Origin of the sequence: Streptomyces sp. NPDC001380, from assembly GCF_042895785.1 — a bacterium.
GTDB lineage: Bacteria > Actinomycetota > Actinomycetes > Streptomycetales > Streptomycetaceae > Peterkaempfera.
Genome location: NZ_JBIAWP010000002.1, coordinates 282,398 through 339,832, shown reverse-complemented (window position 1 = coordinate 339,832; position 57,435 = coordinate 282,398). Strand labels below are relative to the sequence as shown.

Sequence of the window (57,435 nt, the reverse complement as noted above, 5' to 3'; positions counted from 1 at the left end):
GTCAACGGGGCGTGCACGGAGCGGTGGGGGGCGCGCACGGGGAGGACGGGGGCTCGGGGAGCTCGGCGGCCCGGCCGCGGGAGTGCGACCGGGCCGTGACGGGCCGGGACCGGGGCCGGGGGTGCGCCCGGGCCCGGACGGGCGTCAGGCCTCCTCGGGGGCTCCCCCGCGCAGTCCGGCGGACCACTTCTCCTCGATCCGGCCGAACCGCCAGACGGCCAGCGCCACCAGCCAGGTCAGGACGAACAGGCCGACGATCGCGTAGCCCACCTGGTTGAGGTCGAGGCCGCCGATCCAGCCGAGCGGGCCGCCGGTGGCCCCGGTCTTCTCCGCGACCAGGCCGGTCAGCTCGATACCGCCGACGACGAAGGCGACGGCGACCGACAGCCCGGTGACGGTGAGGTTGTAGTAGACCTTGCGGACCGGCTGGGAGAAGGCCCACTCGTAGGCGAAGTTCATGAACGAGCCGTCGATCGTGTCGAGCAGGCTCATCCCCGCGGCGAAGAGCACCGGCAGGGTCAGCAGGGCGTACCAGGGCAGCTGGAAGGCGGCCGCGCCGCCGGCCAGCACCAGCAGCGACACCTCGGTGGCGGTGTCGAAGCCCAGGCCGAAGAGCAGGCCCACCGGGTACATGTGCCACGGCTTGGAGACGGTGCGGGTGACCCGGCCCAGGATGCGGTTCATCAGGCCCCGCCTCTCCAGGTGGGCCTCCAGCTCGGCCTCGTCGTAGTCGCCGGAGCGCATGCGGCGGAAGACCTTGAGGATGCCCCCCAGCACGCCCAGGTTGACCAGGGCGAGCAGCATCAGGAAGACGCCGGAGACGGTGGTGCCGATCAGGCCGGTGGTGCGCTGGAGGGCGGAGCCGTCGTCCTCGACCTGGCCGGCCAGGGTGCGCACGCCGAGGGCGAGCAGCGCGCAGAGGCCGAAGACGACGGAGGAGTGCCCGAGCGAGAACCAGAAGCCGACCGAGAGCGGGCGCTGCCCGTCGGACATCAGCTTGCGGGTGGTGTTGTCGATGGCGGCGATGTGGTCGGCGTCGAAGGCGTGCCGCATGCCGAGGGTGTAGGCGGTGAGGCCCATGCCGGCGCCGAAGACGGCCCCGCCGACCCGGTGGTGCTGGGGCTCCACGATCGCGAGCAGGGTGAACCAGCCGACCACGTGGAGCAGGAGCACGAAGCCGCCCATGCCGGCCAGGCGCGTCCACTCGTCCCGGGTGAGGCGGCCGCGCGGCCCGGCGGCGCGGGGTGCGGCGGCTGCGGGGGGTGCGCTGCTGGTCGTCATGGGGGGTCCGTACCTCTTTCCGTACCGGGCGGGGGCGCGGGGCCGTGCGCGACCCGCCCATCGTTCCGCCCCGGGGACATTAATTGCAACCTGTTCGCATCAGCAAACCGGATGCTTCCCGGCGCCGTCCGGTGCCCGTCGGCCCGGGCGGGGCGGGCCCCGCCTCCCTGTCGGCGCGGAACACAGCCGGTTCACAGCCGCGTCTCATGAACGCCTCAGATTCGGCCGGGAGCGTGGGGCCGCGAGGCGCAGTGCCGGCGCCCGCACCCCACCACGACGAGGACCGACCGATGACGACGCACCTGCCCGACCCCGCACCGCCCCAGCCGGGCCCCGTCCCGCTGGTCGCGCCCCCGGCCCCGCTGCCCGACGCCCCGGAGGACGGGGGGACGGCGCAGGCCGGGGGGACGGCCCGGGACCGGACGGCGGGGCCGCCCGCGCCGGGCACGCCGGGCGCGGCCGGCCCGGCGGACGGGCCGCGGGGCCTGCGCGGCCTGCCCGCCCGGCTGTGGCGCGGCCGCCCGGAGGACCCGGCCTGGGCCCGTCCGGCGCTGCTGGCCCTGCTCGCGGCCACCGCCGCCCTCTACGTGGAAAACCTCAGCGCCTCCGGGTGGGCCAACGCCTTCTACTCGGCGGCCGTCCAGGCCGGCAGCGTCAGCTGGAAGGCCTTCTTCTTCGGCTCCTCGGACGCCTCCAACTTCATCACCGTCGACAAGCCGCCCCTGGCCCTGTGGCCGATGGCGCTGTCCGCGCGCCTCCTCGGGCTGAGCTCCTTCAGCGTGCTGCTCCCCCAGGCCCTGATGGGCGTGGCGGCCGTCGGCACCGTGTACGCCTCGGTGCGGCGCACCTCCTCGCCGCGGGCGGGCCTGCTGGCGGGCGCCGTGCTGGCGCTCACCCCGGTCGCGGCGCTGATGTTCCGCTTCAACAACCCCGACGCGCTGCTGGTGCTGCTGCTCGCCCTGGCCGCGTACGCGGTGCAGCGGGCGCAGGAGGCGGCGTCCACCCGCTGGCTGGTGCTCGCCGGGGTGCTGCTGGGCCTCGCCTTCCTCACCAAGACGCTCCAGGCGTTCCTGGTGCTGCCCGCGTTCGCCCTGGTGTACCTGGCGACCGCGCCGACCGGGTGGTGGCGCCGGGTGCGGCAGCTGCTGCTGGCGGGCGCGGCCATGACGGCGGCGGGCGGCTGGTGGGTCGCGGTCGTCGAGCTGCTCCCGGCCTCGTCGCGGCCGTACGTGGGCGGTTCCCAGGACGACAGCTTCCTGTCGCTCACCTTCGGCTACAACGGCTTCGGGCGGCTGACGGGGAACGAGACCGGCAGCGTCGGCGGCGGGTTCCGCGGCGGGGACCTGCCCGGCGCGCCCGGCGGCCGCGGCGGGATGTGGGGCAGCACCGGCGTCACCCGCCTGTTCGACGGCGACATCGGCGGCCAGATCGCCTGGCTGGTGCCCGCGGCCCTGCTGCTGCTCGCCCTCGGCCTGTGGGCGGGCCGCCGGGCCCCGCGCACCGACACGGCCCGCGCCGGACTGCTGGTGTGGGGCGGCTGGCTGCTCTGCACCGGCCTGACCTTCAGCTACATGGGCGGGATCTTCCACCAGTACTACACGGTGGCGCTGGCCCCGGCGGTCGCCGCCCTGGTGGGCATGGGCGCGGACGCCGCGTGGCGGGAGCGGGACCGGACCGTGCCCGCCCTGGCGCTGGCGGCGGCGTCGGCGGTGACGGGCTGGTGGGCGTACGTGCTGCTGGGCCGCAGCGCGGACTTCGTGCCCTGGCTGCGGTACGCGGTCCTGGCCGTCGGTCTGGCCGGGGCGGCGGCGCTGCTGGGGCCGGTGGTGGCGCGGGCGGTCCGGCCGGGAGCGGCGCGGGCGGCGGCGCGGGCGGCGACCGCGGGCGCGGTGGCCGCGGTGGCGGCCGGGGTCGCCGGACCGGCCGCGTACAGCCTGGACACCGTCTCCACGGGGCACAGCGGCTCGATCGTCACGGCGGGTCCGGCCGTCTCCGGCGGCATGGGCGGTCCCGGCGGGCGGCGCGGGCGCGGGGGCTTCCCGGGGTTCCCCGGCGGTGCGGCGCCGCAGGGCGCCGGCGGCTTCGGCGGGCTGCGGGGCGGCGCGGGTGCCGGGCAGGGCGGCACGGGCGGCCCCGGGCCGGGCGGGCTCCCCGCCCTCCCCGGGGCCGAGCAGAACGGCCGGGGCGGGCTGCCCGCGCTCCCCGGCGGCGGGCAGGCCGGACAGGGCGGCACCGGGCAGGGCGGCACCGGACAGGGCGTGACCGGGCAGGGCCGGAACGGCCTTCCCTCCTTCCCGGGCATGCCGGGCCTCCCCGGCGGCGCGGGCCCCGGCGGCGTGCGGGGCGGCGGCGTGCGGGGCGGCATGGGCGGGCTGCTGGAGGGGGCGCGGGTCGGTACGGCGGTCACCGCCCTGCTCAGGCAGGACGCCTCCCGCTACACCTGGGCCGCGGCCGCCGTCGGCTCCCAGAACGCCGCGGGCTACCAGCTGGCGTCCCGGCAGCCCGTGATGGCGGTCGGCGGCTTCAACGGCAGCGACCCGGCGCCGGGCCTGGCGCAGTTCCAGGAGTTCGTGCGGCAGGGCCGGATCCACTGGTTCGTCGCCGGGGGCGTGGGCGGCGGGGGCGGCATGGGCGGCAGCAGCGACTCGTCCCGGATCGCGAGCTGGGTGGAGGCGTCCTTCACCGCCAGGACCGTGGACGGCACCACCCTCTACGACCTCACGCAGCCCAAGGGCTGACGGCCGCGGCACACGCCCGGGGGCCCGCCGCACCGGCGGGCCCCCGGGCGTGCCCGGTGCCGGGCGCCGTACGGCCGGGTCAGGGGCCCGTCCACGCCCGGGCACGGCGTGCCGCGGACCCGGGACGGCGGGGGCCTCCGGCCGCCCCGGCGGCGCAGGGCTCCGTGCGGGGCGCAGGCGGTCCCCCGCACCCCCGGGCCCGGGCCGGTACCGGCGCGGACCGCCCCGGGCCGGCGGGTTCAGGCCGCAGGGGACAGGGCGCGGACCGCGTGCAGCTGGCCCGCGACGTCGGCGAGGGAGGCGCAGCGGGAGCCGAGCAGTACGGGGTCGGGCAGCGCGGGCCCGTCGGGGCGGCGGCGGCGCGCGTCGGCGTCGTCGGCGAGGCGGGCCAGGGCGTCGGCGAGGCTGCGGGCCTCGGCCGCGGGGAGGGGCCGCCCGCCGTGCTCCACCCGGACCGCGCAGGCCGTGGTGGCGTCCACCAGCCGCTCCACGGCGGTGACCGCCGGGGCCCAGTCCGCGGCGGCGACGCCGGCGGGCGGCAGCTCGGCGGCGGCCTGGGAGACGGCGGTGCGGGCCTCGGCGAGCGCCCGGTACGCCGCGCGCCGCAGCCGCAGCCGCTCCTCGCGCGGCCCGTCGGGCGCGTCCACGACCCGCTCGAGGTAGGCCTGGGCGGCGCGCAGGGCGGCGGCCCAGTGCACGGCGACCGCGGTGCGCCGGCCGCCGAGGCGGGGCAGGTGGCCGGCGGCGAGGGCGATGCCGCAGCCGAGCACGGTGTCGACCAGGCGGCTGACGGGGGCGCCCTGGCTGCCGGAGAGCACGGCGAACGCGAGGACGATCGGGGTGAGGGCGGCCGTCTGGAAGGCGAAGTTCCGCCAGGCGACGGGGAGCAGCGCGCCGCAGAGCGCGGCGGCGGCGACCGGTCCGGCGGCGCCGGGCAGCGCGGCGGCCGCGGCGGCGAAGAGGCCGACCCCGGCGGCGGTGCCCAGCAGCCGGTTGACCGACCGGGAGAAGAGGGGGCCGAGATCGGGCTTGACGAGGAAGACCGCGGTGACCGGCAGCCAGTACCACTGGTCGGGCCGCAGGAGCTGGGCGACGGCGGTGCAGGCGCCGGTGCACAGGGCCACCCGCAGGCCGTACTCGCGGCCGAGCGGGCCGAGGGCGCGGCGCACGGCGGGGTGGTCGCGCAGCGGCGGCCGCGGCGGGGCGTCGGCGGTCCGGCCCGGGGTTCCGAAGACCTCGGCGGCGTGCAGCAGGGCCTCGTGCAGGGCGCGCCGCCCGGGGGTGTCGGGGGCCGGGGCGGCCAGCGGGCCGCAGGGGGCGCCGGTGCGGACGGCGCGGGCCAGGCGCAGCGGGGCGTCGGCGGCGTACGCGGGCAGCGGCCGGGCCTCCCAGAGCAGGGTGACGGCGGCCTCGCAGGCGTCGGCGGCGACGGCGAGCTGCGCCCGCAGGCGGCGTTCGGCGGGTGAGGGACGGCCCCGGCGGTGGAGGTCGAGGGCGGCGTGGGCGCGGTCGAGGGCGGCGGTGAGGGTGCGCCGGGCGTCCTCGACCCGGTCGGTGCCGGCGGCGCGCAGGACGCCGCCGAGCGCGTCGAAGGCCGCGGCGACGGCCTCGCGCTCCTCGGCCGCGCGGGCGCGGGCACGGCCGGGCCCGCGGTGCGGCGGGGCGAGCGCGGCGGCGAGGAGCAGCACCCAGCCCGCGCCGCCGGCGAGCATGGCGGCGCCCGTCCAGGGCGGCCCGTGGTGGGGCAGTCCGGCGGCGATCAGGAGGGTGGCCAGCGCCTGGAGCGCCGCCATGGAGGCGACCGGGCCGACGGTGCTGACCGCGCCGGAGAGGTAGGCGGCGACGGCGACGAGGGCGGTGGTCCCCAGGACGGCGGGCACCCCGCCGCCGGGGGCCGCGGCGACGGCGACGAGGGAGCCGAGCAGGAAGGCCACGGCGACGGCGAGGCCCGGGACGCCGATGCGGACGAGCCGGGTGCGGCGGGTGCCGGCGCGGTCGTTGACGGTGGCGAACATGGCGCCGAGGGCGGCGAGCACGCCCTCCGGCACCCGGTGGGCGGCGACGCCTGCGGCGAGCAGCGGCCCGGTGGACAGGGCGCCGCGCAGCAGCGCGCCGCGCGCCCCCGGTCCGGAGGCGATCTGCAGCGGGTGGCGGAGCCATTCGGGGGCGGGGCGGCGGGGGGCAGCGGTGCGGGGGTCCACGGTGCGGGGTGCGGGGGTGCGGGGGGCTGGGCGGCGGGGGGCAGCGGCCACGGGGCGTCCTTGTCGGCCTGCTCGGCGGGCGTGCGGGACGGCGTCGGCCAGCAGCGGGATCGGGTCCCAGTCTACCGGCCTGCTGTTACCGTCCCGTGACATGGGGGTGTCAGGGTCAACGCGGCCGACCGGCCGGCCATTCCCCGGCGGCTCCGGGAGGCGCGCCCCGCCGCCCGTGCCCCCGCCGGGGGCGTCACCCGGCGGCGTCCTCGCGCAGCAGGCGGCCGACGGCGCCGAGCCCGTCGGCGAGGACGGCGAGCTGCTCGCGGGTGAGGCGGTCGACGAGGAGGCGGCGCACCAGGGCGACGTGGCCCGGGGCGGCCGCCCGCAGGGTGCGGCGGCCGTCCTCGGTGAGGACGGCGTGGACGCCGCGGACGTCGGTGGGACAGGAGCGGCGGCGGACGAGTCCGGCCTTCTCCAGCCGGGTGACCTGGTAGGTGAGGCTGCTCTTGGAGGTGAGCACGGCGTCGGCGAGCTCGGTCATGCGCAGTTCGCCGCCGGGCGCCCGCTCCAGGCGGACGAGGATCTCGTACTGGGGGTGGGAGAGCCCCGCCTCGGCCTTGAGCTGCTGCTCGATGCGGCGGTCGAGCAGCGCGCCGACGGAGAGGAACGCCTCCCAGGCCCGCATCTCGTCGGCGTCCAGCCACCGCGTCTCGTCCATGGGGCCATCGTACGCGGTTGTTCACATTCGAACTTCCTTGTAGGGTCGCAGAGTGGTTCAGATTTGAACCACCCTGCCCCGGGGCAGCCAGGGAGGAGCCCGCCATGACCACCGCCGCCGCACCCGACCGGATGCCGGTCCTCTACCTCTCGCACGGCGCCCCGCCGCTCGCCGACGACCCCGTCTGGCCCGGCCAGCTGGCCGCCTGGTCGGCGGACCTGCCCCGGCCGACGGCGGTCCTGGTCGTCTCCGCCCACTGGGAGGAGGCGCCGCTCGCCCTCGGCGCCACCCGCACCCTGCCGCTGGTGTACGACTTCTGGGGCTTCCCCGAGCACTACTACCGGGTGGAGTACGCGGCACCGGGCGCGCCGGAGCTCGCCGAGAGCGTCCGCAAGCTGCTGCGCGCCCCCGGCACACCGGTGCAGGACGTCCCCGACCGGGGGCTGGACCACGGCGCGTACGTGCCGCTGGTCGAGATGTTCCCCGGCGCCGACGTCCCGGTCCTCCAGGTCTCGCTGCCGACCCTGGACCCGCGGCGGCTCATGGAGATCGGGCGGCGGCTCGCCCCGCTGCGCGACCAGGGGGTCCTCATCGTCGGCAGCGGCTTCTTCACCCACAACCTGCGGGCGCTCAGCCGGGACGGGCGCGTCACGGGCGTCATGGCCGAGTTCGACGACTGGGGGCGGCGCGCCCTGGAGGCGGGCGACGTCGACGCCCTGCTCGACTTCGAGCACCGCGCCCCGGCCGGGCGGCTGGCGCACCCGCGCACCGAGCACTTCGCGCCGCTCTTCGTCGCCCTGGGCGCCGGGGCCGACGAACTCGCCTCGCAGCGCACGGTGATCGACGGCTTCTGGATGGGCCTCGCCAAGCGGTCGATCCAGATCGGCTGAGCCGGCCCGGTCGGGCGGGTGGGCCCCGTCGGGCGGGCGGGCCGGGGCCGGCGGGCCGCTGCGGCTCCGGGGCCGGCGGGAGCCCGCCCGCGTCCGGAGCCGCACCCGCACCGGCGCCCGCACCGGCGCCCGGAGCCGCGAGAGCCACGGGTGCGGGCGCGGATGCGACCCGCGGCGGACGGGGCGCGGGCGCCGCTCAGCCGCCCTCCGCCGCCCACCGCGCCCACTGCTCGGGCGTGTCCGCGTCGTCCGGCAGGGCCACGTCCCCGCACTCGACCAGCTCCAGCTCCGCCGCCCGCGCCGCCAGCAGCGCCCGCGCGCCCGCGTCGCCCCGGGCCGCGTCCGCCGCCTCCGCGAAGTACCGGGAGCCGATCAGCACCGGATGGCCGCGCACGCCCCCGTACACCGCCGCCGCCAGGGGGGCGCCCGCACGGTGGGCGGCCAGCAGGCGCGCCACGGCCCGCGCCGTCACCCCCGGGGTGTCCACGAGCGCCACCAGGGCCGCCGGACAGTCCGGCGGCAGCGACGCGAGGCCGGCCCGCAGGGAGGAGCCCATCCCCGCCGCCCAGCCGGGGTTGGCCACCACCGTGCAGCCGGCCAGGTCCGCGGCGGCCGCCACCCGCTCCCGGCCGGCGCCCAGCACCACGTGCACCGGGTCGCAGCCGCCCTCGCGGACCACCGCGGCCGCGTGCTCCACCAGCGGCCGCCCCCGGTACTGCAGCAGCGCCTTGGGCCGGCCGCCGAGCCTCCGCCCGGCACCGGCCGCCAGCACGATCGCCGCCACGCGCGGCCCCTGGTCTCCCACGGCCCCAGCCTGCCGCACGACGGGCCGCACCCGGTACCGGACCGCGCGGCGGGACCGCGGGGCCCGGCGGGGCCGCGGGGCCCGGACTGCGCCCCGGACCGCCCGGGTAGGGGGCACTTGACGGCCCATGACCCGCCTGGTCCCCTGGGCACCCCGTCCATCCGTCCGCCCGTCCCACCAGCCGGAGAGCCCCGTGCGCAAGAGCCGCCCCGTCATATCCGCGACCACCGTGCTCCTGCTCGCCCTCACCGGCTGCTCCTCGGCCACCCTGGGCGGCGGCACCCCGCCGGCCCCCCTCCCGGACCGGTCCGGCGACGGCGCGGCCGCCTCCGGCCCCGGTACCGACCCGCTGGACAACCCCGACGGCACCCGCCCCGGCCTCGGGCCCGTGCCCCCGCAGGACCGCGCCCGGGCGCGGGAGCTCATCGCCCGGGTCCGCACGGCGGGCAAGGGGCCGAGGACGGGGTACTCGCGGGAGCGGTTCGGCTACGCCTGGACCGACGCCGTCGACGACGTGCCGCTGGCCCGCAACGGCTGCGACACCCGCAACGACCTGCTGGCCCGCGACGGCCGCGACCTGCGGCACCGGTCCGGCTCGAAGTGCGTCGTCACCGCGATGACGCTGTACGACCCGTACACCGGGAAGACCCTGAAGTGGACCAAGCAGCACGCCTCCGAGGTCCAGATCGACCACGTCATGCCCCTGTCGTACGACTGGCAGATGGGCGCGGCGCACTGGGACGCGGCCGAGCGCGAGCGGATCGCCAACGACCCGCTCAACCTGCTGCCGGCCGACGGCTCGCAGAACTCGCAGAAGCGGGACTACGGCCCGGCGTCCTGGCTGCCGCCGAACAAGGCGGTGCGCTGCGCCTACGTGGTGCGGTTCGCCCAGGTGTCGCTGAAGTACGCCCTGCCGGTGACCGCCCCCGACAAGCGGGTGATGCTCGCCCAGTGCGGCGGCTGACGCGGCCGCCGGGCCGGCGCCCCGCAGGACGGGGCGGGGCCGGGCGACCCTGAGAGACCCCTGAGGATCGGCGCAAGTGCTGCCGCGGGGGAGGCGGATCGGGGACCATGGGGACGAGCCCCAGCCCCGAGCCGATCGGACGGTGCGCACGATGTCCGGAATGCCGCCCCCCGACGAGCCCGCGGCACGCGGGGCCGAGGCCCCGCGGTGCGGCGGCGGGCCGGTCCGCTGCCCGGCGTGCCGGCGCGAGCACCTGTACCGGCCGCCGGCACTTCCCTGCCCGTGCGGCGCCTCGCTGAGGATGCCGCTGCTGCGCGGCGGGGCGCCGGTCCAGGTGCGCTTCCGGTCCTGGGAGGACTCCTGGCTGTCCCTGCGGTGCCCCCGGTGCGGGCGGTCCGAGCAGTGGCCGCAGCCGGAGTTCACCTGCCACTGCGGCGCCACCGTGCGGCTGCCGGTGGACCGCACGCTCCGGGAGGAGGCCGTGCACCCCGGCGTGCACCCCGGCGCACAGCCGCACACCGCGCCCCCGATCGCCCCGACGGCACCCGCCGCCCCGGCCGGACCGCGGGGAGGCCCGCCGGAGACGGCGGGAGCCGCCCGCCCGGGCACGGCGCCCCCGCGCCCGGGCATGCCCTTCCGGCCGCACCCGGTGCGGACCCGGCAGGACGCGGTGACGGCGGCGGCGCGCTTCCTGGAGTGGCTCGGGTTCGGCGGTCTGGAGGCGTCCGCCGCACCGGAGGGGGACGGCGTCCGCCTGCTGGGCCCCGGGCTGGTGGCGCAGGTGGAGGCGTGGAGCGGGCCGGCGGACCTGCGGGCGGTGGAGTGCCTGTGGCTGGCGACCCTCCATGCGGAGGAGTCGGCGACGGTCCTGTTCACCCTCCCGGGTTGTCCGCGTGAGGCCGTGGTGCGGGCCGAACAGCTGCTGGTGGCCCTCTTCCTCCTCGACCCGTCCGGGGTGCCGGAGCCCCTCAACGGCGCGGCACGGACGCTGGTGCGCACCGGATCCACCTCCTGAGCGGGGGGCACGCACCCGCCGGCCGGTCCGATCCGGTGTCAGGAAACAGGCGGTGCACGTGATCTGGCGCACAAGCGCGTCCGCATGCTGAAATTCCGCAACGGCGGTCCCGGTGCCGGACACCGCGCACGAGGAGGTGGCGTTGCCGGAGCACGAAGCAGCACCGGTCGGCCCGTGGCGCTCGCGCGCACCCGCACCCGCACCCGCCGCCGCGGACGACGCGGTGTGGCGGCTGCGGTCGCGCGCCTGCTGGGCGGAGGCGGCGGAACTGCTGGCGCCGCTGGCCGGCCGGGACCCCTGGGCGGCGCTGCGGCGGGCCGAGCTCCTGATCGAGCAGTGCCTCTACACGGCCGACGGCTGGGAGGAGGCGGAGGCGGCCCTGCGGCAGGCCGAGGCCGCCGCCCGCAGTCCCGAGCAGCGGGCGGCGGCGGCGTGCGAACGGGGCTTCCTGGCCTACGTGGCGACCCTGCTGGGGGTGCGGGACCGGGCCGACGAGGCGAAGGCCGCCCTCGGGCGCACCTCGGCGATGCTCTCCCCGGACGCGCCGGGCCGGCCGCTGCTGGACTTCCGGCGCGGGCTGGTCGCCGAGAACCTGCAGCACGACCTGGCGGCGGCCCGCACCGCCTACCTGCGGGCCCAGGCGGGCGCGGAGGAGCGGGGCGACGACCTGCTCCGCTCCCACACCTGCCGCCACCTGGCCGGACTGGCGCTGGCCGAGGGGGACCGGGCGGCGGCCCGGGAGGGTTTCACCGCCTCCCTGCGGCTGCGGGAGCAGCTGGGCTTCACCGTGGGGGTGGCGCCGGCGCTGGCGTCGCTGGCCGACGCGTCCGAGCCGGTCGAGGCGGCGCGGCTGCGGGCGGAGGCCGCGCGCCTGGTGGGGGCGCTGGGCGGGGTGCCGGTGTGGCTGGCGGGCCGGCTGGCGGAACCGGCGCCACCGGCGGGCCGGCCGTCCCCCGCAGGGCGCCCGACGCTCGCGGGACGGCTCCCCGGGCCGGGGCTGCCGGGCGCGGGCCGGAGCGGCACGGGACAGAGCGGCACGGGACAGAGCGGCACAGGGCGGAACGGCATCCGGCGGACCGGCGCAGGGCGCGACGGCGGCGGGCGGGGCGCGGGGGCAACCGGCGGCGAGGTCGGCTAAGGTAAGCCTTACCTGCTCAGCCGTTGCCCCTCCGACCGACAGGTCCCCCGCGCATGCACGCCGCCGGCAGCACCCTCCCCGCCCCGTCCGCCGCACCGCCCGCCTCCGCCGGCCCCTCCCCCGCCCGGCGCGGCCCGGACCCGCAGCCCTGCGCCGACGCCTACGCCCGCCTGGCCCGGGTCTTCCCCGGCCTGCGCGCGGAGGTCGCCGCGCCGCGCTCGGGCGGCGGCTGGACCACCGGGGCCGACCTGGCGGGCGACCCGGGCGTGCTGCGCCGCACGGTCGAGGCCGAGACGCGGTGCGGACCGGAGCGGTACGGCGGGCCGCTGCGCCCCGACGTCGCGGCGGGCTTCGCCCTGCACCGCTACGCCTGGCCCGCCTGCCTGCTCTTCAGCCTCCCCTGGTTCCTGGAGCGCAGGGTCCCCCGGCTGTCCCCCGCCGCGGTGTCGGTCCACCGGGCGGCGGGCCGGGCGACGGCGGCCGTGGACTCCTTCGCCTGCCTGCCCGGCGACCCGGCGGCCGGCCTGCCCGGTGCCCGGACGGTCGCCGGCGCGGCGGAGCTGCGGGCCGAGCTGCTGGCGGCGGTCGCGGCGCACCTGGAACCGGTGCTGGCCGCCTTCCGCCCGCTGCTGCGCCGCGGACCGCGCACCCTGTGGGCGACGGCCACCGACGAGCTCGTCGAGGGGCTCTGGTACGCGGGAAGCCTGCTCGGGGAGGAGGAGCGGGCCGCGGCGGAGCTGTCCGCGCTGCTGCCGGGCGGCACCGCGCCGTTCGCCGGGGGCGCGGACTTCCGGCTGCTGGACCAGGGGCCCGGACGGGCCCCGATGCGGACCAGGACGCGGGTGAGCTGCTGCCTCCACTACACGGTCCGCCCGGAGGCGGCCTGCTTCGGCTGCCCGCGCGGCCGCGGAGGCGGGGAAACGGGCTGCGGGTCCTAAATCACTCGCATTGGTGTATTGAACGCCGAATCAGCCGTACGGCCCCGTACCGTCCGCCAGGATGGTCCGCCATGAGACTCTCCGACATCCCTCCGGGCTGGGCCGCGGGCGGCGTGGCGGCCCTGGTGGCCGCCGGCGTGCTGCTCGCCCTCCTGCGCGGCCGCGGCGAACACCGCCGGTCCGACACCGACTCCTGGGAGCGCAGCGAGGAGCGCCGGCGGCGCAAGGAGATGGTGTACGGGATCGCCTCGTACGCCCTGCTGTTCTGCTGTGCGGCGGTGGCCGCGGCGCTCTCCTTCCACGGGCTGGTCGGCTTCGGCGTGCAGAACCTCAACCTGTCCGGCGGCTGGGAGTACCTGGTGCCGTTCGGGCTGGACGGCGCCGCGATGTTCTGCTCGGTGCTGGCGGTCCGCGAGGCCAGCCACGGCGACGCGGCGTTCGGCTCCCGGCTGCTGGTGTGGCTCTTCGCCTTCGCCTCGGCCTGGTTCAACTGGGTCCACGCCCCGCGCGGCGGCGGCCACGACGGCGCCCCCCAGTTCTTCTCCGGCATGTCCGTCTCGGCCGCGATCCTCTTCGACCGGGCGCTGAAGCAGACCCGCAAGGCCGCCCTGCGCGAGCAGGGCCTGGTACCGCGCCCGCTGCCCCAGATCCGCACGGTCCGCTGGCTGCGGGCCCCCCGCGAGACCTACGCCGCCTGGTCGCTGATGCTGCTGGAGGGCGTGCGCAGCCTGGACGAGGCCGTCGAGGAGGTCCGCGACGAGCGGCGGGAGCGGGCGGCCGCCCGGGAGCGGCAGCGGCTCGCCGAACGGCGCGAGCGCGCCGAGATCCGGGCGCTCAGCCGGGCGCACGGCGGCTGGGTGCGGCCGCGCGGCCCGCGCGGCGCCGTTCCGGTGCTGCAGGCGGCGGGCGAGCAGGGCGGGTACGACCAGCGCGGCGCGGAGCCTGCCATAGCCGCCTCCGGGAGCACGGGAGCGGCGGCGGCCGGCGACGGCGGCACGGGCGCCGGGCGGAGCACGGAGGCGGGGGCAGGGGCGGGCTCCGGGCGGCCCGGGACGGCGGCGGCCCCGGACGGCGACCGAGTGTACGACCTCAGCGCGGAGGACGACACGCTGACCCTGCCGCGGCTCGACTCGCTGGAGGAGAAGCTCCGCAGCCTGGAGCAGCAGCTCGGCTGAGCGGCCCCTGCAGTCCGGCGTGCCGGGCCTGCGCCGGTCCCCCCGCCGCAGGCCCGGCAGGGGGCGGGCCGGGGCGGGGGCCCGAGGAGTGCCGTCGGCCCGGGTGACGGGCGTGTCCGGTGCCCGCGGCCTCAGTCGGCCGTGGTGCCGAGCTCGAACCACATCCGCTTGCCGCTGCCGCGCGGCTCGACCCCCCAGGAGTCGGCCAGCGCCTCCACGAGCATCAGCCCCCGGCCCGACGACGCCTGTTCGCCGGGGGTGCGGCGGGTGGGCCACCGGTCGGAGTCGTCCTCGACCTCCAGCCGGAAGCGGACCGGGCCGTCCCCGTCCCGGTACAGCCGGGCGGTGACCATGGCGTCCCGGTCGGTGTGCACCAGGGCGTTGGTGACCAGCTCGGAGGCGAGCAGCTCCGCGGTGTCGGCCAGGTCCCCGACCCCCCAGCGGGTCACCGCGGCGCGGATCTCGCCCCGCAGCTCGGCGATCCGCGCCAGGTCCGCCTGGCCGATGCGGCGGCGCAGCCGCTGCTGCGGCAGACCGCCCTCCGGCCCGTCCCAGCGCATCAGCAGCAGCGCGATGTCGTCCTCGCGCTCCGCCGAGTCGACGGCGTCGGCGGCGATCCGGTCGGCGAGCGCCTCCAGCGGGTCGGTGCCGTCGGCGACGTCCGGCAGCGGGCCGCCGAGCACCCGGCGCAGCCGCTCCATGCCCTCGTCCAGGTCGACGGTGCGCGCCTCGACCAGGCCGTCGGTGGTGAGCACCACGACCTCGCCGGGGTCCAGGGTGAAGCGGGTGACCTGGTACTCCTCCTCCGGCGAGATGCCCAGCGGCAGCCCGCCGGCCACCGGCTGCACCGCGGTCGAGCCGTCGGTGCGGCGCACCACCGGGTCCAGGTGGCCCGCACGCACCGCGTAGACGACGCCGTGCTCGACGTTGACCTCGGCGTAGGTGCAGGTCGCGAAGTGGCCGGTGTCCAGGTCGGCGAGGAAGCGGGAGGCGCGGGCCATCACCGCCGCGGGCGGGTGCCCCTCGGCCGCGTAGGCCCGCAGGGCGATGCGCAGCTGGCCCATGACGCCGGCGGCGTGGACGTCGTGGCCCTGCACGTCCCCTATCACCAGCCCCACGTGGCCGCCGGGCAGCGGCACCACGTCGTACCAGTCGCCGCCGATCTGCAGGCCGGTGCCGGCCGGCAGGTAGCGGACGGCGGTGGTGGTGCCGGGCACGGGCGGCACCCGGCGCGGCAGCATCACCCGCTGCAGGCCGGAGGCGAGCTCGTGCTCGGCGTCGTGCAGGCGGGCACGCGCCAGGGACTGGCCGACGAGGCCGCCCAGGGTGGACAGCAGGGTGCGGTCGTCCCCGCCGAGGTCCCGGTCGTCGTCGAAGCTGACCAGGCAGACCCCGATCGGCCGGCTGCCCGCGATGAGCGGCAGGAACGCCCAGGAGCGGCGGCCCAGCACGCTGACGCGGGGCCAGGCCTCGGGGTACCGCCGCCGGTACTCCTCGGGGCTGGCCAGGAAGACCGGGGTGCGGGTGCGGACGGCGTCCGAGGCCGGGTGCCGGGGGTCCAGCGGGGTGCGGTCGTAGGGCTGGAGGGACTCCGGGCGGTAGCCGGTGGCGCCGAGGATCTGCAGGCGGCCGTTCTCCAGGGAGGCGAGGACGAGGCCGTCCGGCGGCCGTCCGGGCAGCGGGAGCTCGGTGAAGACGCGGGCGACGTCGCGGACGGTGACCGCCTCGGAGAGGGCGCGGGCCGCCTCCTTGATGAAGCGGGTGCGCTCCTCGCGCACCACCGCCATCCGGTCGGCCCTGGTCCGCTTGTGGAGTTCGGCGGTGGCGTCCCAGACGAAGCCGACCATGCGGGAGGCACGGCCCTGGGCGTCGGCGAGCACCCGGCCGCGGAAGCGCACCGCGTGCATCTCGCCGCCGGGGAAGACGGTGCGGTAGTAGGCGCCGCACTGGCCCAGCTCGGCGACGGCGCGCTCGACGCGGCGCCGCACCACGGGGGCGTCCTCGGGGTGGAGCAGGGCGAGGAACGCCTCGGAGCTGCGGTCGAAGCGGTCCGGGTCCAGTCCGAGGATGCGGCAGGCGCGGAGGTCGCCCTCCAGGACGTCGCTGCGGATGTCCCAGTCGAAGGAGCCGATGCCGTTGGCGGCCATCGCCGGCTCCAGCCACTCCGGCGCGGAGTCGGCGGCCGGTGTGGGGACGCCGCGCGCCGCGGCGGCGAGGTGGGCGCCGCGCAGGGCCCGCTCGCGCTCCCCCCGTTCACGCTCGCGCGCGCTCTGCTCCGGCGGACGGAACGGCGGGCGGCGGGTGGGCCCCTGAGGCTTGGGCTCGGTCGCCATGCTTCTCCTGCCGCTCCCGGTCACCGCGGCCCGGGCGGGACCGCACACATTCTCCCCATCCTCCCGGATGTTCGCCCGCGCGGCAATGCCGGTCGTCTGCGAACCGGCGACGGGCGCGGCGGGCGCGCTCCGGAGCACCATCCGAGGCTAACCCAGGGCGGGGGGCGGCCGTCGGGCCCCGGGCGCCGGACCCGAGCCGGACGCCGGACCCGGGCGCCGGACCCGAGCCGGACGCCGGACCCGGGCGCCGGACCCGAGCCGGACGCGGTGCCGGGCTCGGGCCGGGCCGGGCTCAGGGCCGGACGAGTTCGAACCAGGTGGCCTTGCCGTCCCCGCGCGGCTGGACGCCCCAGTCGTCGGCGAGGGCCTGGACGAGCAGGAGGCCGCGTCCGGAGGCGGCGTGCTCGCCCGGGGTCCGGGCACGAGGGCGCTGCGCGGCGCCGTCGCGGACCTCGACCCGCAGGCGGGTGCCGTGCGGCGGGGTGCGGCCGGGAGTGCCGCCCGCCGGGGTGACCAGGGTGGCGGCGAGCACCGCGCCGTGGTCGGTGTGGACGAGGGCGTTGGTGACCAGTTCGGAGACGAGCAGCTCCGCGGTGTCGGCCAGGTCGCCGACACCCCAGCGGTGGAGCGCGGCCCGCAGCTGGCGGCGGACCCTGCCGACGGCGACCAGGTCGGCGGGGTCGACGGCGCGGCGCAGGCGGCGGCGGAGCACGTGGCCGGGAGGGGCGTCCCAGCGGGCGAGGAGGAGGCCCGGGCCGTCGGGGCCGCCGTGCCGGCGGCGGAGGAGGGCGGCGGCGCCGTCGGCGAGGGCGTCGAGGTCGTCGGCGGGGGCCGCGGCCAGGTGCGCGCACAGGGCGCGGGCGTCGCCGCCGGGACCGCTCTCCTCCTGCTGCCCGTCCCCCTCCGGGTGCGGGTCCGGATCCCGTCGGCGGTCCGGAGGGGACGGGTGGGGCGGGCCGGGCGGGCGGGGCGGGCGGGGCGGGTAGGACGGGCGGCGTGGGCGGGACTCCGTGGCGGCGTCGGTGCGGAGCAGCAGGACGGCACCGGGCTCCAGGTCGAGACGGGTGACGGGGTGGCCGTCCTCGGGGTCGACGCCGAGCGGGGGGCCGCCCTCGACGTCGGGCCGGTCGCAGTCGCCGTGCGGGCCCCGGACGAGCGGTCCGCGGTGGCCGGCCCGGACGACCTCGGCGGTTCCGGCGAGGGTGTCCAGGTCGACGTAGGTGCAGCCGGCGGAGATGCCGCTGCCGAGGCCGGCGAGGAAGCGGGAGGCGCGGGAGACGACGGCGGCGGGGTCGTGCCCCTCGGCGGCGTAGGCGCGCAGGGCGGCGCGGAGCTGGCCCGTCACGGCGGCCGCGTGCGCACCGCGGCCCCGGACGCGGCCGACGACGAGGCCGAGGTGGGCGCCCGGCAGCGGGATGGCGTCGTACCAGTCGCCGCCGGTCCCGGCGCGGCCGGAGGCGGCGGCAGGGCGCGCGGCGACGGTGACGCCGGGGACGGGGGCGGACGGCACGGAGCGGGGCGCCGCGGCGTGCCGCAGCCACACGGCGAGGTCCTCCTCGGCGGTGACGTCGCGCACGGTGCCGACGATGCGGGCGGCCCCGCCGCCGGGGTCGGACAGTGCACGGCCGTGGGCGGCGAGCCTGCGGTCCGGCCCGTCGGGGCGGCCGACGCGGAACCGTGCACGGCAGGGGCCGCAGGCGGCCGCGGCCGCCCGTACGGCGGCGTCGAGCAGGGGCAGGTCGCCGGGGTCGAGGCGGCGGCGCAGCAGGTCCGCCCGGCCTTCGAGGACGCCGGCGGGGAGGCCGAGGAGGAGGCGGGTCGGCTCGTCCCAGACGAGGCGGCCGCTGCGGAGGTCCCAGTCGAAGGTGCCGGTGCCGGGGTCCCCGTCGAAGATGCCGGGGCCGGAGCCGGTGCTGGTGCCGAGGGCGGTGGCGGGGGCGGGGACGGTGCCGGTGCCGGGGGCGGGGGCGAGGGCGGGGCGTGCCGGCTCCCGTCGCGCCGACGGGGGCGGGGGCGCTTCGGCGGGGCGGTCCGGCGTCACCGAGTGGTCCGGCACGGAGGGGCCGCCCGGTACGGAGGGGCCGGGGCCGGGCCGGGAGCCGGCCTCGGCCCCGGATGCGGACCGGGGGCGGGAGCCGGTGTCGGGCGGCCGGGGCTCGGAGACCGGGAGCCCCGGGGGGCCGAGGGCCGGCCGCTCCGGGGCCGGCGGGTCCGCGGGGGTCGGGGGCACGGGGGCAGGGGGCACGGGGTCGCCGCCGGCGAGGGCGTCGCCCGCGGGGGCGCTGCGCTGCCGCGGGAGACGCGGGTGACCGTCCATCACTTCTGCTCCGCCCTTCGCAGACGATCCGGCCCTCACCTCCCCCCGTCCCGTCGCGACGGGTTTCCGGAGGCGTGGATTCCGGACACGGGGGCCGCCCACCGCATCCGCATGCGTCATGCCCGCGCAAAGCAGGGCGCACTCCGGCCCGTCTCCCCGCCCCCGTCTCCCCGCGCCCATCCGCCGCCCCCTCCCGCACGCGGAGTCCTCGGGACACCTCCGCACGGATGCCCGGCGGCGGCAGTGCGGCGCCGGGCCGGGCGGTGCGCCGCACCCCTGCGCCACTCCTCGCGGCAGTCCCCCGTGACAGGCCCCCCGCGCCAGGACCCCACGGCAGGCCCACGCGGCAGGACCCCGCCCCGGGCACGGCGGCGGCCCCGGACGGCCGCGGCCCAGGCATGGCCGGGCACGGGGGCGGGCACACCGTGGGGGTGCGGCGGCCCCGCCGCGCGGACCGACGGGCGGGTGAGCGGCGTGCACGACGACCGGCTGCTGGTGGAGGGCCGCCTGGACCGGGCGATGGACCAGTGGATCCGCCCGGCGCAGTACGGCGCCCGGTCCTCGCTGCGGGTCTCCGCGCGGCACCTGCCGGGCGAGCCGGTGCCGGTGCGGGAGGTGCTGGGGGCGGGGTTCGAGCCGTTCCCGGTCGGCGGGGCGTGGGGGCCGCCGTGGTCGACGACCTGGTTCCGCTTCGAGGGCGAGGTGCCGCGGGAGTGGGCGGGACGGCGCGTGGAGGCGGTCTTCGACCTCGGCTACGGGGAGGGCTGGCCGGGCTTCCAGGCCGAGGCGCTGGTGCACGACGCGTCGGGCGTGCCGCTCAAGGGGCTGCACCCGCGCAATCGGTGGATCCCGGTGGGGAACCCGGTCGCGGGCGGCGAGCGGGTGGAGCTGCTCGCCGAGGCCGCGGCCAACCCCGCGGTGCTGCAAGGCTTCCGACCGACGCAGCTCGGCGACCTGCTCACCGCGGGCGACGAGCCGCTGTACCGGCTGGCGCAGGCGGAGCTGGCGGTGCTGGAGGAGGAGGTCTGGCACCTGGTGCTGGACGTGGAGGTGCTGGCGGAGCTGATGCACGAGCTCGCCTTCACCGACCCGCGGCGGCACGGGGTCCTGCGCGCCCTGGAGCGGATGCTGGACGCGCTGGACCTGCACGACGTGCCCGGTACCGCGGCGGCGGGCCGGGCCGAGCTGGCGGAGGAGCTCGCCCGCCCGGCGCACGCCAGCGCGCACCGGCTCTCGGCGGTCGGGCACGCCCACATCGACTCGGCCTGGCTGTGGCCGCTGCGCGAGACGGTGCGCAAGGCGTCGCGGACCTTCGCCAACGTCACGGCGCTCGCCGAGGACTACCCGGAGCTGGTCTTCGCCTGCTCGCAGGCCCAGCAGTACGCCTGGGTGAAGGAGCACCAGCCGCACGTCTGGGAGCGCATCAGGCGGGCGGTGGCGGCGGGCACCTGGGCGCCCGTGGGGTCGATGTGGGTGGAGTCGGACACCAACATGCCCGGCGGGGAGGCGCTGGCCCGGCAGCTGGTGCACGGAAAGCGCTTCTTCGCCGAGGAGCTGGGGGTGGAGACCCGCGAGGTGTGGCTGCCCGACTCCTTCGGCTACACCGCGGCGTTCCCGCAGCTGGCGCGGCTGGCCGGGGTCCGCTGGTTCCTCACCCAGAAGCTGAGCTGGAACCAGACCAACCCGATGCCGCACCACTCCTTCTGGTGGGAGGGCATCGACGGCAGCCGGGTGTTCACGCACTTCCCGCCCGTCGACACCTACAACGCGACCTTCGCGGGCGCCGAACTGGCCCGCGCGGTGCGGAACTTCGCCGAGCACGGGCGGGCCGGACGCTCGCTGGTCCCCTTCGGGTACGGCGACGGCGGGGGCGGTCCGACCCGGGAGATGCTGGAGAAGGCCCGCCGGCTGCGGGACCTGGAGGGGTCGCCGCGGGTGGCGGTGGAGTCCCCGGTGGCGTTCTTCGAGGCGGCGGAGGCCGAGTACGGGGAGCAGGCGCCGGTGTGGACGGGCGAGATGTACCTGGAGCTGCACCGCGCCACGTACACCACCCAGGCGAAGACCAAGCAGGGCAACCGCCGGGCCGAGGCGCTCCTGCGGGAGGCGGAGCTGTGGGCGGCCACGGCGGCGCTGCGCGCGCCCGGCTACGCCTACCCGTACGAGGAGCTGGACCGGCTGTGGAGGACGGTGCTGCTGCACCAGTTCCACGACATCCTGCCGGGCAGTTCCATCGCGTGGGTGCACCGGGAGGCGCGGGAGACCTATGCGGCGGTGCACGCGGAGCTGGACGCGCTGACCGCCGCGGCTGCGGAGGCCCTGGCAGGCGCCGCGGCGGACGCGGGCGCGGCAGGGGCGACCGGGGCGACCGGGGCGACCGGCGAGGGGGACGCGGCCGGCGAGGGCGGCGAGGGCGACGAGGGCGACGGCGGACCTCCGGCGGCGCCGGGCGCCGTCCGCGGCACGGCGGTGCTCAACGCGGCGTCCTTCGACCGGGCGGAGGTGCTGGTCGGTGCGGACGGGGGGCCGCGGTGGGCCGAGGCGCCCGCGCTCGGCGCCGGCGCGCTGCGCGACGGCCTGCCGGACGGGGTCGCGCCGGCCGTGCTGCTGCGGGCCGGCGACGGCGGCTTCGTCCTGGAGAACGGCCTGCTGAGGGTGGTGGTGGACGCCGACGGGCTGCTGTCCTCGGTCCGCGACCTGACCGCGGACCGGGAGGTCCTGCCCCCGGGCGGACGCGGCAACCTCCTGCAGCTGCACCCCGACCACCCCAACCAGTGGGACGCCTGGGACATCGACCGCCACTACCGGCGGCGGTGCACCGACCTGGTGGCGGCCGAGTCGGTCGCCGGGGAGGCGGCGGGGCCGCTGCTGGCGTCGGTGCGGGTGATGCGGCGGTTCGGCTCCTCCTCGGCGGTCCAGGTGCTGCGGCTGGCGGCCGGGGCGCCGCGGCTGGAGGTGGCCACGGAGGTGGACTGGCGGGAGTCGGAGAAGGTGCTGAAGGCGGCGTTCCCGCTGGACGTGCACGCCGACCGGTCCACGGCGGAGATCCAGTTCGGGCACGTGCACCGGCCGACCCACACGAACACCGGCTGGGAGGCGGCGCGGTTCGAGGTCTGCGCCCACCGCTGGATCCACGTCGGGGAGCCGGGGTACGGGATCGCGCTGCTCAACGACTCCACCTACGGCCACGACGTGACCCGGAGCGCGGGGGAGCACGGCACCACGACCACCGTCCGGTTGACGCTGCTGCGCGCCCCGCGCTGCCCCGACCCGGAGACCGACCGGGACGTCCACCGCTTCCGGTACGCGCTGCAGCCCGGCGCCGGGATCGGCGACGCGGTGGCGGGCGGCCACGCGCTCAACCTGCCGCTGCGGACGGTACCGGGCCCCGCCCCGGCCGGGCCGCCGCTGGTCGCGGTCGAGGGTCCGGCGGTCACGGTGGAGTCGGTGAAGCTCGCCGACGACCGCTCGGGCGACGTGGTGGTCCGGCTCTACGAGTCGCGCGGCGGACGGGCCCGCGGCACCCTGCGGACGGGCTTCCCGGTCGCCGCGGCGACCGTCACCGACCTGCTGGAGCGTCCGCTCCCGGACGGCGCGGCGGACGCGCCGACCCCGGCGGGCGGCCCGCCGGACGCCCTGCGGCTGTCGCTGCGCCCCTTCCAGATCCTGACGGTCCGTCTGACACCGGCGGGCCGCCCGGCCCCGGCGCCGGTCCCGCCGTCGGTCCCGCCGTCGCCGTCGCCGGGCGAGGGGCCGGGGGGGGGGAGGCCGGGGGGCGCACCGGCGTGACGGGCCGCTCCCGGAGCGGCTCCCGCGGACCGGCCCCGCAGGCCGGGACCGGCCCGCGGGTCCGGTCGGGAGCCGTCGGCGCGCACCGCCCCGGTGCGCGGCGGGGCACGCCCCGGCCCTGCCCGGCCACCCCCGGAGCCCACCGGGCGCGCGCGGGCGGCCGGGTCGGGCGAGGCTGGACGGGACGAGGTGGACAGGGCGGCGGCGCTGGGGTTGAATGCCGCCCAGTCGTTTGAACGCCGTTCTAAACCCTGTCGAGCGAGGGCACGTGCGACTCACACCCACCGAGCGGGACCGGCTGCTGATCTTCACAGCGGCCGAACTGGCCCGCGCCCGCCGCGCCCGCGGCGTGCGCCTCAACGTCCCCGAGGCCACCGCGCTCATCGCGGACACCGTCTGCGAGGCCGCCCGCGACGGGGCCCGGCTGGCGGAGGCGATCGAGGCGGGACGCACGGTGCTGGGCGCCGACGACGTGCTGCCCGGCGTGCCCGACGTGGTCACGGTGGTGCAGGTCGAGGCGGTCTTCGACGACGGCACCCGGCTCGCCGTGGTCACCGACCCGTTCCAGGGCGCCGGTTCGCTCGGCGACGACGCCCCCGGGGCGGCCCTCCCGGGCAGCGGGGCCGGGTACGAGCCCGCGCCCGCGCCGCTGCGCCTGCCGGTGCGCAACACCTCGGACGTGCCGATCTCCGTCACCTCCCACTTCCACTTCTTCGAGACCAACCCGCGTCTGGCCTTCGACCGTGCGGCCGCGTACGGCACCCGGCTGGCCGTGGCGGCGGGCTCCTCGGTGCGCTTCGACCCCGGGGCGACGGTGGAGGTGGCCCTGGTGCCGATCGGCGGCGCCCGGGTCGCCGTCGGCTTCGCCGGCCTGGTGGACGGGCCGCTGGACGCCCCCGGCGCCAAGGAGGCGGCCCTCGCCAAGGCGCGGGCCACGGGGTACCTGACCGCGTTCGACGGGGGCACGGGGACCGGCGGGCCGGGCAGCGGCACGGGCAAGGGTGAGGACGAGGGGAGCAGCCGCGCATGAGGTCCGGCAACGCGGAGATCACCGGGGGCGGCGGCAGCAGCCTCCACGGCGGCATCGACGCCCACGACTACATCGCCGTGCACGGTCCCCGGGCCGGCGACCAGATCCGGCTCGGCGACTCGGGCCTGATCGTCCGGGTGGAGTCCGACTCCCAGGCACCGGGCGACGAGTTCCTGGCGGGCTTCGGGAAGACGGCCCGCGACGGCCTGCACCTCAAGGCCGCCGCCGTCCGCGACACCTGCGACGTGGTGATCAGCAACGTCACCGTGATCGACGCGGTGCTGGGCATCCGCAAGACGTCGATCGGCCTGGTCGGCGGCCGGATCGCCGCCATCGGACGGGCCGGCAACCCGGACACCCTCGACGGGGTGGACGTCGTCGTCGGCACGGGCACCACCATCGTCTCCGGCGAGGGGCTGATCGCCACCGCCGGGGCCGTCGACACGCACGTCCACCTGCTCTCCCCCCGGATCATGGAGGCCTCCCTGGCCTCCGGTGTGACGACGATCATCGGCCAGGAGTTCGGCCCGGTCTGGGGCGTGGGCGTCAACTCCCCCTGGGCGCTCCGCCACGCCTTCAACGCCTTCGACGCGTGGCCGGTCAACATCGGCTTCCTCGCCCGCGGCTCCTCGTCGGGCGACGCGCCCCTGGTGGAGGCGCTCGCGGAGGGCGGCGCCTCCGGCTTCAAGGTGCACGAGGACATGGGTGCGCACACCCGGGCCCTGGACACCGCGCTCCGGGTCGCCGAGGAGCACGACGTCCAGGTGGCGCTGCACACGGACGGCCTCAACGAGTGCCTGTCCGTGGAGGACACCCTCGCCGTCCTCGACGGCCGCACCATCCACGCCTTCCACATCGAGGGCTGCGGCGGCGGCCACGTGCCCAACGTGCTGCGCATGGCGGGCGTGCCCAACGTCATCGGGTCGTCCACCAACCCCACCCTCCCCTTCGGCCGGGACGCGCTCGGCGAGCACTTCGGCATGATCGTCTCCGCCCACGCCCTCAAGGTGGACCTCCCGGGCGACGCCGCCATGGCGCGCGACCGGATCCGCGCGGGCACCATGGGCGCCGAGGACGTCCTGCACGACCTGGGCATGATCGGCATCACCTCCTCGGACGCCCAGGGCATGGGCCGCGCCGGCGAGACCGTGCGCCGCACCTTCGCCATGGCCGGGAAGATGAAGGGCGAACTGGGCCCCCTCGACGGCGCATCCTCCCTCGGTGAGCGCGACGGCGGCGACGACAACGAGCGCGTCCTGCGCTACATCGCCAAGCTGACCATCAACCCCGCCATCGCCCACGGCCTGGCCCACGAGATCGGCTCCCTGGAGGTCGGCAAGCTCGCCGACATCGTGCTCTGGCGCCCCGACCACTTCGGCGCCAAGCCGCAGCTGGTGCTCAAGGCCGGCTTCCCCGCGTACGGCGTGGTCGGCGACCCCAACGCCTCCACCGACACCTGCGAGCCGCTGGTGCTCGGACCGCAGTTCGGCGCCCACGGTGCGACCGCCGCCGACCTCTCGGTGGCGTTCGTCGCCCAGGCCGCGGCCGACGCGGCCGACCCCGGCGCCTCCGGCATGGCGCACCGCCCCGGCGACGGCATGCCGACCCGGCGCCGCCGCGTCGGGGTGCGCCGCACCCGGGGCATCGGCCCGCGCGACATGGTCCGCAACGGCCGGACCGGCGAGGTCCGGGTGGACGCCGCCACCGGCCTGGTGACGCTCGACGGCGCCCCCCTGCGCTCCGAGCCCGCCGACAGCGTGTCGCTCAGCCGCCTCTACTTCCTCTGAGGCCCCGGTCCTCGGAGGCCCCGGTCCTCCGGGGCCTCCGAGGACCGGGCCTCGCCCGAGGCCTCCCCCAGCTCCGCCCCGCGACCTCCCCCGCGAGCCACCCCACCCCGAGGACTCCCATGACCGGCCCCACCCCCTCCCCCGCCGAGCTCGGCTTCTCCATGCCTGCCGAGTGGCAGCCGCACGAGCGCACGTGGATGGCCTTCCCCACCCCGAACGACACCTTCGGCTCCGACCCGTCCGAAGGCGGCGGCCTCGACACCGCCCGCCGCGCGTGGGCCTCCGTCGCCGACACCATCGTCCGCCACGAGCCGGTCAGCCTCATCGTCAATACGGGGGAAACCGAGGCCGCCCGCCGCTACGTCTCCCCCGCGGTGGAGGTCGTCGAGCGTCCGCTGGACGACGCGTGGATGCGCGACATCGGCCCCACCTTCCTGACCGACGGCCGGGGCGGCCTCGCCGCCGCCGACTGGGTCTTCAACGGCTGGGGCGCCCAGTCCTGGGCCTCCTGGGACGACGACGAGCACGTCGCCGAGCACGTCGCCGAGCTGTCCGGCGCCCGCCGCTTCGCCTCCCGCCTGGTCAACGAGGGCGGCGGCATCCACGTCGACGGCGAGGGCACCGTCCTGATCACCGAGACGGTCCAGCTCGACCCCGGCCGCAACCCCGGCTGGACCCGCGAGGAGGTGGAGCGGGAGCTGCACGCCTTCCTCGGCACCCGCAAGGCGGTCTGGCTGCCCCGCGGCCTGACCCGCGACTACGACGAGTTCGGCACCCGCGGCCACGTCGACATCGTCGCCGCCTTCCTCCGCCCCGGCCTGGTCGTCGCGCACAGCCAGCCCGACCCGGCCCACCCCGACCACGAGGTCTGCAAGGAGATCACCGCCCTCCTGCGCGCCTCCACCGACGCCCACGGCCGCCCCCTGGAGGTCGTCGAGCTGGCCGCCCCCACCGTGCTGCACGACGAGGACGGCGAGCCGGTCGATTACTCCTACATCAACCACTACCTGGCCAACGGCTCCGTGGTGCTCTGCGCCTTCGACGACCCGCGCGACGAGGCGGCCGCCGAGGTCTTCGCCAAGGTCTTCCCCGAGCGCACGGTGGAGCTGGTCGACGCCCGCCCGGTCTTCGCCAACGGGGGCGGCATCCACTGCATCACCCAGCAGCAGCCCAGGGCGTGAGCGCCGACCCGCCGCCGGGCCCGGGCGCGTCCGGCCCGGCAGGTCCCCCCGGGCCGGACGCACCGGGCGGGCCGGACGCACCGGACGCGGCCGGCGGACGGCCCCCCGGCCGCAGCAGGGCCCGGCGGGCGGCGCTGCCCCGCGAGCAGGTGCTGGCGGCCGCCATGGCCGCGATCGCCGAGCACGGCCTCGCGGGGCTGACCATGGCCGCCCTCGGCCGGCAGGTGGGGATGAGCGGCGGCCACCTCCTCTACTACTTCGGCAGCAAGGACCGGCTGCTGCTGGAGACGCTGCGCTGGAGCGAGGAGCAGCTGGGCGGGCAGCGCCGCGAGGTGCTGGCCCGCCCCGGGACGTCCGCGCGGGAGCGGCTCGCCGCCTACGCGGACCTGTACCTGCCCGACGGGCCCGGGGACCCGCGCTGGACCCTGTGGATCGAGGTCTGGGGACGGTCCCTCGCCGACGCCGGGATCCGGGGCGCGCAGCCCGACGTCGAGGAGCCCTGGCACCGCGACCTGGTGGCGCTGCTGCGGGAGGGCGCGGCCGCCGGGGAGTTCGGACCGGTGGACGCCGAGGCGGCCGCGGTGCGGATCAGGGCGCTGCTCGACGGCTTCTCCACGCCGATCGCCGTCGGGCTGCCGGGGGTGCGGCGGGAGGAGTCGCTGGCGCACGTGGCCGCGGTGCTCGACCGGCTGCTGGCCGCCGTCTGAGGCGCCCGGGCCGCGGTGCGGGCCCGCGGGGCGGGTCCGGTACCGCGGCCCGGGCGGCGGGCGGGCCGCCGCGCTCCGGGCGGAGGGTCAGCCGGTCCAGAACACGGCGGCGGCGCGGTCGCCCGCGTAGCCCTTGGCCCGCACCTGGAGCTGCCGCAGGAAGTCCACCGTGCCCGGCGGGTGCGGCTGCGACCAGTGGTCCGCGAGGAAGCGGGCCACGGCCGGCTCCTCCCGGACCGGTTCGGCGAGGCCCTCCGTCGCCAGCATCAGCACGTCGCCCGGGGAGGCGGTGACGAGCCGGAACCGGAACGCGGGGTCGGGCGGCGCGGCGCCCTCCCGCCCGTCCGGGTGCGGGTCGTGGAGCAGGCGCGCCCCGTAGGCGTCCACCCAGTGCCCGCGGCGCAGCAGGAAGAGGCCGCCGGGGCCGGTCCCGAAGCAGACCCGGTCGCCGACGGAGGGGTCCAGCGGGACCAGGACGCAGTGCAGCGCCCCCGCGTCCGCCTCCGGGCCCGCAGGCGCGCCCCCCGCCGGGCCCGGCGGCGCGGCGTCCTCACGAGGGCGGCGCGGGTCGGCCGGTGCGGCCGGCTCCGGGTCCGGGTCCGGGTCCGCCGGGCGCAGCTGCTGGGCGGCACGGGCGACCAGTCGCTGCAGGCCGAAGCGCAGGCCGTCGCGCGCGCCGCCGCGGAGGTCCGCGACGAGTTCGGCGCGGCTGCGGCCGAGCGCCGCGGCCAGGTGGCGGCACGCCTGGACGGCCGCCGTCGGCGGGGTGCCCGCGCCGCGGGGGGCGCCGGCCACCAGCGCGACCAGCATGCTGTCCGGCCCCTCGCCGAAGCGCGCCACGAGCAGGGCGTCCCGGCGCGGCTCCCCGCGGTAGCGGGCCGAGTCGCCGCGCACGGCGGCCGCCCGCAGGGTGAGGGAGCCGTAGCGGGCGCCCTCGACGACGGTGTCCGGGACCAGGTCGCCGAGGCCTTCGGGGTCGGCCGGGGGCAGGGCGGACGGCTCGGCGTCGTAGGTGGGGGGCCGGTCGCCCACGTGCGGCAGCGGCGGGCCCGGCCGCCGGGCGGAGGGGCGGTCGCCCGGGGCCGGTCCGGTTCGGGGGGCGGCGGGGACGGCGGGCGGTGCGGGCACGGCGGAGGACGGGCCGGGAGCCGGGGAAGGGGCGGTGGCGGCCGCCTCCGGAGGCACGGGATGCGGCTGCGGGTCCGGCGGCGGGGCTCCCCCGTCGGCGGGGCGCGGAAGCGGGGCCCGCGGGTCCGGCGGCGGGGCGGTCGGTCGCGGCGGGGCGGCCGGTCGCGGCGGGGCGGCCGGTCGCGGCGGCGCCGCGCGGGTGCCGTCGTCGGGCCGGACAGTGCCGCCGGCCTCGGGCGGCACCGCCTCCGGGCCCGGCGGAGGAGGTGCCTCCGGCAGGGGTGCACCGGCGGTGGGCGGCACCGCGGCCTCCGGACCGCCGGCGCCGTGCCCGGACTGCGGCGGCGGACCGCTCCCGGGCTCGGCGGTCCGGACGGGCTCCGCGGTCCGGACGGGCTCCGGGTCTCCGGGCTCAGGGCCCACGGACCCGGGGCTCACGGGCCCGGGGCCCACGGGCTCGGGGCCGACGGACTCAGGACTCACCGACCCGGGCCTCACGGGCTCGGGCCTCACGGGCTCGGGGCCGGCGGACCCGGGGCCCACCGACTCGGGGCCCACGGGGTCCGGGGCTGCGCCCCGCGGGTCCGGCGCCCCTGCGGGGGGACGCTGACCGGGCAGAACGGACGTGCGGGCCGCGGGCGCCCCCTCCGCGATGACGCCCTGAGCAGCAGCGAACCAGTCGTCCAGCGGGTCCGGTGCCGGAGCGACGCCCGCGTCGCCCGCGTCGCCGCGCTCCGCCCGGCCGGGGTCCTCGTCCCCCCGCTCCGCCGGGTCGCCGTCGCCGGGCCCCGCCGCGTCCGCCGGTCCGTCCCGCTCCTCGGCGATGACCCCCCACGCCGTGTCGAACCAGTCGTCCACCGTCCCCGTCCCGGGCGGGGAGCCGGGCATGTCGGGGGCGGTGTCCCGGGGCCCCTGGTAGACGGACTGCCACCACGCGTCCTCGGCACCGTCCCGGGGCGTCGTGCCCTGGCTGCTCATCGTCGCTCCCCTCCACCGGTCCTCGGACCGTCCCGGCGCGGGGCCGTGCCGCCGCCGGGAGCTCTCGACCGGTCGCCGGACTGCGGCGGCCCGCCGGTCATTGTCGCCGAGCCGGACCGCCCGCGCGGGGCGATGTACCGGATTGGGCCGCCGTGTGTCCGGCTGCCGCCACTGGCACCGATCGCACGTGATCGAACATGATGGGCACCGGACGCCCCGGCCGCACGGCCGGAACCGTCCCGGCACCACGCACGGTCTTCGGCACGCGGGTGCCGGGGACCGCGATTCAAGGGGGTCGAGTGCTCGGCTTCGTCGGACTGGACGACCGTGAGGAGAGCGCCTACCGCGCACTGGTCGGTGTCGGCGCGGCAGCCGCGCCGGAGCTGGCCAGACGCCTGGGCGCAGCCGAGGACGAGATAGCCGTGGCGCTGCGCAGACTGGAGCGGCGCGGTCTGGCGGCGCCGTCGCCCGGGCGGCCGGAGCGGTACGTGGCGGCCCCGCCGGCGGTGGCCCTGGGCGCCCTGCTCTCGCAGCGCCGGCACGAGCTGGACCAGGTGGAGCTGGCGGTCTCGGCGCTCGCCCGGGAGTACCGGGTGGGCGCGGCGGACATGGCGGCGCACGACCTGATGGAGGTCGTGACGGGCCGGGAGGGGGTGCGGCACCGCTTCGAGCAGCTGCAGCTCGGGGCCCGCGAGGAGGTGCTGGCCATGGTGACGGCGAGGCCGATGGCGGTCACCGGCCGGGAGAACACCGCCGAGGAGCGCGCGGTCGAGCGGGGCGTGTCGTACCGGGTCGTCGTGGAGCGCGGCATGCTGGACCGCCCCGGGGGCCTGCTGGAGCTGTCGGCGGCCCTGGGCCGCGACGAGCAGGTCCGGCTGGTCGACTCCGTCCCCTCGAAGCTGGTGGTGGCGGACCGCTCGGTGGCGCTGGTCCCGCTGACCGGCGGTTCGGCGTCGGCGGTGCCGTCCGCGCTGGTGGTGCACGCGAGCGGCCTCCTGGAGGCCCTGGTGGGGCTCTTCGAGTCGGTGTGGGATCAGGCGAGGCCGGTGCGGCTGGAGGGCGGCACGGCCGAGGTGTCCGACCCGGAGGGGCCGGACGACACCGACCTGCGGATCCTGTCGCTGCTGCTGGCCGGCCTGACCGACAGCAGTGTGGCCAAGCAGCTGGACCTGGGGCTGCGCACGGTGCAGCGCCGGGTGAAGCGGCTGATGGACCTGGCCGCCGTCTCGACCAGGATGCAGCTGGGGTGGCATGCCTACGAGCGGGGGTGGGTCCACCGGCAGCAGCCCGCGCAGCCGGACGAGGCGCTGCGGGGCCCTGAGGTGGGGGTGCGGGATCCGTCCCACACCCGACCCCTCACCCGTTCGGCTGATTAATATGTGCGCATGACCGTCTCCGTCCCCGTGCCCCGCCCGGCGCGGTCGGCCCCCCGGCCGACCCGGCCGGTGCGGACCCCGTGGACGGCGACGGCGTCGGGGACGGTGCGGGCCCTGCGCGCCCTGCTCCTGGCCGTGCTGGTCGTCCTGGCCGCGCCCGCGGTCTCCTCGTACGCGGCGGCCTCCCACGTCGGCCTGCCCCCGGCGGTGGCCGCGCACCACGGCAGCGCCCCGCACCCCACCGCCGTCCCGCAGCACGGCCCCGCTGCCGCGCGCCCCGGACCGGCCGCCCGCCAGGGGCCGACGGCGGCGCACGCCCCCGCGGCACCGCACCAGGACGGCCCCGCCCTGTGCCCCGTGTACGGGAGCGGAGGCGTCCCCGGCAGCGGCTGCTCCAGCCACCAGCACTGCCTGCAGGACGCGGTCCTGCCCGGCGGTCCGCCGCCGTGCCCGGCGGCGCCGGTCCTCGCGAGGCCGCTCGCGCCGCCCGCGGCGCCGGCCTCGGAGCGGCGCGGGCCGCTTCCCGGCAGCGACCGGGCTCCCGACCTCCATCTGCTCCAGGTCCAGCGGAACTGAGCGGAACCCTCCCGGCCGCGCGCCCTGCCGCGTCCGGGCCGGTGCGGCGTCCCCACGGGACGCCGGGCCACCTGTCGACACCCCTCCGTGCACACAGAGAAGGACACATCCATGGGTTCCGCTTCCAAGCAGTCCGCGGCCGCGCGCAGAGCGCGCATCGAGCAGCTGCGGCAGGAGGAGAAGCGCCGCGAGCGCCGCAACAAGGTCATCGCCTTCACGGCGGCCGGCGTGGTGCTGGCGGGCATGGTGGGCGGCGGCATCTGGATCGTCACCGATGCCAACAGCAAGGACGACGCCAAGAAGGCGCAGGCCGCCGCCTCGGCCTCCGCCCAGGCCGCGGCCAGGCAGGCGGCCGCGAAGACGGACATCCCCGGCGTGCGGACCTGGAAGAACCTCACCTTCAACCACGTCACCAAGAAGGTGGCCTACCCCATGACGCCGCCGGTCGGCGGCGACCACAACCCGCAGTGGCTGGACTGCGAGGGCAAGGTCTACGACAAGCCGGTGCCGAACGAGAACGCGGTGCACTCCCTGGAGCACGGCGCCGTCTGGGTCACCTACAACGGCAAGGCCACGCCGGCCGACATCAAGACCCTGTCCTCCAAGGTCTCCACCACGCCGTACTCCTTCATGAGCCCGTACCCCGACGAGAAGGGCACCGTCACGCTCTCCGCCTGGGGCACGCAGCTGACCGTGGACAGCGCCAAGGACCCGCGGGTGAACCAGTTCTTCCTCAAGTACGTCCAGGGACCGCAGACCCGTGAGCCCGGCGCGTCCTGCAGCGACGTCGGGGTCATGCCGTGACCGGGGCGGAGGAGGACGGCCTGATGGGCGGTGGCGCGGTGGACGGCGGGGACACGGCGGCAGCCGGGCGGCCCCGGCGGGGCATGTGGTGGCCCGCGGTGGTGGCGGGGTTCGCGGCGCTGTGCGTGGGCGCGCTGGCCCTGGTGGTCGGCACGTCCGGCGGGTCCCCCGCCTCGGCGGGGAGCCGGGCCGCGGCCGCGGTCCCGGCGGACGGCTCCCCCGACGCCGGCTTCGCCCGGGACATGTCGGTCCACCACCAGCAGGCGGTGAACATGTCGTTCATCGTCCGGGACCGCACCAAGGACCCCGAGGTGCGGCTGCTGGCCTTCGACATCATCAACACCCAGGCCAACCAGCGCGGCATGATGACCGGCTGGCTCGACCAGTGGGGCCTGTCGCAGACCTCCGCGGCGAAGCCGATGGCGTGGATGCACATGGGCCACGACTACCAGGCCCACGACGGCTCTCTGATGCCCGGGATGGCGACCAACACCGACCTGGACCGGCTGCGCAAGGCGGACGGCAAGGCCGCCGAGGTGCTGTTCCTGCAGCTGATGATCAAGCACCACAGGGGCGGCGTCGACATGGCCCGCGGCTACCTCGGGATGAGCGGCAACCCGGTGGAGAAGCGGCTGGCCGGGACGATGGTGGCCGGGCAGACCTCCGAGATCAAGCTGATGACGGACATGCTCGCCGCACGCGGGGCGAAGCCGCTGGGCTGACGCGCCCGGCGGGCCCGCCCGGGGGGCGGGGGCACGGCGGTCCGCAGGACCGTCCGCCCCCGCCCCCCGGCGCGTCGCGGAGGGGGCGGCCGCACGACGGGCACGGGTGCCGCCCCAGGGGCCGGCGGCGGACGGGTCGGCCGTGCGCAGGCCGGCGGCGGACGGGTCGGCCGTGCGCAGGTCGGCAGCGGTACGCTGTGGGCCATGCCGCAGCCCGAGGAGCAGCACCAGGACCGCCCCGCGCCCTCCGGCCCCGACACCGGCGGCGGCCCCGGCCCCGGTCCCGGTCCCGGCAGCAGGGCGGACACGGACTCCGAGGCCGCGGTGGCGGCACGGCAGGCGCGGCGGCTGACCGACGTGGTCACCCGGCTGCGCCGGGCGCTGCGCAGCAGCATCCGCACCGACTACCCGTGGGAGTCGCTGCCGATGGCCCAGGTGGAGCTGCTGCAGACGCTGGCCGCGGCACCGATGCGGGTGGGCGAGCTCGCCGCGCGGCAGCGGCTGGCGCCGAACACGGTGAGCGGCCTCGTCGGCAGGCTGCTGGAGGCCGGGTTCGTCGACCGGCAGCCCGACCCCGGCGACCGCCGTACCGCGCGGATCGCCCTCACCGAGGCCGGCCACCGGCAGCTCGCGGACTGGCAGCGGGCCCACGAGCGGCGGATGGCCGCCGCGCTGGCGTCGCTCTCCCCCGCCGACCGCGGCCTGGTGATGCAGGCGCTGCCGGGCCTGGAGCACCTCGCCGACGCGCTGGGCGACCCGGTCGAGGAGCCGGCCGGGCGCCGGTCGGCCGCCGGTGCCTGACCGGCGGACCGGCTGACCGGCGGACCGCCCCGGGAGGTACCGGACAGCACCGGGGGGCCGGGCGCCGGCGCCGTACAGACGGCAACAGGTCGTCCCTGACCGGTCCCGCGGGCCGCAGTCCCGCACCGGCCCACAACATCACGGACCCACGGGCTCACGGGCCCACCCGAGCGGCTCTCGCACGCCGGCCGCCGGGACCGCGCCCGTGCGGTGCGGTGCAGGACGGACCAGGACCGGAACCCGTCAGCCCGCCGCCGAGGCCGCCCTCCAGAGGTGGTGGACGGCGTAGGAGCGCCAGGGCGTCCATGCCTCCGCCGCCCGCACCGCCGAGGCGGGGTCGCCCGGGAGGCCGAGGCGGAGCAGGCCGTGCCGCACGCCCGCGTCGCCCGGGAGCAGCACGTCGGGGTCTGCGAAGGCCCGCATGCGGATGTACCCGGCCGTCCAGGGGCCGATGCCGGGCAGGTCCAGGAGGGCGCGGGCGGCCTCCTCCCGCTCGACCCCGGCGTCGACCCGGACCCGGCCGTCGGCCAGGGCGGCGGCCAGGCCCAGGAGGGCGCGGCGGCGGGCCGCGGGCATGGCGAGGTCCTCGGGTGCGGCGCCGGCCAGCGTCTCCGCCGCGGGGAAGAGGACGGACAGTCCCCCGCTGGGGGCGGGCAGCGGCTTTCCGTACCGGGCCGCGAGCCGCCCGGCGAGGGTGCGGGCGGCGGCCACCGACACCTGCTGGCCCAGGACCGCCCGCACCGCGAGCTCGTGCGGGTCGACGTGGCCGGGCGAGCGCAGTCCGGGGCGGCCGCGCACGAGGGGGTCGAGGACCGGGTCGGCGCCGAGCTGCCCGTCGACGGCCTCCGGGTCGGCGTCGAGGTCGAAGAGGGCGCGCAGCCGCTGGACGGCCGTGGTGAGGTCGCGCAGGTCGGAGAGGTGGAGGCGGCAGTCCAGCCAGCCGCGCCCGGCGGGCGCGCCGGGCGCGGGGCCGTCGACCTCGGCGACGGCGTGGCCGTGCGGCAGGGCGAGGGTCCGGCGGTAGGTGCGGGTGCCGCGGGCGGCACCGGGGACGACCTCCTCCACCCCGGGCACGGCGCGGACCGCCAGGAAGTCCATGAGGTGCCCGGCGTCGAGGACGCCCCGGTGGGCGAGGCGCAGGGCGATGCCGCCGCCCTCGGCGGCGCGGGCGCGGCGGGCGGGGCTGACCTCGGCGCGGAGCGCGGTGGGGTTGCGGTCGTGGACGGCCCGGACGGTGTCGTTGAACTGCCGGACGCTGGAGAAGCCGGCGGCGAAGGCGACGTCGGTCACCGGCAGGTCCGTGGTCTGCAGCAGGATGCGGGCGGTGTGGGCACGCTGGGCGCGGGCCAGTGCGACGGGGCCCGCGCCGAGTTCGGCGGTGAGCTGGCGGCCGAGCTGGCGGGTGCTGTAGCCGAGGCGGGCGGCGAGGCCGGTGACGCCCTCACGGTCCACCACGCCGTCGCGGATGAGCCGCATGGCCCGGCCGACGAGGTCGGCGCGGGTGTTCCAGTCCGGGGAGCCCGGCACCGCGTCGGGGCGGCAGCGACGGCAGGCGCGGTAGCCGGCGGCCTGGGCGGCCGCGGCTGAGGGGTAGAAGCGGACGTTGGCGCGCTTGGGCGTCACGGCCGGGCAACTGGGCCGGCAGTAGATGCGGGTGGTGGAGACGGCGGTGAAGAACACGCCGTCGAAGCGGCCGTCGCGGCTGCTCAGGGCCCGGTATCGGGCGTCGTCGTCCTCGGTCACGCTCCCAGTGTGCGCCGTCGTCCGGGGCGCGACCGGCGGGAATCGGACACGGACGCGGACGCGGACGCGGGCAGGAGACGGACGGGGCAGGCCGGGGGCCGCTGGACCGGGGCCGGGGCCGTGGCACCGGGGCCCGACCGTGGCACGGACCCCGGGGGCGGCGCCGTCCGCGGGCGCCGTCCGCCGTCCCGCCCCCTCCCGCCGGGTGCAGCCGGAGGGAAGGGGGCGGGACGGCGGACGGGGCCGCGCGGCGGGCGTCAGCCGAAGCGGACGTCCACGCTGGTGAAGCCCAGCGACTTCAGCAGGCCCTGCAGCATGGACCGGGTGTTCTGCTCGGCGCGCGCGTCGAGGTCGCTCTGCCGGGCGGCGTCCTGGATCTTCCTGGCGGCCAGGACGTTCAGCTCGTGCTCGTTGCCGGGGTTGTCGCCGAAGAAGTCGCCGAACCGGTCGAACAGCCCGCGCTCCTTGGTGAAGACGTACGAGCGCTTGGGGTCGAGCGCCGCCTGGTCGAGCTGGGCGTGGGGCAGCCGGAGGACGGCGCTGCGGCGGTCGGACGAGACGGTGACGCCGTCCTTGCCGACCCGGCCCAGGTCCACGTACGCGCCGACGCTGCCGGCGCCCACGTAGAGGGTGCGGCTGCCGCGGATCGCGCTGGGAAGGAACTTGGCGTCCTTCTCCAGGTCGACGATCACCTGGTAGTTGCCGGTCGCGGCCTGGTAGCGGCTCATGTCCTGGATGGACTTGAGCACCGCCGGGCCGCTGCGGTCCTTGGTCTCGGTGCCGAAGAGGTCGGGCAGGCCGGGCAGCCAGTCGAGCTTGAAGGCGGCCAGGAAGAGCGCCGCGATGACCGCCAGGGTGACCGGCAGGCCGACGTACCACGGCACCCGCCGCCGCTCGCGGCGGTAGGCGCCGCGCTCGGGGCCGTCCGGCGCCGTGCGGCCGCCGCGGTCGTGCTCCTCGACCGCGGTGCGGCCCGGCTCGTCGTCCACCCGGCCGCCACTCCTCTTCGCTTCGTGTGCCTCTCCGTGGGGCGGCATGTCGAAGACACCTCCCGTCGCCCGCACCGGGGGGCCCTTCCCCCCGTGCGCTTATGCCCCGTCCTGCGCCGGTGCATGGCGGGGCCGCGGGATCGTGACGGTCCCGGTACGGCGCCGCAGCGGGCGTGGGCGCTGCGGACGGCCGGTCCGCCCTGCGCCCTCGCCTGCCGCGCCGCACCCTACCGGCAGGGTCCGACAGTGCTGACGGCCCGTCCGCATCCCGGCGGCCCGCCCCCGGCGGGGGCGCGACGCGGAAGGAGGCGGGGGGGGGACACGCACCGCCTTCTCCCTGACGGGACGGTGAACTGAAACAGAATCAGCTTCACGCGAACGGCGGCACCACGGGGTGTGAGGATCCGACCGTATGGGCAGATCGGAGGTACCGCACCGTCCGACGACCGGAGGTCCCCGCCATGGTCGGCGTCGTCATCCTGGGCATCGTCATCGTGGCCCTGGGCATCGCAAGCGTGTTCCTCACGCTCTGGAACGAGGGCGAGAAGCTGCCCGGCCGCCTGCGCCGCCGCCCGCCGCGGGCAGGGTAGGCCCTGCCCGCGCCGTGCTCCCCGACGAGGCCGCGCGGTTCCCCCGGGTCCGGCCCGGGGGAACCGCGCTGCCCGTCCGCGGCCGCGGCGGGCTGCGGGCGGCGTCCCGTCAGCGGCGGCGCGTCACCCCGGCGTCGCGCACCGACTTCTGGACGATCTTCCACTGGCGGCGGCGCTCGGCGGCGAGGCGCGCGTCGCCGCGCGCCTCGATCCAGGCGTTCTCCCGCTGGAGCTTGCGGTAGCTCTCCCAGCGCCGCACCGGCAGGGTGCCGTCCTCCAGGGCCGCCGCGACCGCACAGCCGGGCTCGGTGCGGTGGGCGCAGTCGTCGAAGCGGCACTGCGCCGCCAGCTCCTCGACGTCGGAGAACGCGTGGCCGAGGCCCTCGGCGCCCCCGAGGAGGCCGACGCCGCGCAGACCCGGCGTGTCGATCAGGACGCCGCCGCCCGGCAGCGGCAGCAGCTCGCGGGTGGTCGTGGTGTGCCGGCCCTTGCCGTCGCTGTCGCGGACGTGCCGGACGGCCATCACCTCGGCCCCGGCGAGCGCGTTGGCGAGGGTGGACTTCCCGGCGCCCGACTGGCCCACGAGCGCGGTCGTGCCGCCCAGGCAGGCCGCGAGCACGTCCATGCCCTCCCCCGTCGCGGCCGAGACGGCCAGGACGGTCGCGCCCGGCGCCACCGCCTCGACGTCGTCGCGGATGTGACCGGCGTCGGCGGCCAGATCGGCCTTGGTGAGCACCACCAGGGGCTGGGCGCCGCTCTCCCAGGCGAGGGCGAGGAAGCGCTCGACGCGGCCGAGGTCGGGCTCGGCGGCGAGGGAGACGGCGATCAGCACGGTGTCCACGTTGGCGGCGAGGACCTGCCCCTCGGAGCGGCGGGAGGCGCTGCTGCGGACGACGGCGGTGCTGCGGGGCAGCAGCGCCCGGACGGCCGGGAGCGGGACCGCCTCCGGGTCCACCGCGGCCCAGTCGCCGGTGCAGGGGCACCGGACGGGGTCCGGGTGGCCGACCGGTCCGGTGTCGGCGCGCAGGGTGCGCAGGCCGGGGAGCGGGGAGGCGGCGCCGGAGGGGCCGCCGCCGTCCGGGCCGGGTCCGGCGGTGCCCGCACCGGAGGGACGGGCGGGATCGGCGACGACCACGTCGCAGCGGCCCCGGTCGACCCGGGTGATGCGGCCGGGGACGAGGCCGGCGGCGCGGTGGGGGGCGAAGAGCTCGTCGAGCCCGGGGGTCCAGCCGTAGGCGGCCAGGGGGTCCGTCCCGGGGGCCGGGGTCGCGGGGACCGGCGGGACGGCCGGCCGCGCGGGGGTGGGGCGGGCGGGGGTGTGCGGTGCGGAGGTCTGCTGTGCGGAGGTCTGCGGTGCGGAGGTCTGCTGTGCGGAGGTCTGCTGTGCGCGGGTTGCGTCGGACAACGCAGGAAGCCCTTCGGGGAGAACGGTTCCCGGCCGGGCGCGGTACGGCGGTCCGTACGGTCAGGCGGCGGCCGGAAGGAGGCGGGAACGAGGGCTGCCGGGGGCAGCCGTGACGGCGGTGACGGCCATCGGGCCCACCTCCTCTCCTCGTCTCCGGCCCCTGGACGGGGCGCGCGTGCACAGCGGTCCGCGCGGCCGGAGCGGACCGGCGGCGCGACGGGCATGAGTCTAGGGGCGCCCGGGTCCGGTCCGCACCCGGTTTTCCGGCCGCCCGGCGCGGCACCGGTCGAGCGGGGCTGCAGGCCCCGTCCGGCCCGAGGCGGCCCGAACCGGCCCGAACCGGCCCGAGGAGGCCCGCGCAGGGCCGAGGCGGCCCGAACCGGCCCGCGGCCGCGCGCTGCGGCGCCCGCTCAGCCGCGCGGGGTGCGGTGGACCGGGGGGCGGCCGGGCGGGGGGTCGCTGTCCGGGGGCGGGGGGGCGGAGCGGCGGCGGGTGCCGCGGCCGCCGAGGCGGCCGCGCACGTCGCCCGGGGGCAGCAGGTCCGCCCAGCGCTCCGGGTACTCGGACGGCGCGTGGCCGCCCGGATCGTCGTCGGGTCCGCCGTCGTCCGACCCGTCCCAGTCCTCCCCGTCCCAGCCCTCCCCGTCCCGGCCCTGTCCGACGCCGCCCGGGGGGCCGTACGGGCGGCCGCCCGCCGCACCGCCGGACCGGGGCCCGGGGGACGTGGGCGGGCGCTGGGCGGGGGTGCGCCCGGTGGCGGCCCGGTCGGCGGTGCGGTCGGCGGCCGCACGTTCGGACTCGGCCCGGGCGGCGTCGTGGCGCGCCGTGGCGGCGCGGGCCTCCGCGGTCTGCGGGCTGGGCCAGCGGCGGTCGACGGCGGTGTTCATCGCCGCGCCGATCAGCACGGCCAGCGCGACCACGAAGATCCACAGCAGGACCGCGACGGGGGCGGCCAGCGACCCGTAGACGGTGGGGCCCTCGACCGAGCTGACCAGGTAGACCCGGAGGACCATGCTGCAGACCACGAGGACGACCAGGGCGACCAGGGCGCCGGGGATGTCCTCGCGCCACGGCGTCCGGACGGGGACGGAGACGTGGTACAGGGTGGTGAGGGAGACGATCAGCAGCAGGATCGCGACCGGCCAGTACAGCGCGGTGACCAGCCCGGCGACGCCGGGCAGGGCCGCGACCACCATGCCGGGGCCGGCCACCAGCAGCGGCAGCACCAGGGAGCCGATGACGAGCGCGGCGAGGTAGAGGCCGAGGGAGAGCGCGCGGGTGGCGACGATGCCGCGCTTGCCGTCCAGGCCGTACATCACGGTGATGGTGTCGATGAAGATGTACAGGGCGCGGGAGCCCGACCACAGGGAGAGCAGGAAGCCGATCGAGATCAGGTCGGGGCGGCCGCCGTCGAAGACGCTCTTCAGCAGCGGCCGGACGATCTGGTCGACGGACTCGCCGGACAGCACGGTGCCCGAGGCGTCGATGATGTCCTGCTGCAGGTTGTCGATGGTGCCGGCGCCCACGATGTCGTCGAGGTAGCCGAGGGTGCCCGCCAGGCACAGGAGCAGCGGCGGGATGGAGAGCAGCGTGAAGAAGGCGGCCTCCGCGGCGAGGCCGGTGACCCGGTACTCGACGCAGGTGCTGGTGGTCTCCTTCACCAGCGCCCAGGCCGTGGCCCGCCACGAGCCGCCCACGGGACGCCGCGCCGCGCGCCGGGTGCCCTTCGCCCGGTGCCTGGGGGTCTTCCGCGGGGTTTCGCCTGCTGGTTGCACGTCACCACCGTATCCGGCGGCGGGCCGCACCCTCATGTCCCGGCCGGGCGGCCGCAGCGGGCGCCACCTCCCCCGTCTCACCTGGTGAGGACTTTCTGTCCACATCGCGGACGGGGATGGACCGCCGGGAGATGCTCGTGGGAATCTCTTGCCATGTCCGGTGCCGGAGCAACCCTGGTCGGTCGACTCCACGTCGACCTGCTTCGCGTGTCCAGCGCCATCTGTCCGGTGACCTGACCCCCTGCCGCCCCTCGATCCGGCGCCACTCCCCGCCCGTTCCCGCCGACGCGGACGCGCGGGCGCCCCCGGCCAGGTCACTGCCTCCCGTCCTCGCACATCAGCAGGTCAACGCAGTGCTGCGCCCGGAAGCCGCCCGTGTGCCGACGCACGCCACCCCCTGCCGAAGGACGCACCCCATGGCCAGCACCCCCGCCCCCGACCGGTCGGCGCCCGAGCCGGACGCCGCCCCCGCGCGCCGTCCCGCCGCCCGCAAGGCGACCCGCCACCGCGGCGAGGGGCAGTGGGCGATGGGGCACTTCACGCCGCTCAACGCCAACGAGCAGTCCAAGAAGGACGACGACGGTCTCAACGTGCGGACACGCATCGAGACGGTCTACGCCCACCGCGGCTTCGACTCCATCGACCCGGCCGACCTGCGCGGGCGGATGCGCTGGTGGGGCCTGTACACCCAGCGGCGGCCCGGGATCGACGGCGGGAAGACCGCGATCCTGGAGCCGGAGGAGCTGGACGACGAGTACTTCATGATGCGGGTGCGCATCGACGGCGGCCGGCTCACCACCGAGCAGCTGCGCACCGTCGGGGAGGTCTCGCAGGCCTACGCCCGCGGCACCGCCGACATCACCGACCGGCAGAACATCCAGCTGCACTGGGTCCGGATCGAGGACGTCCCGGCGATCTGGGAGCGGCTGGAGGCGGTGGGCCTGTCCACCACCGAGGCCTGCGGCGACGTACCGCGCGTCGTCATCGGGTCGCCGGTCGCCGGCGTGGCCGCGGACGAGATCATCGACGGCACCCCCGCGATCGAGGAGATCCACCGCCGCTACATCGGCAGCAGGGAGTTCTCCAACCTCCCCCGCAAGTTCAAGAGCGCGGTCTCCGGCTCGCCGCTGCTGGACGTCGTCCACGAGATCAACGACGTGGCCTTCGTCGGCGTCGTCCACCCCGAGCACGGCCCCGGCTTCGACCTGTGGGTCGGCGGCGGCCTCTCCACCAACCCGAAATTCGGCGTGCGGCTCGGCGCCTGGGTTCCGCTGGACGAGGTCCCGGACGTCTGGGCGGGCGTCATCTCGGTCTTCCGCGACTACGGCTACCGGCGGCTGCGCAACCGGGCCCGGCTGAAGTTCCTCATCGCCGACTGGGGTGCCGAAAGGTTCCGCCAGGTCCTGGAGGACGAGTACCTGAAGCGCCCCCTGCTCGACGGCCCCGCCCCCGAGCAGCCCCCGGGGCGGTGGCGCGACCACGTCGGCGTCCACCGGCAGCGCGACGGCCGCTTCTACGTCGGCTTCGCCCCCCGCGTCGGCCGCGTGGACGGCGCCCTGCTCACCAAGGTCGCCGACCTCGCCGAGGCGCACGGCTCCGGCCGGCTGCGGACCACCGTCGAGCAGAAGATGCTGGTCCTGGACGTCCCCGAGGACCAGGTGGACGCGCTGGTCACCGGCCTGGAGGCCCTGGACCTGCGGGTCACGCCGTCCCCGTTCCGGCGCGGCACCATGGCCTGCACCGGCATCGAGTTCTGCAAGCTCGCCATCGTCGAGACCAAGGAGCGCGGCCGCTCCCTGATCGACGAGCTGGAGCGGCGGCTGCCGGACTTCGACGAGCCGCTGAGCATCAACGTCAACGGCTGCCCCAACGCCTGCGCCCGCATCCAGACCGCCGACATCGGCCTCAAGGGCCAGCTGGTCGCCGACGCCGACGGCAACCAGGTGGAGGGCTTCCAGGTGCACCTGGGCGGCGCCCTCGGCCTGGACCCGTCCTTCGGCCGCAAGGTCCGCGGCCTCAAGGTCACCTCGGCCGAGCTGCCGGACTACGTCGAGCGCGTGCTGCGCCGCTTCCGGGAGGAGCGGACCGAGGGCGAGCGGTTCGCCCAGTGGGCGGCGCGGGCCTCCGAGGAGGCCCTGTCGTGAGCGAGCGCGCCGCACCCTTCCACTGCCCGTACTGCGGCGACGAGGACCTGCGCCCGTCGGAGGCCGGCGGGCACGGCGCCTGGGAGTGCGCCGCCTGCGCCCGCGCCTTCCGGCTGCAGTTCCTGGGCCTGGTGGCGCGGTCCGACCGCACCGCGACGGGCCCGGACCGGACCGGACCGCACACCACCGAACCCGGGGGGAGCACGGCATGAGCAGCACCGGAAGCGGCACCGGCACCGGCCGCCGCAGCGCCGAGGAGCTGGAGGCGCTGGCCCTGCGGGCCGGCCGCGACCTGGAGGAGGCCTCCCCGCAGGAGGTGCTGCGCTGGGCCGCCGGCACCTTCGGCCGGCGCCTGTGCGTCACCTCCTCCATGGAGGACGCGGTCGTCGCGCACCTGGCGTCCACGGCCCTGCCGGGCATCGACGTGGTCTTCCTGGACACCGGCTACCACTTCCCCGAGACCATCGGCACCCGGGACGCGGTGGCGGCGGTGATGCCGGTCAACGTGGTCACGCTGACCCCCCGGCGGACCGTGGCCGAGCAGGACGCCGAGCACGGCCCGCGGCTGCACGACCGCGACCCCGACCTGTGCTGCGCGCTGCGCAAGGTGGAACCGCTGGAGCGCGGCCTCGCCGCGTACGACGCGTGGGCGACCGGGCTGCGCCGCGACGAGTCCCCCACCCGGGCGGGCACCCCGGTCGTGGGCTGGGACCCGAAGCGGCGCAAGGTCAAGGTCGCCCCGATCGCCCGCTGGACCCAGGACGACGTGGACGCCTACGTCGCCGAGCACGGCGTGCTGCTGAACCCGCTGCTGTGGGACGGCTACTCGTCCGTCGGCTGCGCCCCCTGCACGCGCCGGACCGCCGACGGCGAGGACGCCCGCGCCGGCCGCTGGGCGGGCACCGGCAAGACCGAGTGCGGCCTGCACACCTGACCCCCCTCCCTGCACCCCTCCCTGCACCCCCCTGCACCACGGACCTGGAGCGGACCACGTGACCACCACAGCCGACGGGACGGCAGCCCCGCAGCACACCGCGGCCGCCGCGCAGCAGCGCGGCGCCACGGTGTGGCTGACCGGGCTGCCCAGCGCGGGCAAGACCACCATCGCGTACGCGCTGGCCGAGCGGCTGCGCGCCGAGGGCCGCCGCGTGGAGGTGCTGGACGGCGACGAGATCCGCACCTTCCTCTCCGCCGGCCTCGGCTTCTCCCGCGAGGACCGGCACACCAACGTCACCCGAATCGGCTTCGTCGCCGAGCTGCTCGCCTCGCACGGGGTGACGGTGCTGGTCCCGGTGATCGCCCCGTACGCGGCCTCGCGGGCGGCGGTGCGCGAGCGCCACGAGGAGGCCGGGACGGAGTTCGTCGAGGTGCACGTGGCGACGCCGGTCGAGGTCTGCTCGGTCCGCGACGTCAAGGGCCTGTACGCGAGGCAGGCCGCCGGGGAGCTCTCCGGCCTCACCGGCGTGGACGACCCGTACGAGGCGCCCGAGGCCCCCGACCTGCGACTGGAGACGCACCACCGGTCGGTGGCCGAGTCGGCCGCCGACCTGCACGCCCTGCTGACGACGAGGGGACTGGCATGACGACGGCGACACACCCGCGGCACACCCGAGGCACCCGCGCCCCTCACGCGCTCTCCCACCTGGACGCCCTGGAGGCGGAGTCGGTCCACGTCTTCCGGGAGGTGGCGGGCGAGTTCGAGCGCCCGGTGCTGCTCTTCTCCGGCGGCAAGGACTCCATCCTGATGCTGCACCTGGCGCTGAAGGCGTTCGCGCCCGCACCGGTGCCCTTCGGACTGCTGCACGTGGACACCGGGCACAACTTCCCCGAGGTGCTGGAGTACCGCGACCGGGTGGCCGCCGAGCACTCCCTGCGGCTGCACGTGGCCTCCGTGCAGGAGTACATCGACTCCGGGCGGCTGCGGGAGCGCCCCGACGGCACCCGCAACCCGCTGCAGACCGTGCCGCTGACCGAGGCGATCCAGCGGGAGCGGTTCGACGCGGTCTTCGGCGGCGGCCGCCGCGACGAGGAGAAGGCCCGCGCCAAGGAGCGGGTGTTCTCCCTCCGCGACGAGTTCTCCCAGTGGGACCCGCGCCGCCAGCGCCCCGAGCTGTGGGAGCTGTACAACGGCCGGCACGCCCCCGGCGAGCACGTCCGGGTCTTCCCGCTCTCCAACTGGACCGAGCTGGACGTGTGGCAGTACATCGAGCGGGAGCGCATCGCGCTGCCGGAGATCTACTTCGCCCACGAGCGCGAGGTGTTCCTGCGGAACGGCATGTGGCTGACCGCGGGCGGGTGGGGCGGCCCCCGGGAGGACGAGCCCGTGGAGCGGCGCCTGGTGCGCTACCGCACCGTCGGCGACATGTCCTGCACCGGAGCCGTCGACTCCGACGCCGTCACGGTCGCGGACGTCATCACCGAGATCGCCGCCTCCCGCCTCACGGAGCGGGGCGCGACACGCGCCGACGACAGGCTCTCCGAGGCCGCCATGGAGGACCGCAAGCGCGAGGGGTACTTCTAGACATGCCGACCGACCTGCACAGCGACAGCCCCGCGGGGAAGAGCCCCGCGCCCGCCGGGAACCCCTTCGGGGAGGCCGCGGCCACCGCGCTGCTGCGCTTCGCCACCGCCGGAAGCGTGGACGACGGCAAGTCCACCCTCGTCGGGCGGCTGCTGCACGACTCCAAGTCGGTGCTGGCCGACCAGCTGGAGGCCGTCGAGCACGCCTCCCGCCGCCGCGGCCAGGACGCCCCGGACCTCGCGCTGCTCACCGACGGCCTGCGCGCCGAGCGGGAGCAGGGCATCACCATCGACGTGGCCTACCGGTACTTCGCCACCCCCCGGCGCCGGTTCATCCTCGCCGACACCCCCGGCCACGTGCAGTACACCCGCAACATGGTCACCGGCGCCTCGACCGCCGAACTCGCCGTGGTGCTCGTCGACGCCCGCAACGGCGTCGTCGAGCAGACCCGCCGGCACGCGGCCGTCGCCGCGCTGCTGCGGGTGCCGCACGTGGTGCTCGCGGTCAACAAGATGGACCTGGTGGAGTACGCGGAGCCCGTCTTCGCCGCCATCGCCGGGGAGTTCACCGCGTACGCGGCCTCCCTCGGCGTGCCCGAGGTCACCGCGATCCCGATCTCGGCGCTGGCCGGCGACAACGTGGTGGAGCCCTCCGCCCGCATGGACTGGTACGGCGGCCCGACCCTGCTGGAGCACCTGGAGACGGTGCCGGTCGGCACCGACCCCGCGGCCGAGCCGGTCCGGTTCCCCGTGCAGTACGTGATCCGCCCGCAGTCGGAGGAGCACCGGGACTACCGGGGCTACGCCGGGCGGCTCGCCTCCGGGGTGCTGCGCACCGGCGACACGGTCACCGTGCTGCCGTCCGGGATCACCACCACCGTCGCCGGCATCGACGCCCTCGGCAAGGAGACCGACGTCGCCTGGGCGCCGCAGTCCGTCACCGTGCGGCTCACCGACGACGTCGACGTCTCCCGCGGCGACCTGATCGCCGCCGGAGCCGTGCCGGAGCCGGTCAGGGACGTCGAGGCGACCGTCTGCCACCTGCACGAGCGTCCGCTGCGGGTCGGCGACCGGGTCCTGCTCAAGCACACCACGCGCACCGTGCGGGCGCTGGTCAAGGACATCCCGTACCGCGTCGACATCGACGGCCTGGAGCGGCGCGCCGCCGCGGAGGGCCTGTCGGTCAACGACATCGGCACGGTGGTGCTGCGCACCGCCGAGCCGCTGGCGCTGGACGCGTACGCGGACAACCGTCACACCGGGTCGTTCCTGCTGATCGACCCGGCCGACGGCACCACCCTCACCGCCGGGATGGCGGGCGGGGCGTTCGGGTCCGCCCTGCGCGACGCGCAGGACGGCGACGAGGGGGAGGACTGGGTCTGATGTCCGGCGAGGCGTTCTCCGGCATGGACAAGGAAGGCGGCCGCATCGGCAGCGGCGCCCTCGGCAGCGGCCGGGGCGGCATGACGCGATGTGCGTGCGGACGGGGGCGCTGAACCGAGGTTCGGCACCGGATCCCCGTCACCCGGGGCGCCGCCACCCGCAGCGGCGGCGCCCCGGTCCGCACCGGCCCCGCGCCGGACGTCACCGCACTTCCGATTCCCAGCAGTGAGGACACCTCCCGTGGCACCTGCCCGCCCGCACTCCGACGCACCCGCCCGCCCCGGCTCCGGCCGGATCGGACGCGCCGCCGCGGCGGCCGCCGCCGGCCTGACCGCCGCCGCCCTGCTCACCGCCTGCGGCTACGGCTCGAAGAGCACCGACGACGGCTCCGGCTCCACCCCGGCCGCCGCCACCGGCGCCGCGGCCGGGAAGAAGCTCTCCGCGGGCACGGTGCGGATCGGCTACTTCGCCAACCTCACCCACGGCACCGCCCTGGTCGGCCTCAAGGAGGGCCTGTTCCAGAAGGAGCTCGGCGGCACGCAGGTCAAGACCCAGGTCTTCAACGCGGGCCCGTCCGAGATCGAGGCGCTGAACGCCGGCTCCGTCGACATCGGCTGGATCGGCCCCTCCCCCGCGGTCAACGGCTACGTCAAGTCGGGCGGCCGGAGCCTGCGGATCATCTCCGGCTCGGCCTCCGGCGGCGTGAAGCTCGTCGTCGACGGCAGGAAGATCAAGAAGCCCGAGGACCTCAGGGGCCGGCGGATCGCCACGCCGCAGCTCGGCAACACCCAGGACGTCGCCCTGCTGAACTACATCGCCGAGAAGGGCTGGAAGGTCGACGCCCAGACCGGCAAGGGCGACGTCTCCGTCGTCCGGCTGGACAACAAGGAGACCCCGGCCGCCTTCAAGTCCGGCTCGATCGACGGCGCCTGGGTGCCCGAGCCGACGGCGTCCAAGCTCGTCTCCGAGGGCGGGAAGGTCCTCGTCGACGAGAAGGACCTGTGGCCGGACAAGAAGTTCGTGATCACCAACGTGATCGTGTCGCAGACCTTCCTCAAGCAGCACCCGGACGTGGTGGAGGCCGTGCTCAGGGGCTCGGTGGCCGCCAACGCCTGGATCAGGGCCAACCCCGGCAAGGCCAAGGCCGACGCCAACGCCGAGCTCGACCGCCTCTCCGGCAAGGCCCTGCCGGCGGACGTCCTCGACGCGGCCTGGTCCTCGATCGACTTCACCGACGACCCGGTGGCGCCGTCCCTGCGGACCAGCGCCGACCACGCGGTGAAGGCGGGCCTGCTGGACGGCGGCGCCGACCTCGGGGGGATCTACGACCTGAAGCCGCTCGACGCGGTGCTCAGGGCCGCCGGCCGGCCCGCGTACGAGGACGCCGGGCTCGGCGTCCGGTAGCCCCACCCGCTCCGGGTTCCGCCCCCGCCTCCCGTCGATGCCCTTCCCGGAAGGGCGGGGGCGGAACCCGGCACCCCGTACCGGCAGCACCCCCGTACCGGCAGCACCCCAGCCCGTCCCCGTACCCCAGGAGGTGACCCGATGGCCCCCACCACACTGACCGCCGCGGAGCAGGACGGCACGGCCGTCACCGCACCGTCCGGCGGCGCGCCCGCGGTCCGGATCGAGCACGTCCACAAGTCCTTCGGCCGCCCCGGCGCCGCGACCCCGGTCCTGGACGACATCAGCCTGACCGTGGCCCCGGGCGAGTTCGTCTGCCTGCTGGGCGCCTCCGGCTGCGGCAAGTCGACCCTGCTCAACCTCGTCGCCGGGCTGGACCGGCCCACCTCCGGCACCATCGAGGTCACCGGCGGCCGCCCGGCCCTGATGTTCCAGGAGCACGCCCTCTTCCCGTGGCTGACGGCCGGGCGCAACGTCGAGCTGGCGCTGCGGCTGCGCGGCGTCCCGCGGGCCGAGCGGCGCGGCGAGGCCGAGCGGCTGCTGGAGCTGGTCCGCCTCAAGGGCGCGTACGGCAAGCGCGTGCACGAGCTCTCCGGCGGCATGCGGCAGCGCGTCGCGATGGCCCGCGCCCTCGCCCAGCAGTCCTCGGTGCTGCTGATGGACGAGCCGTTCGCCGCGCTCGACGCCATCACCCGGGACGTCCTGCACGAGGAGCTCACCCGCATCTGGACCGACTGCAACCAGCCGGCGGGCTCCGAGCGGGGGGGCCTCTCGGTCGTCTTCGTCACCCACAACGTCCGCGAGGCCGTGCGGCTGGCGCAGCGGGTCGTCCTGCTGACCTCCCGTCCCGGCCGGATCGCCCGCGAGTGGCGGATCGCCCTGCCCCAGCCCCGGCGGATCGAGTCCGCGGGCGTGGCCGGGCTCTCCGTCGAGATCACCGACGAACTGCGCAAGGAGATCCGCCGCCATGGCCAGCACTGAGACGGCCGGCTCCCCGAGGGCCGGGACCGAGGACGCGGGAAGGGACCCGTCGGCCGGGTCCGGCCTCCGCGGGACGGCGCCCGCCGACGCGCCGGTGGAGCAGACCGGGCACACGCAGCACAGCGGGCACAGCGGGCACGCCGACGGCGGCGACCCGCCAGGCGGCGACCTGGCCGGCGTCGAGGCGGGCCTGGACGCGCTGGAGGCCGTCCCCGTCCGCCGCGTCCCGCCCTCCCAGGTGCTGCGCGACAAGGTGCTGCCCCCGGTCCTGGCCGTGGTGCTGGTGCTGGCGCTCTGGCAGGGCGTGCACGCGGCCGGGGTCTTCCCGGACTACAAGTTCCCGGGACCCGGCGCGGTGGGGGACAGCTTCCTGGACCTCTGGTACCGGGGCGAGGTGTTCTCGGTGCTGTGGACCAGCGTCTCGCGCGGCCTCCTCGGCTTCGCGGCCTCGCTCGCCATCGGCACGCCCCTCGGGCTGCTGGTGGCGCGGGTCCGGCCCGTGCGGGCGGCCCTGGGCCCGGTCCTGTCGGGCCTGCAGTCGCTGCCGTCGGTCGCCTGGGTGCCCGCCGCGATCATCTGGCTCGGCCTGGACAGCAGGGCCATGTACGCGGTGATCCTGCTCGGCGCCGTCCCCTCCATCGCCAACGGCCTGGTGTCCGGCGTCGACCAGGTGCCGCCGCTGTACCTGCGCGCCGGGCGCACGCTGGGCGCGACGGGCCTGGCGGGCGCCCGGCACGTGCTGCTGCCAGCAGCGCTTCCCGGCTACCTGGCCGGGCTCAAGCAGGGCTGGGCGTTCTCCTGGCGCTCGCTGATGGCGGCCGAGCTCATCGCCAGCTCCCCCGACCTGGGCCTGGGACTGGGCCAGCTGCTGGAGAACGGCCGGGTTGCCTCCGACATGGCCCGCGTCGAACTGGCCATCCTGCTCATCCTGGTCGTGGGGATCGCGATCGACCTGCTGGTCTTCTCGCCCCTGGAGCGGCGGGTGCTGCGCAGCCGGGGGCTGCTCGTCACGGCCCGCTGACGCGCCCCGGCCCGCCGGATGCGCCCGCCGGGCGCATCCGGCGGGCGCCGCGCCGCAGAACCAGGGGGACCGCACCGCGGACCGGCCGTCCGCGACCGTCCGCGACCATCCGCCACGGAGCCGCACCGATGACCATCCGCCACGCGACGGGACGCAGCCCGCAGGACGGCACGACCGGGGGCAGCCCGGCCCTCCCCGGCCCGCCCGTCCTGCTGCTGATCGCCCACGGCAGCCGCGACCCGCGCCACGCGGCGACCGTGGAGGCGCTGGTCGGCCTGGTCCGGGAGCTGCGGCCCGGTACGCCCGCCGCCACCGCCTACCTGGACCACTGCGCCCCGCGCATCCCGCAGGTCGTGCAGCGCCTGGCCGCCGCCGGCACCCCGGCGGTGGCGGTGCCGCTGCTGCTCGGCCGCGCCTACCACGCGAAGACCGACATCCCCGGCGCGCTGCGGGGCAGCGGCCTGCCGGTGGCGGACGTCCTCGGGCCCTCGCCGCTGCTGCTCGCGGCGCTGGACCGCCGCCTGGCCGAGGCGGGCCTCGACACCGGCTCCCCCGCCGGGCGGGCCCGCACCGGCGTGGTGCTGGCGGCGGCGGGCTCCTCCGACCCGGCCGCCAACGCCGGGCTGCGGGCGGTGGCCGCGGAGTGGCGGCGGACCCGCGGCTGGGCCTCGGTGGAGGTGGCCCACGCCTCCGCCGTCCCGCCGCACGTGCCGCAGGCGGTGGCGTCGCTGCGGGCGGCCGGCGCGGAGCGGATCGCCGTCGCGCCGTACCTGGTCGCGCCCGGCCTGCTCCCGGACCGGATCGCGGCGGCCGCCGCGGAGGCGGGCGCCGACCTGGTCGCCCCCGTGCTGGGCGCCGCGCCCGAACTGGCCCGCCTGCTCCTCCGCCGCTACGACACCGCCGCCTCCGCGGCCCGCGCCCTCTCGGCCTGACCGGTCCCGGCGGCCGGCCTCACCCGCCGCGGGCGGCGCGGGCGGCGCGGGCGGCCCGGTCCAGGAGCAGCTCCCGCTCCCGGGCGTTGCGGGCCAGGGACGCCGCCCGGGCGAACTCCGCCCGGGCCTCCTCCCCGCGCCCGAGGCGCTCCAGCAGGTCGCCCCGGGCGCTCGGCAGCAGGTGGTAGTCCTTCAGGGCCGGTTCGTCCGCCAGGGCGTCCAGCAGTTCCAGCCCGGCGGCCGGGCCCCGGGCCATGGAGACGGCGACGGCCCGGTTGAGCTCCACCACGGGCGACGGGGCCACCGCCCCCAGCCGCCCGTAGAGGACGGCGATGGCCGCCCAGTCGGTGTCCTCGTAGCGGAGCGCCCGCGCGTGGTGGGCGGCGATGGCGGCCTGGAGGGAGTACGGGCCGCGGCCCGAGCGGGCCAGGGCCTCGACGCCGCGGCGGAGCAGCACGCGGTTCCACCGGGAGCGGTCCTGGTCGGCGAGGAGCACCGGCGAGCCGTCCGGCCCCGTGCGGGCCGGGATGCGGGAGGCCTGGAACTCCAGGAGCGCGGCCAGGCCGTGGACCTCGGCCTCCCCGGGCATCAGGCCCTGCAGGACGCGGACCAGGCGGAGCGCGTCCTCGCACAGGGCGGGCCGCACCAGGTCGTCGCCGGCCGTCGCGGCGTAGCCCTCGTTGAAGACGAGGTAGACGACCTCCAGGACCGACGGGAGGCGTGCGGCCCTGTCCTCGCCGTACGGGGCCTCGAAGGGGACCCCGGCCCGGGCGAGCGTGCGCTTGGCGCGGACGATGCGCTGGGCGACGGTCGGCTCCGGCACCAGGAAGGCGCGGGCGATCTCCTGCGTCGTCAGCCCGCCGAGCAGCCGGAGGACGAGCGCGATCCGGCCCTCCGGCGGCAGCACGGGGTGGCAGGCGGTGAAGACCAGCCGCAGCAGGTCGTCGTCGATGCCGTCCGGCTCCGGGGGCTCGGGCGGCGGCATGTCCTCCAGGGTCCGCCCGACCTCGGCCAGCTTGCGGGCGTACACCTCCCGGCGGCGGACCAGGTCGACGGCGCGGCGCCCGGCGACGGCCGTGAGCCAGGCGCCCGGCCGGTCCGGGACGCCTGACTCCGGCCACTGCTCCAGCGCGGCGACCAGGGCGTCCTGCGCGATCTCCTCCGCGATGCCGACGTCCCGCACGACGCGGGCGGCGCTCGCGACGACGCGCGCGGACTCGATCCTGAACACCGCTTCGACCGCCCGGGCCGCTGCTGCCTCCGTCACGGCCACCCATCAGAGCAGCCGTGCGGGGGCGGGGCAAGCACCGGCGGGTCAGGACCCTTCGATCTCGCGGACCTCGGCACTCACGGTCCACTCCTCCCCGTGGACCTGCAGGAACCGCCGGGTCCACTCCAGGGCCTCCGCCTTGTCCTTGGCCTGCAGGACGGCGTAGCCGCCGACGACCTCCTTGGTCTCGGTGAAGGGGCCGTCGGTCGAGCTGAGGCGGCCGCCGGACCAGGTGAGCCGGGTGCCCTGGGCGCTGGGGGTGAGCCCGGCCGTGTCCAGCATGACCCCGGCCCGGGTGATCTCCTCCAGCAGCTCGCCCATGCGCTTCTGCAGGTCGGGGCTGACGCCCTCGGCGGGGACGTCCTTCTCGTCGATGCGGATCATGCTCAGGTAGCGCGGCACGGTGACTCCTCGGTCGGGAGGGCGGGGGCTCTCCCCGCCTCTCACCCGTACGTCGAACGGGGGGCGGCCGGATCGACAGCCCGCTCGGACCTTCTTGCGGACCTTCTTCCGGGCCATGGTCCGGACGGCTCTCCGGGCGCCGCGTCCGCGACCGGCGGCCCGGGGAGCAGGGGGACGGGCGGGGACGGGCGGGGACGGGCGGGCAGGGCGGCGGGGCGGGCAGGGCGGCGGGGCGGCGGCGGGGCCGGACCGGTCAGCCGCGCGGGGCGGAGAGGCCGGCGAGGAAGACCTCCAGCCAGCGGGCGCGGACCTCGGCGGGCCGGTCGGTGGGGGCGGTGGCGATCAGGAGGGCGACGTCGGCGGTGGTGACGTCGGGGCGCAGGCCGCCCTCCGCCTTGGCCGCCGCGACGATCCGGGCGGCGGCGGCGAGGGCGCGCTCCTCCAGGTCGCCGTGGTCGGTGGCGCCGAGGACGGCGGCGGCGGCCTTGACGGCGCGGTCCTCGGCCATGCCGTCGACGATGCGGACCAGCAGGGCGCGGAGCTCCGGCACCGCCGGGCGGCCGGCCTCGACCCGCGCGGCGGTGTCGGCGACGTCCCGGACCATGGCCTCGCCGTGCTCCAGGACGACCGCCCCGACCAGGTCGGCCTTGGTGGGGAAGTGCCGGTAGAGGGTGCCGACCGCGACCCCGGCCGCGGCGGCGATGGCCTCCATGGCGACCTCGGGGCCGTGCGCGGTGACCTGCTCCCGGGCGGCTTCCATGATCTTCTGCCGGTTGCGGACGGCGTCGGCGCGCAGTTGGCGGGGCTGGGGCATGGGGCGGTCCCTCTCGTGGTTGCAGCAAGATGAATACTAGTTCATGATGAAGATGAGCAGTGATTCATCTTGTCCGCCCCCGGAGGAGCACCCATGCCCGCCCAGCCCAAGGACATCCCCGTCCCCGACCGGAGCGGCACGCTCGCGGTCGTCACCGGGGCCAACAGCGGCATCGGCTTCGAGACCGCCCGCCGCCTGGCGCGGGCCGGGGCCGAGGTGGTGCTGGCCGTCCGCAACGCGGCGAAGGGCGCCGAGGCCGTCGACCGGATCCGCCGGGAGCACCCGGACGCCGCCGTCTCCGCCGAGCCGCTGGACCTCGCCGACCTCGGCTCGGTGGCCGCCTTCGCCCGCCTGCTGCTCGACCGCGACCGCCCCCTCGACCTGCTGGTCAACAACGCCGGGATCATGGCGGTGCCCACCCGCCACACCACGGCCGACGGCTTCGAGCTGCAGTTCGGCACCAACCACCTGGGGCACTTCGCCCTCACCGGCCGGCTGCTGCCGCTGCTGGTGCGCGGCCGCTCGCCGCGGGTGGTCACCGTCAGCAGCCTCGCCCACTTCATCGGCCGGCTGGACTTCGGCGACCTGCAGGCTGAGCGCTCGTACGGCGCCTGGCGCGCCTACGGGGCCTCCAAGCTCGCCAACCTGCTCTTCGCCAAGGAGCTGCAGCGGCGCAGCGACCGCGGCGGCTGGGGACTGCTCAGCGCGGCCGCCCACCCCGGCTCCACCGTGACCAACCTGCAGCAAACCGGTCCCAACCTGGGCACGGGGAGGGAGGGCGGCGGCATGAGCGCCCTGGTCATGTCACTGCCCGGCGCGGCGCAGCAGCCGGAGCAGGGCGCGCTCCCCACCCTGTACGCGGCGACCGGGCCGGACGCCGCGGGCGGCGGCTACTACGGTCCGGACGGCGTGTTCGGCACCACCGGCGGGCCCGCCCCCGCCCGGGCGAGCCGCCGCGCGCAGGACGAGGGGACCGCCGCCCGGCTCTGGGACGTGTCCGAGCAGCTGACGGGCGTCCGGTACGACCACCCGGCCCCCGCGGAGCGCCCCTGACGCCGCCCGCCGCCGGCAGCCCGCCGCACCTCGCCCCTGACGCACCTCGCCCCTGACGCACCCCGCCCCCTGAGCCGTCCCGCCCCGCCCCGCCCGGAGGACCCGCCCGTGCCCCGCACCACTCCCCCGTCCCGCCTCGCCCGCCTGCTGCGGCCCGCCGCGCTCGGCGGCATCCCCGCCGGGGAGCGGCTGGAGCGCATCCTCGCCTCGCCGCACCACGCCGACGGGACCTTCCGCAACCCGGCGGCCCCCGACATCCCCGTGCCGGCCGGCGGCCGGACGGAGCTGCTGCGGAGCATGCTGCGCCGCGCCGACCGCGTGCGCCGCTCGCCCGCCGCACCGGTCCCGCTGCACCGGGAGGCCCCGTCCGGGCCGCCCGCCTCCGGACTGCGGCTCACCTGGCTCGGCCACTCCACGGTGCTGGCCGAGATCGACGGCGCCCGGGTGCTCTTCGACCCGGTGTGGGGCGAGCGCTGCTCGCCGGTGCGGTTCGCCGGGCCGCGCCGGCTGCACCCGGTGCCGCTGCCGCTCGACGGGCTGGGCCCGCTGGACGCCGTCGTGATCTCCCACGACCACTACGACCACCTGGACATGCCGACCGTCCGCGCCCTGGCGGGCAGCGGCGCCCTGTTCGCCGTACCGCTGGGGGTGGGCGCGCACCTGGAGCGGTGGGGCGTGCCGGCCGGCCGGATCGCCGAGCTGGACTGGCACGAGTCGGTCGGGGCCGCCGGGCTGACGCTCACCGCGACCCCGGCCCGCCACTTCTGCGGGCGGGGACTGCGCCGCCGCACCCTGTGGGCGTCGTGGGCGGTGGCGGGGCCGCGGCACCGGGTCTTCCACAGCGGCGACACCGGCTACTTCCCGGGGTTCGCGGAGATCGGCGCGGCCCACGGGCCGTTCGACGCGACGATGGTGCAGATCGGCGCGTACAGCGAGTTCTGGCCGGACATCCACATGACGCCGGAGGAGGGGCTCCGGGCCCACGCCGACCTGGGCGGCGGGGTGCTGCTGCCGATCCACTGGGGGACCTTCAACCTGGCGCCGCACCCGTGGGACGAGCCGGCCGAGCGCACCCTGGCCGCGGCCGAGGCGGCGGGTGCCGAGGTGGCGGTGCCGGTGCCGGGACGCCCGTTCGAACCGGGCGGCGAGCTGCCGCGCGAGCCCTGGTGGCGGTCGGCGGCCGTCCCCGCGCCGGGCGCGGCCCGGGCCGGCGGCGCGGACGCGGCGCCCGTCACGGCGGGCCTGGAGGGGTAGGCGGGACCGTCCGGACACGCCCGGCCCCGGACACGCGAAGGGCCCGCGCCGTACGGCGCGGGCCCTTGCGGACATCCCGAGGGTGTCAGAGCGGACGGATGTTCTCCGCCTGGGGGCCCTTCTGGCCCTGGGTGACGTCGAACTCGACCTTCTGGCCCTCGAACAGCTCACGGAAGCCCTGAGCCGCGATGTTCGAGTAGTGGGCGAAGACGTCGGCGCCGCCGCCGTCCTGCTCGATGAAGCCGAAGCCCTTCTCGCTGTTGAACCACTTCACGGTACCGGTGGCCATAGCCGCCTCCTTCTGGGGCAGAGTCAGGATCCGCACCTCGCGGACCCCACGTCGCCGCGATCCCCATCCGGATGACACCGGGCAAACAAAAGTGCGCCTGTGGTTGGACCAGCAGGCGCACACAAGAGTTCTTGGGAACCAAAACTGCAACAACAACGACCGTAGCACGGCCGGGGGGAACGGGCCAGCAATGTCCGCTCCTCCCGGCCGTGTCGGCGTCAGCTGCGGCTGACCGCCGGGTCGGGCACGGGCTCGCCGGCCGTCTCCGGACCGGCCGCGTCCGGCGCCGCGCCGGCCCGCGGGCCGTCCCCGTGGCCCGGCCACCAGGCGGCGTGCCCGATGAGCGCGGTGAGCGCGGGGGTGAAGAAGAGGGCCATCACGAAGGCGGCGACCACGATGCCGAAGGCGACCGCGAAGCCCATCTGGATGAAGAAGGAGTTGCCCGCCAGCATCAGGGTGGCGAAGGAGGCCGCCAGGATGAAGCCGGCGGCGGCCACCGTCGGACCGCTGTACCGGACGGCCATGCTCGCCGCCTCGCGCGGGGACCGGCCCTCACGGGCCTCCTCCCGCAGGCGGGCGATCATCAGGATGTTGTAGTCGGTGCCGATGGCGACGACGAACAGGTAGACGATGATCGGCAGCATGAACACCAGGCCGGCCTCGCCCTGCACCTTCTGGAAGAGCAGGGTGGTGGCGCCGAGCGTGGCGCCGAAGCCGAGCCCCACCGAGGCCATCAGGTACCAGGGCGCCACGACGCTGCGGAGCAGCAGGCCCAGGATCACCATGATCAGGACCGCGGCGACGGGGAAGACCAGCCGGTAGTCGTGGTCCATCGCCAGGTTGATGTCCTTGTAGACGGCGGTGATGCCGCCGACCAGGGCGGTGGTCCCGGCGGGGGCCGAGGCGTGCGCGGTGCCGCGCAGCCGGTCCACGGTGTCGATCGCGGCGCCGGAGGCCGGGGCGTCCTTGAGCAGGACGGTGAAGTCGGCGGTCGACCCGTCCCTGCTCAGGCCGGTCCGCGGGTCCACGGCTGCCGCGGCGACGCCGGGCACGGCCTGGAGCTTCCGCTGGAACGCGGGGAGGGCGGCCCGGTCGAGCTGCCCGCCGGCCCTGACCAGGTAGACGTGGGTGGGCTCGGCGGCGCCCGCCGAGTACGCCTTCATCATCGTGTCCTGGACGACCATCGACTCCCTGTCCTTGGGCATGGAGCCGGAGGCCAGGTCGAAGATGCCGGTGAAGCCGAACGCGGCGGCGGCGAGCGCGGCCAGGAGGAGGCCGGAGAGCCCGGCGACCAGGCCGGGGCGCCGTCCGGTGGTGGCACCGAGGGCGGCGAAGCGGGCGCCGCTCGGCTCCCGCTGCCAGTTCCGGGACGGCCAGAAGAGGACGCGGGGGCTGAAGAGCGAGAGCACGGCCGGGAAGAGGGTGAGCGCGGCCAGCAGTGTCACGGCGACGGCGATGGCGAGGGACGGCCCGAGGGAGCGGAACATGCCCAGCGAGGAGAGGACCAGCGCCAGGAAGGCGATGATCACCGCGCCGGCGGCGGAGGCGATGGCCTCGCCGACCCGGCCCACCGCGTTGACCACGGCCTCCCTGCGCTCGTCCCCGGCACGCAGCCGCTCGCGGTAGCGGAACATCAGGAAGAGGAAGTAGTCGGTGCCCACGCCGAAGAGGACCACCAGGAGGATGCCGGTGACCGAGCTGTCCGCGTGGAGGCCGAAGACCTTGTTGGCGTCGGCGATGAGGCCGTAGGCGGCCAGGGCGACGACGAAGATCAGCACGAGGGGCAGGACTGCGACGATCGGCGCCCGGAAGATGATCAGCAGGGCCATGAGGATGACCGCGAGCGTGCCGAAGAAGATCAGCGAGTCGCCCCTCTTGCTGGCGTCCTGCTGGTCCAGCTGCTGGGCGGCCTGTCCGCCGAGCAGGACCTTCAGGTCCGTGCCCTTCGCCAGCTCCGTGCCCTTGGCGCGCAGTTCCTTGGCGGCGTCGGCCATCTTCGTCGGGTCGCCGCCGGACTGCTTCATCTTGACGAAGGCGAGGGTGTACTTCCCGTCCTTCGAGGTCTGCGGCGCCGGGATGACCG

Annotated in this window: 46 protein-coding genes and 1 pseudogene (1 of these 47 running past the window's edge); 31 read left to right on the top strand and 16 right to left on the bottom strand. The window is 77.3% G+C overall.

The annotated features are described in order from the left end of the window. Positions 1-144: 144 nt before the first annotated feature. A complete protein-coding gene (locus tag ACFY07_RS04210) occupies positions 145-1,281 on the bottom strand; it encodes a HoxN/HupN/NixA family nickel/cobalt transporter (protein ID WP_374228050.1) in 1,137 nt (378 codons plus the stop codon). Between the two features lie 290 nt (positions 1,282-1,571). On the opposite strand from ACFY07_RS04210, the gene ACFY07_RS04205 reads away from it, so the two are divergent. Further along, positions 1,572-4,019 carry a glycosyltransferase family 39 protein gene (locus ACFY07_RS04205; protein WP_390867279.1) on the top strand — a complete coding sequence of 816 codons (2,448 nt, stop codon included), beginning with the start codon at positions 1,572-1,574 and terminating at the stop codon, positions 4,017-4,019. A 239-nt stretch (positions 4,020-4,258) separates the two neighbouring features. On the opposite strand, the gene ACFY07_RS04200 is transcribed toward ACFY07_RS04205, so the two are convergent. After that, positions 4,259-6,271 carry an FUSC family protein gene (locus ACFY07_RS04200; protein ID WP_390867278.1) on the bottom strand — a complete coding sequence of 671 codons (2,013 nt, stop codon included), beginning with the start codon at positions 6,269-6,271 and terminating at the stop codon, positions 4,259-4,261. A 193-nt stretch (positions 6,272-6,464) separates the two neighbouring features. Further along, positions 6,465-6,932 carry a MarR family winged helix-turn-helix transcriptional regulator gene (locus ACFY07_RS04195; protein ID WP_390867277.1) on the bottom strand — a complete coding sequence of 156 codons (468 nt, stop codon included), beginning with the start codon at positions 6,930-6,932 and terminating at the stop codon, positions 6,465-6,467. Between the two features lie 104 nt (positions 6,933-7,036). On the opposite strand from ACFY07_RS04195, the gene ACFY07_RS04190 reads away from it, so the two are divergent. Next, entirely contained in the window at positions 7,037-7,822 is a 786-nt protein-coding gene (locus tag ACFY07_RS04190) for a dioxygenase (protein ID WP_230648086.1), read from the top strand. A gap of 196 nt (positions 7,823-8,018) precedes the next feature. Here ACFY07_RS04190 and ACFY07_RS04185 read toward each other — a convergent pair whose 3' ends face one another. Beyond that, a complete protein-coding gene (locus ACFY07_RS04185) occupies positions 8,019-8,627 on the bottom strand; it encodes an NTP transferase domain-containing protein (protein WP_390867276.1) in 609 nt (202 codons plus the stop codon). Between the two features lie 193 nt (positions 8,628-8,820). On the opposite strand from ACFY07_RS04185, the gene ACFY07_RS04180 reads away from it, so the two are divergent. The 5 genes and pseudogenes from ACFY07_RS04180 to ACFY07_RS04160 all read left to right on the top strand — a co-directional run bounded on the left by ACFY07_RS04180 (position 8,821) and on the right by ACFY07_RS04160 (position 13,857). Next, positions 8,821-9,591, top strand: a complete 771-nt coding sequence (locus ACFY07_RS04180; RefSeq protein ID WP_390867275.1) for an HNH endonuclease family protein — start codon at positions 8,821-8,823, stop codon at positions 9,589-9,591. Positions 9,592-9,751: 160 nt separating this feature from the next. Then, positions 9,752-10,606, top strand: coding sequence for a hypothetical protein (locus tag ACFY07_RS04175; RefSeq protein WP_390867274.1), 855 nt, complete (start codon positions 9,752-9,754; stop codon positions 10,604-10,606). Between the two features lie 223 nt (positions 10,607-10,829). Then, positions 10,830-11,546, top strand: a pseudogene (locus tag ACFY07_RS04170) (hypothetical protein); the annotation flags it as partial. 251 nt (positions 11,547-11,797) lie between these two features. After that, entirely contained in the window at positions 11,798-12,682 is an 885-nt protein-coding gene (locus ACFY07_RS04165; protein WP_390867273.1) for an iron-sulfur protein, read from the top strand. 71 nt (positions 12,683-12,753) lie between these two features. After that, positions 12,754-13,857, top strand: coding sequence for a DUF2637 domain-containing protein (locus tag ACFY07_RS04160; RefSeq protein WP_390867272.1), 1,104 nt, complete (start codon positions 12,754-12,756; stop codon positions 13,855-13,857). 131 nt (positions 13,858-13,988) lie between these two features. Here the strand turns inward: ACFY07_RS04160 and ACFY07_RS04155 are convergent, their stop codons facing one another. Then, positions 13,989-16,190, bottom strand: coding sequence for a SpoIIE family protein phosphatase (locus tag ACFY07_RS04155; RefSeq protein WP_390867270.1), 2,202 nt, complete (start codon positions 16,188-16,190; stop codon positions 13,989-13,991). Positions 16,191-16,482: 292 nt separating this feature from the next. Beyond that, complete coding sequence (locus tag ACFY07_RS04150; protein ID WP_390867269.1) at positions 16,483-18,507, bottom strand: SpoIIE family protein phosphatase; 2,025 nt, start codon at positions 18,505-18,507, stop codon at positions 16,483-16,485. 474 nt (positions 18,508-18,981) lie between these two features. Between ACFY07_RS04150 and ACFY07_RS04145 the strand changes: the two genes are divergently transcribed. From ACFY07_RS04145 to ACFY07_RS04125, 5 genes are all read left to right on the top strand, one after another. After that, entirely contained in the window at positions 18,982-22,293 is a 3,312-nt protein-coding gene (locus ACFY07_RS04145) for an alpha-mannosidase (protein WP_390867418.1), read from the top strand. A 268-nt stretch (positions 22,294-22,561) separates the two neighbouring features. Then, positions 22,562-23,323: an urease subunit gamma gene (gene ureA, locus ACFY07_RS04140; protein WP_390867268.1), complete on the top strand. Its 762-nt coding sequence runs from the start codon at positions 22,562-22,564 to the stop codon at positions 23,321-23,323. After that, complete coding sequence (locus ACFY07_RS04135; protein ID WP_390867267.1) at positions 23,320-25,110, top strand: urease subunit alpha; 1,791 nt, start codon at positions 23,320-23,322, stop codon at positions 25,108-25,110. The genes ureA and ACFY07_RS04135 overlap by 4 nt, the downstream gene beginning before the upstream one ends. 119 nt (positions 25,111-25,229) lie before the next feature. Next, entirely contained in the window at positions 25,230-26,291 is a 1,062-nt protein-coding gene (locus ACFY07_RS04130; protein ID WP_390867266.1) for an agmatine/peptidylarginine deiminase, read from the top strand. A gap of 164 nt (positions 26,292-26,455) precedes the next feature. After that, complete coding sequence (locus ACFY07_RS04125) at positions 26,456-26,998, top strand: TetR family transcriptional regulator C-terminal domain-containing protein (RefSeq protein ID WP_390867265.1); 543 nt, start codon at positions 26,456-26,458, stop codon at positions 26,996-26,998. 87 nt (positions 26,999-27,085) lie between these two features. Here ACFY07_RS04125 and ACFY07_RS04120 read toward each other — a convergent pair whose 3' ends face one another. Beyond that, a complete protein-coding gene (locus tag ACFY07_RS04120; protein WP_390867264.1) occupies positions 27,086-28,030 on the bottom strand; it encodes a protein phosphatase 2C domain-containing protein in 945 nt (314 codons plus the stop codon). Positions 28,031-29,403: 1,373 nt separating this feature from the next. Between ACFY07_RS04120 and ACFY07_RS04115 the strand changes: the two genes are divergently transcribed. The 5 genes from ACFY07_RS04115 (at position 29,404) to ACFY07_RS04095 (ending at position 33,383) form a co-directional block, all read left to right on the top strand. Next, positions 29,404-30,480 carry a helix-turn-helix domain-containing protein gene (locus ACFY07_RS04115; RefSeq protein WP_390867263.1) on the top strand — a complete coding sequence of 359 codons (1,077 nt, stop codon included), beginning with the start codon at positions 29,404-29,406 and terminating at the stop codon, positions 30,478-30,480. Positions 30,481-30,489: 9 nt separating this feature from the next. After that, positions 30,490-31,056 carry a hypothetical protein gene (locus tag ACFY07_RS04110; RefSeq protein WP_390867262.1) on the top strand — a complete coding sequence of 189 codons (567 nt, stop codon included), beginning with the start codon at positions 30,490-30,492 and terminating at the stop codon, positions 31,054-31,056. Between the two features lie 111 nt (positions 31,057-31,167). After that, a complete protein-coding gene (locus tag ACFY07_RS04105; RefSeq protein ID WP_390867261.1) occupies positions 31,168-31,860 on the top strand; it encodes a DUF3105 domain-containing protein in 693 nt (230 codons plus the stop codon). Between the two features lie 23 nt (positions 31,861-31,883). Continuing rightward, positions 31,884-32,582, top strand: coding sequence for a DUF305 domain-containing protein (locus ACFY07_RS04100; protein WP_390867260.1), 699 nt, complete (start codon positions 31,884-31,886; stop codon positions 32,580-32,582). A 204-nt stretch (positions 32,583-32,786) separates the two neighbouring features. Beyond that, the gene (locus ACFY07_RS04095; RefSeq protein ID WP_390867259.1) at positions 32,787-33,383 is read left to right on the top strand and encodes a MarR family winged helix-turn-helix transcriptional regulator; all 597 of its coding nucleotides are present in this window, start codon (positions 32,787-32,789) and stop codon (positions 33,381-33,383) included. Between the two features lie 243 nt (positions 33,384-33,626). Here ACFY07_RS04095 and ACFY07_RS04090 read toward each other — a convergent pair whose 3' ends face one another. Together ACFY07_RS04090 and ACFY07_RS04085 are read right to left on the bottom strand one after the other, a co-directional pair. Further along, a complete protein-coding gene (locus tag ACFY07_RS04090) occupies positions 33,627-35,126 on the bottom strand; it encodes an AlkA N-terminal domain-containing protein (RefSeq protein WP_390867258.1) in 1,500 nt (499 codons plus the stop codon). Between the two features lie 257 nt (positions 35,127-35,383). Then, positions 35,384-36,010, bottom strand: a complete 627-nt coding sequence (locus ACFY07_RS04085) for a DUF4230 domain-containing protein (protein ID WP_390867417.1) — start codon at positions 36,008-36,010, stop codon at positions 35,384-35,386. A 566-nt stretch (positions 36,011-36,576) separates the two neighbouring features. On the opposite strand from ACFY07_RS04085, the gene ACFY07_RS04080 reads away from it, so the two are divergent. Continuing rightward, complete coding sequence (locus tag ACFY07_RS04080; protein WP_255743719.1) at positions 36,577-36,705, top strand: hypothetical protein; 129 nt, start codon at positions 36,577-36,579, stop codon at positions 36,703-36,705. A 109-nt stretch (positions 36,706-36,814) separates the two neighbouring features. On the opposite strand, the gene rsgA is transcribed toward ACFY07_RS04080, so the two are convergent. Both rsgA and ACFY07_RS04070 read right to left on the bottom strand, forming a co-directional pair. Beyond that, complete coding sequence (gene rsgA / locus ACFY07_RS04075) at positions 36,815-37,948, bottom strand: ribosome small subunit-dependent GTPase A (RefSeq protein ID WP_390867416.1); 1,134 nt, start codon at positions 37,946-37,948, stop codon at positions 36,815-36,817. Between the two features lie 572 nt (positions 37,949-38,520). Further along, positions 38,521-39,885: a YihY/virulence factor BrkB family protein gene (locus ACFY07_RS04070; protein ID WP_390867257.1), complete on the bottom strand. Its 1,365-nt coding sequence runs from the start codon at positions 39,883-39,885 to the stop codon at positions 38,521-38,523. 153 nt (positions 39,886-40,038) lie between these two features. On the opposite strand from ACFY07_RS04070, the gene ACFY07_RS04065 reads away from it, so the two are divergent. The 11 genes from ACFY07_RS04065 (at position 40,039) to ACFY07_RS04015 (ending at position 50,270) form a co-directional block, all read left to right on the top strand. Beyond that, the gene (locus tag ACFY07_RS04065) at positions 40,039-40,122 is read left to right on the top strand and encodes a putative leader peptide (RefSeq protein WP_374228068.1); all 84 of its coding nucleotides are present in this window, start codon (positions 40,039-40,041) and stop codon (positions 40,120-40,122) included. A 179-nt stretch (positions 40,123-40,301) separates the two neighbouring features. After that, positions 40,302-42,029, top strand: coding sequence for a nitrite/sulfite reductase (locus ACFY07_RS04060; protein WP_390867256.1), 1,728 nt, complete (start codon positions 40,302-40,304; stop codon positions 42,027-42,029). Next, a complete protein-coding gene (locus ACFY07_RS04055; protein ID WP_390867255.1) occupies positions 42,026-42,241 on the top strand; it encodes a hypothetical protein in 216 nt (71 codons plus the stop codon). The genes ACFY07_RS04060 and ACFY07_RS04055 overlap by 4 nt, the downstream gene beginning before the upstream one ends. After that, the gene (locus ACFY07_RS04050; RefSeq protein WP_390867254.1) at positions 42,238-42,963 is read left to right on the top strand and encodes a phosphoadenylyl-sulfate reductase; all 726 of its coding nucleotides are present in this window, start codon (positions 42,238-42,240) and stop codon (positions 42,961-42,963) included. The genes ACFY07_RS04055 and ACFY07_RS04050 overlap by 4 nt, the downstream gene beginning before the upstream one ends. 58 nt (positions 42,964-43,021) lie before the next feature. Then, positions 43,022-43,612 carry an adenylyl-sulfate kinase gene (cysC, locus tag ACFY07_RS04045; protein WP_308188822.1) on the top strand — a complete coding sequence of 197 codons (591 nt, stop codon included), beginning with the start codon at positions 43,022-43,024 and terminating at the stop codon, positions 43,610-43,612. Continuing rightward, positions 43,609-44,550, top strand: a complete 942-nt coding sequence (gene cysD / locus ACFY07_RS04040) for a sulfate adenylyltransferase subunit CysD (RefSeq protein WP_390867253.1) — start codon at positions 43,609-43,611, stop codon at positions 44,548-44,550. Before cysC ends, cysD begins: the two co-directional genes overlap by 4 nt. Positions 44,551-44,552: 2 nt before the next feature. Further along, positions 44,553-45,932, top strand: coding sequence for a sulfate adenylyltransferase subunit 1 (locus ACFY07_RS04035; RefSeq protein ID WP_390867252.1), 1,380 nt, complete (start codon positions 44,553-44,555; stop codon positions 45,930-45,932). Between the two features lie 294 nt (positions 45,933-46,226). Further along, positions 46,227-47,336 carry an aliphatic sulfonate ABC transporter substrate-binding protein gene (locus ACFY07_RS04030; protein ID WP_390867415.1) on the top strand — a complete coding sequence of 370 codons (1,110 nt, stop codon included), beginning with the start codon at positions 46,227-46,229 and terminating at the stop codon, positions 47,334-47,336. Between the two features lie 141 nt (positions 47,337-47,477). After that, positions 47,478-48,317 carry an ABC transporter ATP-binding protein gene (locus tag ACFY07_RS04025; protein WP_230648113.1) on the top strand — a complete coding sequence of 280 codons (840 nt, stop codon included), beginning with the start codon at positions 47,478-47,480 and terminating at the stop codon, positions 48,315-48,317. After that, positions 48,304-49,338: an ABC transporter permease gene (locus ACFY07_RS04020; RefSeq protein ID WP_390867251.1), complete on the top strand. Its 1,035-nt coding sequence runs from the start codon at positions 48,304-48,306 to the stop codon at positions 49,336-49,338. Before ACFY07_RS04025 ends, ACFY07_RS04020 begins: the two co-directional genes overlap by 14 nt. A gap of 128 nt (positions 49,339-49,466) precedes the next feature. Continuing rightward, a complete protein-coding gene (locus ACFY07_RS04015) occupies positions 49,467-50,270 on the top strand; it encodes a sirohydrochlorin chelatase (RefSeq protein ID WP_390867250.1) in 804 nt (267 codons plus the stop codon). Positions 50,271-50,289: 19 nt separating this feature from the next. On the opposite strand, the gene ACFY07_RS04010 is transcribed toward ACFY07_RS04015, so the two are convergent. The 3 genes from ACFY07_RS04010 to ACFY07_RS04000 all read right to left on the bottom strand — a co-directional run bounded on the left by ACFY07_RS04010 (position 50,290) and on the right by ACFY07_RS04000 (position 52,756). Then, positions 50,290-51,543, bottom strand: coding sequence for an RNA polymerase sigma factor (locus ACFY07_RS04010; RefSeq protein WP_390867249.1), 1,254 nt, complete (start codon positions 51,541-51,543; stop codon positions 50,290-50,292). Between the two features lie 42 nt (positions 51,544-51,585). After that, entirely contained in the window at positions 51,586-51,942 is a 357-nt protein-coding gene (locus ACFY07_RS04005) for a YciI family protein (protein WP_390867248.1), read from the bottom strand. Positions 51,943-52,195: 253 nt separating this feature from the next. Next, entirely contained in the window at positions 52,196-52,756 is a 561-nt protein-coding gene (locus ACFY07_RS04000; RefSeq protein ID WP_390867247.1) for a TetR/AcrR family transcriptional regulator, read from the bottom strand. Positions 52,757-52,849: 93 nt separating this feature from the next. Here ACFY07_RS04000 and ACFY07_RS03995 point away from each other — a divergent pair, with 93 nt between their 5' ends. Both ACFY07_RS03995 and ACFY07_RS03990 read left to right on the top strand, forming a co-directional pair. Continuing rightward, positions 52,850-53,809, top strand: a complete 960-nt coding sequence (locus tag ACFY07_RS03995; RefSeq protein WP_390867246.1) for an SDR family oxidoreductase — start codon at positions 52,850-52,852, stop codon at positions 53,807-53,809. 108 nt (positions 53,810-53,917) lie between these two features. Then, positions 53,918-55,063, top strand: coding sequence for an MBL fold metallo-hydrolase (locus ACFY07_RS03990; protein WP_390867245.1), 1,146 nt, complete (start codon positions 53,918-53,920; stop codon positions 55,061-55,063). A gap of 85 nt (positions 55,064-55,148) precedes the next feature. Here the strand turns inward: ACFY07_RS03990 and ACFY07_RS03985 are convergent, their stop codons facing one another. Continuing rightward, positions 55,149-55,352 carry a cold-shock protein gene (locus ACFY07_RS03985; protein ID WP_230648121.1) on the bottom strand — a complete coding sequence of 68 codons (204 nt, stop codon included), beginning with the start codon at positions 55,350-55,352 and terminating at the stop codon, positions 55,149-55,151. Positions 55,353-55,570: 218 nt separating this feature from the next. After that, on the bottom strand, positions 55,571-57,435 hold the 3' portion of the coding sequence (locus ACFY07_RS03980) for an MMPL family transporter (protein ID WP_390867244.1). 316 nt of this gene lie beyond the right edge of the window; only the last 1,865 of its 2,181 coding nucleotides appear in the window; the start codon falls outside the window, past its right edge — the gene reads right to left on this strand; its stop codon occupies positions 55,571-55,573.

Coding starts and splice junctions, on each gene's coding strand:
- ACFY07_RS04210 (WP_374228050.1), bottom strand. CDS start 1,281: ATGACGACCAGCAGCGCACCCCCCGCAGCCGCCGCACCCCGCGCCGCC.
- ACFY07_RS04205 (WP_390867279.1), top strand. CDS start 1,572: ATGACGACGCACCTGCCCGACCCCGCACCGCCCCAGCCGGGCCCCGTC.
- ACFY07_RS04195 (WP_390867277.1), bottom strand. CDS start 6,932: ATGGACGAGACGCGGTGGCTGGACGCCGACGAGATGCGGGCCTGGGAG.
- ACFY07_RS04190 (WP_230648086.1), top strand. CDS start 7,037: ATGACCACCGCCGCCGCACCCGACCGGATGCCGGTCCTCTACCTCTCG.
- ACFY07_RS04175 (WP_390867274.1), top strand. CDS start 9,752: ATGCCGCCCCCCGACGAGCCCGCGGCACGCGGGGCCGAGGCCCCGCGG.
- ACFY07_RS04165 (WP_390867273.1), top strand. CDS start 11,798: ATGCACGCCGCCGGCAGCACCCTCCCCGCCCCGTCCGCCGCACCGCCC.
- ACFY07_RS04160 (WP_390867272.1), top strand. CDS start 12,754: ATGAGACTCTCCGACATCCCTCCGGGCTGGGCCGCGGGCGGCGTGGCG.
- ACFY07_RS04155 (WP_390867270.1), bottom strand. CDS start 16,190: ATGGCGACCGAGCCCAAGCCTCAGGGGCCCACCCGCCGCCCGCCGTTC.
- ACFY07_RS04150 (WP_390867269.1), bottom strand. CDS start 18,507: ATGGACGGTCACCCGCGTCTCCCGCGGCAGCGCAGCGCCCCCGCGGGC.
- ACFY07_RS04135 (WP_390867267.1), top strand. CDS start 23,320: ATGAGGTCCGGCAACGCGGAGATCACCGGGGGCGGCGGCAGCAGCCTC.
- ACFY07_RS04130 (WP_390867266.1), top strand. CDS start 25,230: ATGACCGGCCCCACCCCCTCCCCCGCCGAGCTCGGCTTCTCCATGCCT.
- ACFY07_RS04125 (WP_390867265.1), top strand. CDS start 26,456: ATGGCCGCGATCGCCGAGCACGGCCTCGCGGGGCTGACCATGGCCGCC.
- ACFY07_RS04110 (WP_390867262.1), top strand. CDS start 30,490: ATGACCGTCTCCGTCCCCGTGCCCCGCCCGGCGCGGTCGGCCCCCCGG.
- ACFY07_RS04105 (WP_390867261.1), top strand. CDS start 31,168: ATGGGTTCCGCTTCCAAGCAGTCCGCGGCCGCGCGCAGAGCGCGCATC.
- ACFY07_RS04100 (WP_390867260.1), top strand. CDS start 31,884: ATGGGCGGTGGCGCGGTGGACGGCGGGGACACGGCGGCAGCCGGGCGG.
- ACFY07_RS04095 (WP_390867259.1), top strand. CDS start 32,787: ATGCCGCAGCCCGAGGAGCAGCACCAGGACCGCCCCGCGCCCTCCGGC.
- ACFY07_RS04080 (WP_255743719.1), top strand. CDS start 36,577: ATGGTCGGCGTCGTCATCCTGGGCATCGTCATCGTGGCCCTGGGCATC.
- ACFY07_RS04065 (WP_374228068.1), top strand. CDS start 40,039: ATGTCCGGTGCCGGAGCAACCCTGGTCGGTCGACTCCACGTCGACCTG.
- ACFY07_RS04060 (WP_390867256.1), top strand. CDS start 40,302: ATGGCCAGCACCCCCGCCCCCGACCGGTCGGCGCCCGAGCCGGACGCC.
- ACFY07_RS04050 (WP_390867254.1), top strand. CDS start 42,238: ATGAGCAGCACCGGAAGCGGCACCGGCACCGGCCGCCGCAGCGCCGAG.
- cysD (WP_390867253.1), top strand. CDS start 43,609: ATGACGACGGCGACACACCCGCGGCACACCCGAGGCACCCGCGCCCCT.
- ACFY07_RS04035 (WP_390867252.1), top strand. CDS start 44,553: ATGCCGACCGACCTGCACAGCGACAGCCCCGCGGGGAAGAGCCCCGCG.
- ACFY07_RS04025 (WP_230648113.1), top strand. CDS start 47,478: ATGGCCCCCACCACACTGACCGCCGCGGAGCAGGACGGCACGGCCGTC.
- ACFY07_RS04020 (WP_390867251.1), top strand. CDS start 48,304: ATGGCCAGCACTGAGACGGCCGGCTCCCCGAGGGCCGGGACCGAGGAC.
- ACFY07_RS04015 (WP_390867250.1), top strand. CDS start 49,467: ATGACCATCCGCCACGCGACGGGACGCAGCCCGCAGGACGGCACGACC.
- ACFY07_RS04000 (WP_390867247.1), bottom strand. CDS start 52,756: ATGCCCCAGCCCCGCCAACTGCGCGCCGACGCCGTCCGCAACCGGCAG.
- ACFY07_RS03995 (WP_390867246.1), top strand. CDS start 52,850: ATGCCCGCCCAGCCCAAGGACATCCCCGTCCCCGACCGGAGCGGCACG.
- ACFY07_RS03985 (WP_230648121.1), bottom strand. CDS start 55,352: ATGGCCACCGGTACCGTGAAGTGGTTCAACAGCGAGAAGGGCTTCGGC.